Origin of the sequence: Phaeovibrio sulfidiphilus, assembly GCF_014861485.1 — a bacterium.
Lineage (GTDB): Bacteria > Pseudomonadota > Alphaproteobacteria > Rhodospirillales > Rhodospirillaceae > Phaeovibrio > Phaeovibrio sulfidiphilus.
This window is the reverse complement of the sequence record NZ_JACZHT010000002.1, coordinates 57672-115342: the sequence shown is the minus strand read 5'-3', so window position 1 is coordinate 115342 and position 57671 is coordinate 57672. Positions and strand designations below refer to the sequence as shown.

Here is a 57671-nt window from a genome sequence, read left to right as displayed (position 1 = left end):
GCCTTTTCCCGGACCAGCGGGTCCAGGGTGTGACGGGCCTGGCCCCAGAGCTTGGCGCCCAGGCAGGCCTCGGCCAGCGCCAGACGGCTTTCCGGGTGGGTGGGATTGCCCTCGATCAGGCCCTCGACGCGCTGAAGGCGGCGAATGGGATCCAGACCGGACTCAATGGACAGGTAGATCTTCAGGATTTCCGGGTGGGGATGACGCTTCCATCCGGCGGTCAGCAGCGGCACAGCCTTGCGGGGCTTGCCGTCCGCCACCAGAGCCCGCGCCGCAATCAGCGTGGCCTCGGTCAGACCCGGGTCCAGGGACAGGGCCTGCTGGGCCAGGCGGATCGCCTCCGCCCGGTTTCCGGCGCGCACACTGTCACGGGCCGACGCGCACAGAAGGGCCGCGCGCACCGGGCGGTTCGGGTCGTCCGCCTTCAGCGACCGGCCGCCGCGCCCCAGAACCCCGAGCGCCTCGTCCCACTTGTGACGGCGGCACAGGATCTGGAACAGGGGCCCGGTTGCCCAGGAGGCATTGATCCCCGAGTTCACCGCCTCGCGGGCGAGAACCAGGGCCTCGTCCTCGTTGCCCTCGGCCTGGGCGATCTCCAGGAGACCGCGCTTGCCCAGGGGACGGAAGCGGGCGTTCTCGGACAGCTCGCGGAAGCGGTCCCGCGCCGCGGTGAAGTCACCCCGGGCGAACGCAAGATCCGCCGCAAGCAGCTTCACCCCGATGGACTCGGGAAAGACCTTCTCCGAGTCCCGCAGCATGGAGGACGCATAGGGAATCGCGCCGCCACGGACCGCCGCCAGTCCCTCGCCGAGGGAGGCGCCAGCCCGCTTGAGCCGGCGCTCCGTCTGCGACTGCCCGAAGCGCCCCGGAAGCCGCCCCACACCGCCGACAAAGCGGATGACGAGCCAGAAAATGAGCGAAAAGCCCAGAAACAGGACAATCGCCACCGACGTGTGCATCTCGATATGCATCGAGTACCAGTCGATCACGGTCAGGCCGTCGTTCGAGGCAAGGGCGACCGCGAAAACGACCAGAAGCGTCGTCAGCAGAAGGAACAGCAGAATACGGGTCATGGACGCGCTCCTCTCTGTGAGGCGGGCGATTCAGGACGCCGCTGGGGCGCCACCGGGCGGGCCGAGGGCGTGGCGGCCTGGGGCTCGACCAGAACCTCGATGGAGCGGAGTTCCGGAGCCTCCGGGCGAAGGGCCCGGGAGGCCGCAACCTCGGCCATACCGTAGGTCATGAGACGGTTCAGGGCCGCCTCAACGTTGGTGCGGGCCAGCGCGTCCTCGATCCAGGGGGCGGCCACCTCAAGGGGCTCACCTTCCAGACCCTGCATCACGTCCACGGCGCCCGCGAGGTCGCCCATGTTCATGAGCTGCTCGGCCCGGGCCAGGATGGCCAGGGGCTCGGACTGACCCGGAGCATCCGGATCCGTGGAGCGCACCACAACCACGCTCTTCATGGAGGCCAGGGTCCGGTCCAGCCAGCCCTCGCCCTCGTTGAGCGTGACCTTGCGGGTGACCGCGTTGGCGGTGCGGGCAAAGGCCTCGCGCAGGGCGAAACGGGACTTCACCCCGCCTTCGGCATAGGGACGCAGACGCTCCAGGGTGTCGACGATGGCGTCGTCGGACTGGGCGATGATCTCCACCACGCGGGCCTGCTCGGCAAAGGGCTCGCCCCGGTCGATCTGGTCACGCATCTGGGTGATGGAGCCCAGGATCATCAGGGACGTGACCCGGCGGGTCTGGGTCTGGCGGGCCAGATCCTCGACCTCGGTCACACGGCGGGACAGGGAGGCCATGTTCTCCGTCGAGACCGTGGCAGACGCCAGAAGGTCCACCCGGGCCGTCAGATTGTCGATCCGGGTGTTGACGAGAGCCGCCATCTGGTCCGTCAGGGGCGCCGAGGGATCAATGATGATCTGGGCTTCCTGGGCCTTGCGCTCCACGTCGGCGATCTTGCCCTGAAGCTCCAGGTTCACCGCCGCCAGATCCCGAAGATCCTTCTGAAGCAGGGTGATGACCTGGCGCTGGCGCCGGACCTCGTCGCGGGTGGCATCCTGGTCGAGGGCGCCAAGCCCCATGCTGTCGAGGGTCGGCAGGGTCAGAACCGGCTGCCAGAACGTGTAGACCGACGGCGTGACGGCCGCGAGCACCACAAGGGAGACCAGCGGAAACAGGCAGCCCAGGCGACGGCGCTTCTTCGGAGCCGCAGCCGGGGCGGCCGCGCGGCGGGCGGGCTGGCCCGAGGCGGACGGAGGCGGCGGAGGCGGCGGAGGCGGAGCCTTGGGCGGCGGAGCGCTGCCCCCGGCGGCCTTGGCCTGACCGGCGCCGGACGCCGGTGCGCCCACAGAGGGGACACTTCCGGTGGAGGCCTGCGCCCCGGAGGCCGGAGTGCTCGGGCCCGTTCCCGGCCAGGGCGGCGTGGGCATGGAGCCCGTGGTGCCCTCCCACACGGGGCGATCCGAGAGGGAGCCCCGGGCGCTGGAAGACCCGTCCGAACCGGACGGAGCCCCGGACACGCCCGCAGCCGCCGAGGCCGAAGACGCGACAGCCGCAGCGGACGACGCGGCCGCAGCCGACGCCGAAATGGCCTCGCCGGTTCCCGCAGGGGACACAGGCGACGCCGACGGCTCGGACGCCGACAGGGCTGAGGCCGGGATGCCGCTGGCCAGGTCCGCATCGAAAATCTCGAGAAGGGAATCCTGGGTGGGCTCGGCGGAGACCCGCACCGCCCGGAATGCAATATCCCCGAGAGCACGGGCCACAGCCGGGCTCAGGGCGTAGACCACGACCTTCTGCATGGCCGCCGCCATGTCCGAGCTGCGAACAAGCCGCGCGAACACTTCCGCCGTACGGGGTGAAAAGAGGAAAACAAGATCGATGGTGCCCGCGTGGAACTCGTCGATGGTTCCCTTCAGGAACGACGTGGCCCCCAGGGCTTCATAAAGCGGGTGACGGATAATGGTGTATCCCCCGGGTGCAAGGGCACCGGGAAGATCGCCCGCGACCTTCTCGCCGCTGGCGTGGAGCAGCGGTCCGTCCTGCGGATCCGCCTCCTTGCGAATGAGCGCCGCCAGCGAGTTCACGTCGCCGTTTGCGCTTTTGACATCCTTGAACCCCATCTCGAGGGCCAGGTTCGCCGTGGTGTCGCCAACCGTATAGACAGGCTTCGAGCGCTCCTTGTTGATGCTGGAGAAAGCCCGAACTCCGTTGAGGCTGGTAAAAATGAGTGCCTGCGCCTTCTTCACGTCCTCGGCCAGCGGGTCGCTTTGCCAGGGGAAGCGGCTGGAGGGACGGTGAAAACGGATGGAGAGCAGAGGGTCAAGAACGATCTCGACTCCTCGCTGTCTCAACGGGGCGGCGACGCGCTCGGCGTCGTCGCGGGGACGGGTTATGAGCGCACGCATAGTCTCGCCGAACTCCTTGGTGAGCGTGTTCCCGACTCAACGCGTCCGGGGTTCCAGCATCCGGACGGGAAAGCCGGGACCCCGACGGTTCACGAAATGCACTTTCCAGCCCTCCGGGTCGCGCCGGGATAACCCCGGCGAAACCGGAAGGGCGGGGATCAGATCAGGACGCAGGGTCCGTAAAGAAATCCGGACCGGCCTTTGCAAGCAGCTCGGCTCCGGCATCCTTGCCCATGGCCACGCCATCGGAAACGCTGCCCTCGCGGGAGGTCTTGTAGAGAACCTTCCCATCCGGACGGATAATGACGCCATGGAAGATAACACGCGCGTCGTCATTCCCGAAACGCTCAATCTGGGCGAGACCGCCGATCGGCGTGCGGCAGTTGCCGTCAAGCTGGGCAAGGAACGCCCGCTCCACGGACACGGCCGCGAAGGTCTGGCCGCAGTTCAGGGCCTCGAGCCAGGTGTGGGCCTGCTCGTTTCCGGCGCTGACCGTGATGCCGATGGCACCCTGGGCAACCGCCGGGACCATCTCGTCGACCTCGAGAAGCGAGGTGGCAACGTGAGCCATGTCCAGGCGGTTCAGCCCGGCCTTGGCCAGAAGCGTTGCGTCGGCCTCACCCTCGGCCAGCTTGCGCAGGCGGGTCTGGACGTTGCCGCGGAACGGAACAATCTTCAGGTCCGGGCGCAGGGCCAGGATCTGTGCTCCGCGCCGCAGGGACGCCGTGCCGACCACGGAGCCCTCGGGTATTTCCGCCAGCGACTTGACGTCACGGCCAATAAAGGCGTCGCGAACGTCCTCGCGCGGCAGCATGCACGGAAGGGTGATGCCGTCGGGAAGGTACGTGGGCACGTCCTTCATGGAGTGGACCGCAATGTCGATCTTGCCGTCGAGCATGGCATCGTCGATCTCGCGGGTGAAAAGGCCCTTGCCGCCCAGTTCCGCCAGCGGGAGATCCAAAATCGCGTCACCGGTGGTCTTGATGACCTCGATAGCGATGGCTCCGGGCTCGGCCAGTTCAGGGTGGGCTTCCATAAGGAGGTCACGGACCTGGTGGGTTTGTGCGAGCGCCAGGGGGCTACCCCGGGTGCCGATTGTGATTTTTGGTGTGTGTGTCATGGCTCTTCTGAGTATTGTGGCCCTGATGTTGTATAGGCAGGCATAGGGCTTGAAAAGAGACAAATGCGATACGAAGTCCGCTTTTGCGCCTGCAAACGCGAAAAGGACCGAGGACAGTGAGCGAATACCGCGTTCTGGGAATAGAAACAAGCTGTGACGAGACCGCAGCGGCAATTGTGACCTCAAAAGCCGCCGATGGGGCCCGATTCGCCCCAGGAAAACTGCGGATTCTGTCCCAGGCCCTCGTCTCCCAGATTGAGGACCACTCCCCATACGGTGGAGTCGTCCCCGAAATAGCCGCGAGAGCCCATTTGGACATCCTCGATTCTCTCGTGCGCCGGGCACTCGACGACGCGGGGCTGACCCTTGAGGGAATCGACGCCTTCGCCGCAACCGCAGGCCCGGGCCTGATCGGGGGTGTTCTGGTGGGTGTCATGACCGCGAAGGCGCTCGCCCTGGTCACCGGGAAGCCGTTCCTGGGCGTCAACCACCTGGAGGCCCATGCCCTCTCGGTCCGGCTGGTGGAGCCGGTGACCTTCCCCTACCTGCTGCTGCTGGTGTCCGGGGGGCACAGCCAGTTCCTGGCGGTGGAGGGCGTGGGGACGTGCCGCCGCCTGGGCACCACCATCGACGACGCCCCCGGCGAGGCCTTCGACAAGGTGGCCAAGATGCTGGGGCTCGGGCATCCGGGCGGTCCCCGGGTGGAGCGCCGGGCCCGGGACGGAGACCCGCAGCGCTTCCCCCTGCCCCGCCCCATGGTGGGCCGTCCGGGCTGTGACCTGTCCTTCTCCGGGCTGAAAACCGCCGTGCGCCAGACCGTCGAGAAGCTGGGGCGCCCGACCGAGGCGGACATCAACGACCTGTGTGCCTCGTTCCAGGAGGCGGTGGCGGGCTGTCTGGCCTCGCGGACCCGGGCCGCCATCCGCCTGTTTTCCGAACGCCACGGCACCGGGCGGCCTCTGGTGATTGCCGGGGGCGTCGCGGCCAACACCCGCATCCGGGAGGCTCTGGACGCGGTGGCCCGGGACTGCGCCATGACCTTCCACGCGCCCCCCGTGTCCCTGTGCACCGACAACGCCGCCATGGTGGCCTGCGCGGGGCTGGAGCGCCTGGCCCTGGGGCTGACGGACCCGCTGGACTTCAAGGCCCGCCCCCGCTGGCCCCTGGACCCGGACGCACCGCCCTCCATCGGCGCCGGGCGGGCGAGAGCCTAGCCTCCCGCGCCCGGACGCAGCGAGGCGCGAGCCCGGGGCGGCAGCACACATCGGGGGCACAGGAGCGGGCCCCGGAGCGGTGCCCCAAGCCCGAAGACAGGGGAGACCCGAGCCCGGGGGCGGCTGAACTGGCCCCGGCACCCCGATCCCGCCACCCTGGCCCGGTTTGCACCCTGTCACGGTTTGCACCCTGGCCCGGTTTGCACCCTGACACCGTCCACACACGGTCGGCGCACCCCTTCTGCGCACCCCGTCGGGGGCTCCCAAAGCGCCAAAACGCACGAGCCCCGGCGTGTGCCGGGGCCCGCGTCTGTGTCTGTTTCCAGGATGCGGTGCCCGCCGCCTAGGGGCGGACGGTGTCCACGATCTCGCGGATATCGTCCTCGGTGAAGGCGATGTCCGTCTGGTCACCCGTATCCTTCAGGATCTTCTGCGCCAGCATGCGGGTCACCGGGTGGATGACGCTGAAGTGATCCGCCCCGTGGATCCGGAAGGCCTGGAAGGGGATGCTTTCCTGCTCCGCCAGCTCGTTCAGATCCTCGAACGTGCGCACCCAGTCCTGGGCCCCCTCGAAATGGAACGTCGGGGACTTGACGGAGCGCAGGAAATACCCGGGCGAGCGCAGGAGAAACTCGGTGTCGTCCGCGTCGTCAAAGGGGGCGCGGGCCGCAAAGCCCCCCGCACGGACGTGCTGTTTCAGATCCGCGATCCCCCCGATGGAGAACGCCGCGCGGAAACCGTCCACATACTCGTTGCCCAGGAGAGCCCGGGTGCCGCCGGTGCTGTGTCCCGCCAGATAGATCCGGTCCGGGTCCACCCAGTCGCGCCCGGCCAGCCAGGCGCGGGCGGCCTCGAGGTCATCCAGGTCGCCGTAGAACATCTCGTAGTGGCCGGGATTGGCGTTCTCGCCGCGGAAGGAGGGGACCATCATCACAAGGCCCGCCTCGCGGAACGCGCGCGCGCTCTGGTCATTGGCCGGAGGCTGCTCGGTCCAGAACCAGTCCCCGATGCCGCCGTAGCCCCCGGACAGCCAGATCACCGCCGGGTGCCTTGCGCCGTCCCCGGGATCCGGTGTGACGAGGGCCTCCATGTCACCGGCCGGCCCCGGATAGGTCACCCGGTCGAACACCCCCTCGGGGGGCGTGGGAACCGGTCCCAGAGGCTCGAAGCTGTCGCGCAGGATCCGTGTCTCGAACGACTCCCGTGCGGTTCGCAGGTCGTTGTCCGCCAGCTCCAGCCGGGAGGGCAGGAACATCAGGACGCCCACCAGACCCGCCAGACCCACCAGAACCAGCAACCGTTGAACAGGCGCGTATTTCATAGGTCCTCCCCAAAGAAAACAGGTTACCGAAGGCCGGTCCGCATCCCGAACAGCAGGCGCGGACACCGGAGCGCGGGCTCACGGCCCAAAGACCGGGAGCAACAAGTCCGATGGGAAAGGGGAAGGATCGGGGGCCGGCGAACATCGCAGACCCGCTGCCCCGAACGGACACCGGACCTGCCTGATTATGACGTGTTTTGAGGCGAAACTGCAAGCCCGGGTCAGGGCGGAACCGCACCGCCGGCGCCCTGCCACAGGGCCGGTTTCCGAAGGGCTGGAGGCCACCCGGAATCGCCCGGCCTCGCGCCTTGCGGCCCCTCCCGGAGCAGTGTGGGCTTTCGGGGCCCGGCGCAACCACCGGGGCATGCATGATCTCGGCGCCATACGCGCCCCTGTGCGACCCCGGGCCCTGTGCAGCCACCCGGGCCCTGTGCGCGGGGCAATCCCCCCCGAACCGCACAGGCGCTGGCACCCCGCACCCGCGCAACCTCGGGGCCGGCTGCGGTCCTGGGGCCGTACGCGCCCCTCTGTGCTCCCCGGAGCCTCGGCGCCCCCCGGACCGGGCAGGCCCCGCAGACCGCGCCGGATCAGGCGAACGAGATGCCTGCCGCCCGGAACTTGTCCACGATCTCCATGCGCAGGTCGCTCTGGATGCCAGAGGCATTGGACACGTTCGAGGTATGGGCAAACAGGGCAAACGACAGGGAACCCGCCTGCTGGCCGTTCACACCGGTCATCACGCTGTCCAGGGTCACGCTGGGGGCTGGCAGGGTCAAGACCAGGTCGTGCTCCCGGGCCGCGTCCAGGAGGATGTCGCGCACCTTGGCCACATCGCTGTCGGCGCCCACCACCACGTCGACCCGCACACGGCCCAGCCGGTTGCGGTGGGTCAGGTTGGTGAACGGCGACGAGATCAGGCTCGAGTTCGGGATGATGATGGCGGCCTTGGCGGCGGTCTCCAGCTCGGTGGCGCGGAAGCTGATGCGCCGCACGGTTCCCGCGTCACTTCCGATAATCACGGAGTCCCCCACCTTGATGGGGCGCTCCACCAGCAAGATCAGGCCCGAGACGAAGTTGTTGATGATGTTCTGGAGGCCGAAACCGATACCGACCGACAGGGCACCGGCGATCAGGGCCACGTTCGTGAGGTCGATGCCCATGGCCGAGACACCCACGACCGCCGAGATCACCGCCCCCAGATAGCCCACACCGGTAATCAGGGAGCTTCGGGCGCCGTGGTCCATGTTGGTCTGCACCAGAACCTTGCGCCCGAGCGTGCTCTGGATGCCCCGGGTCAGGGCCATCAGCACCACAAAGACCCCGACGCCAATCACGATGCTGAGAAGCGAGATCGTGACGGTTCCCACCTTGACCCCGGTCAGGAGCGTGATGAACGCGTCTTGCACATCCTCCGAGGGCACGCCCCACACGGGAGCCGAGAAAAACACGAACAGTCCGAAAATCAGGAACGACACCAGCGCGTTGGACCAGAAACGAAGCTGGTACCAGACCCGGTCGCCCCAGTTGAACCGGGAGCGCAGCCAGCTGGAGCGGAAGGACACCTCCACCAGCTCGTTGAACAGGGAGCGCAGGACCAGACCGATCCCCGCAATGCCGAAGGTCGTGAGAAGGCCGTTGATCAGGTACTCACCCAGGCGGCCATAGCCGAAGACCGGGGCACACGCCCCCACCAGGGTCGCCAGGATCACCAGGGCGCGAACGAGAAACACAAGGGTCGCGCCACCGCGTGAGGGCGCGTCATCCGTTGCGGCCGCGTGGGCGGCCTCGACCGAGCTGGAGCTCTGGCCCACATCCTCGGCCGGGCCGAAGGTCCAGAGATCCCGGACGCTGAGCCGCAGGAGAATGGCTCCCTCCAGGAACTTGAACGCGGACAGGCAGAACCAGTACGCCCCGTCCTCGAAACTGGGAACCATGGAGGCGTTGAGCCGCAGGAACACCATTTCAAGCGACAGGACAATCACCAGGGCCTGCACCAGCCAGGACAGGGTGCGCGCCTGGCGGTCGTTCTGGGGCAGCAGGCGCCAGGCCGACTGGTCCGGCGCCAGGGCTGCCCGGGTAAAGCCCCGGGCCACCAGGATCAGCAGGGCGCTGTAGAGCACCACCTTGGTGAAGTCACCCAGAAGGGCCTGCCCGGAAAACGTCACCGAGGCCCAGTAGACCATCGAGCCCAGAACAAGCGCCGGAAGCAGGCCGTTGGCGGTTCCCTCGGCCAGGGTGGCGATCACCCTTCGGGTGTAGCTGGGATCGGTGATGGAGGACCGGCGGCCGAATTTCTTCAGGATCCACCAGCGCAAGACCACCCCGGTGACAACGCCCAGGCTGATCCACAGGCCGATCACAAAGATCCGGTCGCTGGTGCGCTCCAGATCCTCCTGGATCGAGGCCAGCCACTCGGCCGGGGCTCCGGCAAGGCTGGTGGCCGTCCGCACAAACTCCTTGTAGAGGGACCCCACGGAGGCCGGAAGCCACGGGTAGTCGGTGCGCTCGAACAGGTTGGAGACCAGAGCCGTGCGCCGCTGGTTGGAAATCCGGTTGATCAGGGTGCTGGCCCGGGTCTCCACCGCCTCCACGTTGCGCTGGCGGGTTTTCCAGGTGTCCAGATCCTTGGCGTAGGCCGCCTTCTGGGGATCCTCGGTGGCCGACGCCTCGCCCCCCGTTTCCGGCGGGCTGAGGGAGTTCAGGACGGTCTCGGCCTCCACAACCCGCTGGTCCAGCTCCTGGGACAGAAGCTTTCGGGCCGCGTCCCGGATGCTCCGGAGCTGGGCCGTGATCTCGTCCAGGGCCTCGCCCGTGAGGCCGCCGCGCTCAAGGCGCGCGTCCTTGTCATCCAGAACCTTGGTCCAGGCCTCCAGGCTTTCGTCCACACGCTGGGACAGGGGCGCCGTCGGCAGGGTTCCCACCGCCGTGGCGGGAACAACCGCCTGGGTCGGCGCCGGTTCCGCGCGGGTCGCCGCATTCCGGGAGGCGGCCCCGTTCCCATTTCCGGACGGGGCGGCCGCGCCGTCCCACGACAGGCCCGCCGTAGCCGTGACGAGCACAAGGCCAAACAGAAGGACGCACAGCGCGCTCAGCCGGATCCGGTGGATCATGAGCTTTCACTCCGGGTTCCCCGGCCATACCGGGCAAAGAGACCGGCGATATGGGCAAGGCGCCCGTCGGCGGGCAGGCTCTCCACATCGGCGGACAGACGGCGGCACCAGTTGGGGTGTCCCTCCACGGTGCCGGGCAGGTTGGCCTGCTCGACCTCCTCGAGGACGTCCTCCATCTGGACGGTCACCACAAGGGAGGGCGTGCGGGCCAGCCAGTCACACACCGCCGGCACCAGGTTCGAGGGCGGCGTGTAGCCGTTGGTCTCCTCCAGTTCCAGCCCGCCCCGGGCCAGGGTATCGCGGATCAGGGGGCGGTCGTGGAAGCGGCTGTTGCTCTCGCCCTCGCGGGCCCCGTCACTGGGGAACAGGTTGAGCTCGTGCTTCCAGGCCAGATCGCGCCCGGCCCAGAAGCCCCGAAGCGTGGGCAGGTCGTGGGAGTTGGGGGACACGGCCGCAAGGCGCGGGTACTCGTCGGGCCACTTCAGCGACCCGTCCGAGTGATAGTGCCGCTCGAAATAGAACAGGCGGGTGGACAGCACGCCGGCGGCCTGCATCCGATCCTGGAAGCCGTCGGGGATGGTGCCCAGATCCTCGCCGATGACCATGCAGCGGGCCCGGTGGCTTTCCAGGGCCAGGATGCCCAGCATGTCCTCGAAGGGCATCAGGACATAGAGGCCATCCTTGCAGGCGAAGCCCCGCACGATGCAAAACGTGCGCATCAGGCCCAGGACGTGGTCGATCCGCAAGACGGCGGCGTGGCGCATGTTGGCCCGGATCAGGCGGCGGAACACCTCGAAGCCGTTCTCCTGCAGGTGACGCGGGTGGAACGGGGGGAAGCCCCAGTTCTGGCCGAGAGCATTCATGGGATCGGGGGGCGCTCCCACGCACAGGTCGCGCACAAGCTGCCCGCCCATCATCCAGGCATCCGCCCCCGAGGGGTCCGAGCCCACCGCCAGATCCCGATAAAGCCCCAGGCGCTGGCCCGAGCTCCGGGCCGCCAGGGCACAGAGACCCAACTGGCGGTCCGCCTCGAACTGGCACCAGAGATGAAAGTCCACCCGGCTGCGATTGACCTCGGCAAAGACCGACACGGCCGCAGAGGTGGGATCCTTGTACGCATCCGGCCAGCACTGCCAGGAACAGCCGCCTTTCTCGAAATGCTCGCTCAAGGCCTGGAAGCGGGCGAAGTCCTCCAGCAGGGGGCCGCCCTCGGCCACAAAGCGCTCGAACTCCTGGAACCGGGGGGTCTTCCGGGGGCGCTCCTCGGCGTTGAAGGTCCGGAACGCGGCCTTCAGGGCGCGGAGCTTCAGGGGGCCAACCTCGCCGTAGAGAATGGTTTCCGAGAACTCCAGCGCGCCCAGCTTCTCGCGCAGCAGGTCGATCTCCCCGGTGCGCGCCGTCTCGGGCACGTCGTCAATGGAGATGTAGAGCGGGTTCAGGAACAGGCGGGAGTTGGGCGAATAGGGGCTGGCGTGAAGAGGCCGGGTCAGGAACAGGGCGTTCAGCGGGTTGAGACCCACAATGTCGCCCCCCGCCTGCCCCACGTCCCGGGCCAGAATGGCAAGGGCGCCGAAATCGCCCATGCCCCAGTCCTTTTTCGAGCGCAGGCCGTGGACCTGGCAGGTCACGCCCCAGAACCGGGCCGAGCCGTCCTCCGTGCCCTCGGGCAGCCAGCAGCGCTCGGGCACCAGGATCAGGGGAACCTCGGCCGCCGGGGCGTCGCCCCCCTCGATCCGGAGCCGGTGATAGCCCAAGGGCAGGTCCGCAACCGGGATCTCCAGGCGTTTGTGGAGCTCGGGATCACGGCCCTCCCCCTCCAGAGGGGGCAGGTCTTCAGGGGCAAAGATACCGTGTGCGCCCTCGCGCGCCTCCTCGCCCGGTGTGGCCTCCAGGACAATCTGCCAGCGCCCCGGACCCCGGCCCGCCGGCCAGGACAGGGGAACACCGAGCGGCCCGCGGTCCGGGCGGTGAACAAGGCAGAAGCACAGGAACGGACCGCCCGCAGCGCCCTCCGGAATGGGCTCGCACGGCGCGTACCCGAGGGCCTCGAGGGCCCGGGTGAGCGTCTCGTCCGACACGAGGGTATAATGCCCGAACGCATCGAAAAAGTGATCCACGAGGCCCGCCCTCAACGCCTGGGCGCGCAGAAGCTCGGACGGACATTCCGGAGACGGACCGGACCCGGAACGCGCCTGTTTTTCGTCAACCATTACGGATTACCCCATGGATTGCTGTCATCGCCCTTCCCCGCAAGGGGGCCGGGATCACGGCGGAAAATCAGAAGGGAGCGGGCTTCCATCCGGTAGACCTTGCCATCCGGCGGCGCCACCGTCCGCTCCACCCCGGGCCGGGCCGTGTCCAGGACAAGGGACCAGCCGTCGCCCGTATCAAGACCCGGCATGACCACCGACACCGGCCGGGCATCGGCGTTCATGCAGATCAGGAAGCTTGAGTCCGTCTGGGGACGCCCGGTACGCGACAGGAAGTACTGCCCCGCCTCGCCCCGGAACAGGGCCCCCAGATAGCGGTCCTCCGGGTCGCCCCAGTCCTCGGGCCTCAGGCGCTCGCGTCCGTTCGCGTCGAGCCAGGTGAGATCCTTGATGTTCTCGGTCCCCGGAAGGGGCGAGCCGTGGAAGAAGCGGTCCCGGTGGAAGACAGGGTGACGGCGGCGGAAATGGATCAGCCAGCGCGTCATGTGCAGAAGATCGCGCCCGGTCTTGTCGATGGAGCCCCAGTTCAGCCAGGAAATCTCGTTGTCCTGGCAGTAGGGGTTGTTGTTGCCGCCCTGGCTGCGGCCGAACTCGTCCCCCGCAAGGATCATGGGAACCCCCTGGGACAGCAGCAGCGTGGCCATGAAGTTGCGCATCTGGCGCAGCCGCAGATCCCGGATCTCGGGGCTCACGGTCGGCCCCTCCTCGCCGTGGTTCCAGGAGTTGTTGTTGTCGGTGCCGTCGCGGTTGTTCTCGCCGTTGGCAAGGTTGTTCTTGCGGTTGTAGGAGACCAGGTCCGCCAGGGTGAAACCATCGTGGGCCGTGACAAAGTTCAGGGACGCCCAGGGGCAGCGGCCGCGCTGGTCGAACATGTCCGACGATCCCGCAAGGCGGGTCGCAAGGTTGGCAACCTGTCCCCGGTCGCCCTTCCAGAACCGGCGCACCGTGTCGCGGTACTGGTCGTTCCACTCGGAGAAGGTCGGCGGGAACTGGCTCAGGCGGTAGCCGCCCAGCCCCACGTCCCAGGGCTCGGCGATCATCTTGCGCCGGCACAAGATCGGGTCCTGGCACGCGGCCTGGAGAAGGGCGGACTGGGAATCGAACCCGTTGCGGTCCCGGGCAAGGGATACGGCCAGATCAAAGCGGAACCCGTCGATCTGGATTTCCTGGGCCCAGTAGCGCAGGGAGTCCATCACCATTTCCAGAACGCGCGGGTGGCGCAGGTTCAGGGTGTTTCCGCAGCCGGTGGAATCGTCGTAGTACCGTTTGTTGCCGGGCACCAGGCGGTAGTAGTTGGCGTTGTCGATGCCCTTGAAGCTGAGGGTGGGGCCCAGGTGGTTCCCCTCGGCGGTGTGGTTGTAGACCACATCCAAAAGCACCTCGATCCCCGCATCGTGAAGGGTCTGGACGAAGGTCTTGACCTCGCCGAGCTTCCCGCTGGAGAGGTAGCGCGGATGGGGGGCGAAGAAGCCCAGGGAGTTGTAGCCCCAGTAGTTCGACAGGCCCCGCTTCATCAGGTGGCGGTCGTTGATGAAGGCGTGGATGGGCAGCAGCTCGATGGCCGTGATCCCCAGCGCCTTCAGGTACTCGATCACCGAATGGGTGGTCATGCCCGCGAAGGTTCCGCGCAGGGGCAAAGGCACCTCGGGATGGCGGATGGTGAACCCCTTCAGGTGGAGCTCGTAGATGATGGTCTCGTTCCAGGAAATCCGCGGCGGAACGTGGTTTTCCCAGTTGAAGGACGTGTCGACCACCACCGCCTTGTACATGTAGGGGGCGTTGTCGCGGGTGTCGAAGCTCAGATCCCCGCCGTCGCCGTCCATGCGGTAGCCGAAATGGGCGTCCGACCATTCCAGGCGGCCGCTCCAGAGTTTGGCATACGGATCAAGAAGAAGCTTGTGGTGGTTGAACCGGTGACCCCGGTCCGGCGCGTAGGGGCCGTACACCCGATAGCCGTAGCGCTGCCCCGGGCGGGCGTCGGGCAGATAGCAGTGCCAGACCTGGTGGGTGTACTCCGGCATGGTGATCCGGGCGATTTCCACGGCACCGTCGGAATCGAACAGACAGAGCTCCACCTTCTCGGCGTGCTCGGAAAACAGGGCGAAGTTGACTCCCCGACCATCCCACGTCGCCCCGAGAGGGTAGGAGCGACCCGGCCAGACCCGGTGTTTCACAGTAGCCATTGATGGTCCGCTCTAGAAAAAACCATGAAAAAACGACATCCAGCCCCCTTGGATACCCGCCAGTGTACCGTTTTCCCGGCGACCTGAACAGTGTATTCGCCCCCCTTGAAAAAAGGGTAACCCGTCACGGAGGCTGGCAAATCGGGGCGGTTTCTCAGTCGGGGTCGAACACCAGGCGCCCCCTCTTCTGGAGGGTGCGGGCCAGTTGGCCCAGCCGCTTGGAGAAGAGCTCGGGAAGGTAGGCCGGCTCGTTTCCGGGCAGGCGCAAAAGAAGCTCGTCGCCCTGAAGGTCGAGGGACGCCCGGCGGAGAAGCCCCACCGCCCCGGCACTGATGGTGAAGCCCAGGCGCAGGGCCTGGCCCACCGCCCGGGCGCGGGCAACGCCCCGCTCCCCCACCACAGCGTGGGCCCGCGTGACCCAGTCGTCTCCAGCCTCGTTGGTGTAGCGGTAGTGCAGCATCAGGGCCAGCAAGGCCCGGTCCAGGTGGCTCAGGCCCATGAAGGGCAGCTTGATGACCCGCTGGAAGGCCTGTTCGGCCCGGTAGTCCGGATGCTCGGACCAGAAGACGTCACCCAGAAGGCAGGCGGCCAGACGCAGGCGGCGCTCCGGCGGGGTCTCGTCCCCGAACAGGGGGGTCATCCACTCCATGAGCTCGTGCCCCTGGGCCGGGAAGCGCGACGCGGTGCGCGCGAGGGACTCGCACGAGGCCAGAAGCGGGTCCAGCCCCCGGATCGAGGGGGAGAGATGGGAGAAAAAGCGCCCCTCCCGCAGGCCATAGACGGAAAACACCAGGCGCGGCGAGCCGGCCCGCTCCAGAAGCGCGCGCAGGGCCACGGCGGCGAAGGGCATGGCGGGCAGGCGCTTGTCGGAAATGCCGGGGACCGTGCGCATCTCCTCCGGGGTCATGGCCACAATCCGGTCCAGCAGGGCGAGGGCCTCGTCCCGGTCCAGGGAGAAGTTGTCCAGAACGTGGAGGGGATAGCTCTTCAGGTGGATGCAGATCCGGGCCAGGCTCCGCCAGGCGCCCCCGACCGCGTAGAGAGGGCGCCCCGCCGTCTCCCTCAGCCAGGACAGGCGGTCAAAGGAGTCCTCCAGGATGCCCTGGGCCCGGGCCAGGTCGCCCCCGGCGGCCTCGGTCAGGCGCAGAAGCCCCAGAGGCAGCGACGTGTAGGGCATCTGGCAGTCTCCGTCGCCCACCATGATGAGCTCCACGGAGCCGCCCCCCAGGTCCGCCACCATGCCCTCGGCGTCCGGCAGGGCGCACAGCACCCCGAGCGCCGCCATGCGGGCCTCCTGCTCGCCGGTGAGGATGGTCGCCCGCAGCCCGGTCAGGGCCTCGATCTCCGCCACGAAGGCCTCGCCGTCGCTGGCGTCACGCACGGCGGCGGTGGCCACCAGGTCCAGGTCCGTGATCCCCATGGCCCGGGCAATCGAGGCATACCGGGCAAGGGCCCGCAGCGCCAGGTTCTTGCCGGTCTCGTTCAGGCGCCCCGTCTCCTGGAGCCCGCGGCCCAGGGCGCAGGTCAGCTTCTCGTTCCAGATGGCCAGGGGATTGCGCACAAGACGCCTGTAAATCACCAGGCGGACCGTATTTGAACCGATGTCCACGACACCGAAGGGACTGCTGGAGTAATGGAACGAAGACCCGGAGGCCCCCGCCTGCACCTCGACATCGTTGGAACTCATGCACTAGCCCCGGGGATTGGACAAAACCAGAGAAGGAATGGCCGTGTCAGGGCCGCTGAGCGCGGACCCCCGACCGGACAGGCTCGGATTGGTCATGAAGTACTCGTGCGCCGAGAACGAGCCCTCGTCCGCCTGCGCCCGGAGGAACTCGCCCGTCGGGGTCAGGTACCAGGACTGGGCCCGGTCATTCAGGTTGGCGACCATGATCTGGTCCATCACCTGCGCCTTGACCGTGGGGTTCTCGATGGGGACCAGGGCCTCCACCCGGCGCTCCAGGTTGCGGGGCATCCAGTCCGCCGAGGACATGTAGACCAGCGCGTTGGGGCCGGGAAGCGGCTCGCCGTTGCCGAAGCAGGCAATCCGCGAGTGCTCCAGGAACCGGCCCACGATGGACTTCACCCGGATGTTCTCGGACAGGCCCTCCACCCCGGCCCGCAGGCAGCAGATGCCGCGCACCACCAGGTCGATCTGGGTGCCGTCCTGCGAGGCGCGGTACAGCTCGTCGATGATCTCGGGGTCCACAAGAGCGTTCATCTTGGCCCAGATGGTGGCAGGTTTGCCCGCGCGGGCAAAGGCGGCCTCGGCCCGGATGCGCTCCACAAGGAACTCCTTGAGCCCCAGAGGCGCAAGGCGCAGCTTGTCCAGGCGCTCGGGCTCGGCGTAGCCCGTCATGAAGTTGAAGGCCCGCCCCGCGTCCCGGCACAGCACCGGATCGGCCGAGAAAAACGACAGGTCCGTATAGGTTTTCGCGGTGATGGGGTGATAGTTGCCCGTCCCGAAGTGCACGTAGGGGCGCAGCTCCGCCCCCTCGCGCCGGATCACCAGCGAGACCTTGGCGTGGGTCTTCAGGTCGATGAACCCGTAGACCACGTTGGCGCCCGCCCGCTCCAGATCCCGGGCCCAGCGGATGTTGGCCTCCTCGTCGAAGCTGGCCCTGAGCTCCACCATGGTGGTCACGGACTTGCCGGACTCCGCCGCCTCCACCAGCGCCGCCACGATGGGCGAGTTGTTGGACGTGCGGTAAAGGGTCTGCTTGATGGACACCACGTTCGGATCCCGGGCCGCCTGGCGCAGGAACTGGACCACCACGTCAAAGGACTCATAGGGGTGGTGGACCACGATGTCCTTCTTGCGGATCGCGGCGAAACAGTCTCCGCCGAAGTCCCGGATCCGCTCGGGGAAGCGGGCGGCGTAGGGCGTGAACTGGAGATCGGGCCGGTCGTCCAAAATCAGCTGTTTGAGATCCGCAAGGCCGATGGGGCCCTTGACCTTGAAGAGATCCTCCTCGGCCACGTCCATCTCGTCGCAGATCAGGCGGACCAGATCCTCGGGCATGTCGGCGTTCAGGGTCAGGCGGATGATGTGCCCCCGGCGGCGGCGCTTGAGGGCGGTCTCGAAGCTCATGACCAGATCCTCGGCCTCCTCGTCCACCTCCACGACCGAATCCCGGATGACACGGAAGTGCCCGCCCTGGATCACATGGAAGCCCGGGAAGAGGTGGCCCAGGAACTGAAGGACAAAGTCCTCCTGGAACAGGAAGCGCAGGTTCTTCGGATCCCGGGACGGCAGGCGCAAGAAGCGCGGCACGTGGGACGGCAGGGGCACCAGGGCCCGCATGCTGGTGCGGTCGCTCTTGCGGTTCAGGTGCAAGATCAGCGCGTGCCCCAGGTTCGGCAGGAACGGAAACGGATGGGCCGGGTCAATCGCCAGGGGCGTCAGCACCGGGAAGACCCGGGTCATGAAGGCCTCTTCCGCCCAGGCCAGCTCCTCGGGGGTCAGGTCCGCGGGCTTGACCACGCTGACACCGGCCTCGGCCAGCTCGCCGTGCAGGGCGGCCCAGGCGTCCTGCTGCTTGTCCAGAAGACGCCGCGCCACGCCGTTGATCTCGTCAAGCTGGCGCGCGGGCGTCAGACCGTCCGGGGTGGGGATCTTGACATCCGCCGAGACCTGGCCCTTCAGGCCGGCCACCCGGACCATGTAGAACTCGTCCAGGTTGGACCCGGAAATGGACAGGAAACGGACCCGCTCCATCAGGGGATGGCGGGGGTTGCTGGCCTCCTCCAGGACACGGGCGTTGAAGCCAAGCCAGGACAGCTCGCGGTTGATGAAGCGCGAGGGGGAGTCCATGGAGCATCCGGGCGGACAGGGTGCCTGGCCCGGTGCCCCCGGTTTGGCCTCGCCCGCCTCCGCCTCGCGACCTGCGGAGGGACGGACCGGAGCAGCATGCAGAGCTTTCATGAGTCTCGACGACATGGCGGGGCAGAGTTCCAGAAAAACAGGGAGCCAAGTGTTTACAGGGGCAAGCTTATCACCATTCCGAACACTTCGGAACCGGTGATCGCCGCCGGAGCTCCGCTCCCGGACCGCGCGAAGGGAGGCCGGGGGCCGCGTGCTCCCGGCGCCCCCGCGCAAGGAAGCCACCCCACGGGGGCGCTCTCCCGGCGCGCCCGGAGGCCTGCACTCCCGACGCGCTGCAAGGAAGGCACCTGGGGCAGGAAGGGTGGGGCAACCGGGCCCCATACCGCGTCCCCGCCCCACACCGCCCCATACCGCACCCCGCGGACAGCTCTCCCGGCACCCCGCACGAGGACCGCCATGGAGACCCGCCATCCGTCCTGCGGAGCCGCCCCCCCTCCCCTCTCGCACCGGAGCGCGGACACCGCGGAAAACGGGGCGGACAAAAAACCCCGCTCCCGGGTTGGGGCGGGGTCTGCCGGCAGGGTCTGCCGGACGGTTCGGAGCCCGGCCCCGGCCCGAAGGCCGGAGCCGCAGCCGGTTCCTACTGTTTCAGGGTCTCCTGAAGGGTGCCCAGGAAAGACACCACACTGGCCTTCAGGTCCGAGGACGCCTTGGACAGCTGCTCGGACGAGTGCTGGACCCGGTTCGCCGTCTCCCCCGTCTCGCGGGAGGCCACGGCCACCTTCTCCACCGCCGTGGACACCTCGCGGGTTCCCGACGCCGCCTGCTGGACCGAGTTGGCAATCTCGGCCGTGGCCGCGGACTGTTCCTCCACGGCGGCCGCAATGGCCCCGGCGACCTGCGAGATCTCGCTGATGCGGTCCACGATCTTGCTGATGGCCTCGACCGCGCCGCGGGTGGACTCCTGGACCGCCCCGATCTGAGAGCTGATCTCGTCCGTCGCCCGCGAGGTCTGGTTGGCCAGGCTCTTGACCTCGTTGGCCACCACGGCAAAGCCCTTGCCCGCCTCGCCCGCGCGGGCCGCCTCGATGGTGGCGTTCAGCGCAAGCAGGTTGGTCTGGGAGGCAATGTCGTTGATCAGGCGCACCACCTCCCCGATCCGGTCCGAGGCCTCGAGAAGGCTGTGGACGATATCGTTGGTGGCGTGGGCCTCGTCCATGGTCCGGGCGGACAGGCGGTTGGAGTGCTCCACCTGCTGGCCGATCTCGCGGATGGACGCGGAGAGCTCCTCGGCGGCGGATGCCACGTTCTCCACGCTGGCGGTGGCCTCCTCCGAGCCCGAGGCCACGGCGGTCGTCTGCTCGCCCAGGACATGGCTGGCGTTTTGCATCTCGCTCGCGGTTCTCTGGAGCATGTCGGCGGCCCGGTCCGTGGCCTCCAGCACCTGCTGGGACTGGTCGCGGAACGCGTCGGTGAGCCGGGCGATGGCCTCGGCGGTCTCGCCGGCCTTCCGGGCCCTGCGGGCCTCCTCGGCCTGGGTCTGTTTCTGCTCGTCCAGGTTCCGGACCAGGGAGGCCACCATATTCTTCAGGGCTGCGCCCAGCTCCCGGGCCTCGCCCCCGTAGCGGGAGTCGTCCAGGGTCGCGCGGTAGTTCCCCGCCGCCACCTGGCCCGAGAACGCGGCCAGCTCCCCGAGCGGACGCACAGAGGTGCGAACCACGACGAAAATAACCAGAAGAATCAGAGCGATGACCCCAACCGAAAGACCAACGGTCAGAGCACTCATGCTCCGGGCCACCTCAAGAACCTCGTCCATGGGAACGGCAACGCCCAAGTACCAGACCTGGCTGGTCCCCGCCAGGTGGAACGGGTGGAGACACAGGATCATCTCGACGCCGCCGGACGTGACAAAGCTGGTGAGAATGGTGTTGCGGCCGTCCTTCATCTGGGCGCGCACCCGGGTGGAATCCGCCAGGTCATGGGCCTGGAACAGGCTGCCCCCGATGCGGGAGGCATCCGGATCCGAAATGGTCACACCCTCGCCGGTGTAAAGGGAGGCGTACCCGGTCCTGTAGGCCTGAACGGTCTTCAGGCGCTCCACCAGAACCGGCAGCGGCAGGGAGATCTGGACCATCCCCGCAAACGTGCCCCCGGGCCTGCGGATTTCACCCACGGCGGACAGCACCTGGGTGTCCGGCCGGATAACCGAGGCCATGGGCAGGGAGATGAAGTGCCCCGGGGTCTCCCGGGCCTGCCGGTAGATCGGACGGGCATCAAAGTTCGGCATGTACCGGACCGTCTTGTTTTCATTATTAAAGTAAAAACCAAAACGACCGTCGGGACCGGAGCCCGGACCATTCACAAAGTGGTCGTCGGCCCGGTCAAAGGCATCGGGCTCGAAAAAGGCGCCCGCGAGAAGGATGTTCGGGTTACTTTTTGCGACACCGGACAGAAGCTCGATAAGCGCCTGACGGGAAATGATCTCGCCATTGGAGATGACCTCATCCACCCCGAGGGCCAGGGCCTGGGCCGGGCCAAGGGCCTGCTCCAGGAAGGTGGAGATGGCGAAGGCCTCCTGTCCGGCCAGGTTCTCCAGCTCGCGCAGGGAAACGCTCTTCAGGGCCTCCGCGGACCGGGACTGGATCATCCAGCCCACGACGGACAAACTCACAACAAGCACCAGCACCACGGGAACCATGATCTTGGGCATCATGCGTAACGATTGGTAGGACATGAAAATCTCCTGTCGGCTCCGAGTCGACCACCGTCGTTCAAACCGCCTCGCAGAGCCCCTTATTTCCAAAGCCTGTGCGAACCAAACCCGGCCTGCCCCGGGACCACGACCCCCAGCGGGACCACGACCCCCAGCGGGACCACGCCCCCACCGGGGCCACGGCACCGCCGGACAGACGGCCAAACCGGGACACCACCCCGCCAGAAACCACCGGCCCGCGCCGGACGGGGGCCGGGTTTCCGGAACGCGGACCGGCAGACACTATAAGGACGCCGCCTCGAAAGAAGACAGCGCCCGGGGAAACCCGTCTCAACTGCCGGGTCGGGATGATAGTACTTTAAAGGCCGGTGAAATACACTTACTTTACAAAAACTGGAGAAAATCGGACGGACCGCGCCCGGCCGCCGGGACCGCCCTGCGACCCGGCCCAAATCTACACTGGAGCGTGAGAATATTTCTGGTGACGGCAATTCCGAATCGCTCTACACTGGGCCCCACATGTGGTGCGTGCCTGCGTACGTGCCCTGCAACCCCTCGGAATTCCGGGCCACCGGCCTGTGACGGCCCGGCCGCGGGCGTTGCACCTCGAAACGCAAAAGGGCTGCGCCCCGGATGCCCGGACGCCAGGGCCCCCGGAAGCGGCAGACTCAAATAAAACGTGCTGCAGACCGGAGAACTGTCATGGCCATCTTGAAAGCACTGTTCGGATCGTCCCAGAAGGCGGACACGCCCATCAATCCGTACTGGCAACGCAGTGTGAACATGAAGTACATGCCGCTGTTCACGGTTGCACGGAAGCCGGAAATGCTTCAGGGCCGGGAGGGTGTTTTCATCATCTGGGGGACCAACAGGGTCGGCTGGATTTATTGCGGGTACCACAAGGACATGGCCCGCGCGGTTGATCTTGCGGCCAACTCCTACAAGATCCTCGAGTGCAAGCACCCGGACGCCACCTTGTGCTTCTCCTGGGCCATCATCCGCAGTGACGCCCAAGCCGGTGTGGTGAAGTACCTGCGCCAGGAACTGTCCTTTGCGGTGTCGGATCCGGACCTGGACGAGATTTTCGGGATGAGCCCCTCAGCCATCGCCATGTCGAACCCGATTGCGGTGCTTCCGCCGGGCTGACGCCCGGGGAGCCGGGCGCCGCTTGCTTGCGTGCGCCCGCCTGTCGTCCCGGGCGCACGGCAGGTCCGAACCGCCCCGTCAGCCGTAGCGCTTGCGCACTTCCAGGTCAGCCGCCCGCTGAACGCCGCGACGGATGGCCTCCTCGGCCTCCTCGTGACCGCCCCAGCCGACGATCTTCACCCACTTGCCTTCCTCGAGATCCTTGTAGTGAGCGAAGAAGTGCTCAATGCGCTGGCGCTCGATGCCACGCACGTCCTCGATGTCGAACACGTTGTCGTGGTAGGGGTGGAGCTTGGTGTGCGGCACGCCGAGAATTTTCTCGTCTCCGCCGGCCTCGTCCTCCATGTAGAGAATTCCCACCGGGCGGGTCCGCAGGACGCAGCCAACCGCAACCGGAATACGGCCGATGACCATCACGTCCACCGGGTCGCCGTCGTCGGACAGGGTGTGCGGGATGAAGCCGTAGTTACAGGGATACTGCATCGACGTGTGAAGGAAGCGGTCCACGTACATGGCACCGGATTCCTTGTCCACCTCGTACTTCACGGGGTCGGCCAGCATCGGGATCTCGATGATGACGTTGATATCCGTGGGCGGGTTCTTGCCGATGGGGATCTTGTTGATATTCATGACAGGAGGACTCCATTTCCTGGGTCGGGACAGTCCCGGACAGGGCGCGCACTGTAAAGCACACAACCCGTCAAGGAAAGAAAAACTTATGGCCTGTCAGGTCCGGCCCGGCGGGGCATAGCGGGCCGCCAGAACCACGAGCAGCAGAACCGGCAGGCCGATGATCGCACAGCCCACGAAGAAGGTGTCATAGCCGAAGGCGGTCACCATGCTTCCGGAGTAGCCCGCGAGGATTTTCGGCCCCAGCGTCATGAGCGAGCTGAACAGCGCATACTGCATGGCCGTGAACTGCACGCTGGTCAGGGCGGACAGGTAGGCGATGAAGGCCGCCCCGGCAAATCCGCCGGCGAAGTTGTCGCCGGTGATGGCAATGGCCAAGTAGAGCTCGTCCCCCGGGTGGTGGGCCAGAACCGCAAAAAGCAGGTTCGTGACCGACACGAACAGGGCGCCCATGAACATGGCGCTCATGACGCCCCGGCGCAGCGCGAAGATGCCGCCCACAAAGCCGCCGACCAGGGTGGCCACAACGCCCCAGACCTTGGTGTAAAGGGCAATCTGCTCCTTGGTGAAGGTCATCTCGGTGTAGAAGACGTTGGCCACCGCGCCCATGACAATGTCCGAGATCCGGTAGGTGCCGATCAGAAGCAAGATCAGAAGCGCAAGCCGCCCGTAGCGATCGAAGAAGTCCGCAACCGGCGAGAAATAGGTGGCGGACAGATTGCTCCGCCAGCCGGGGCGCAGCACGGTCAGAAGGGCCAGCGCGCCCAGGGCCAGCGCCCCCGAGAGCACAAACCTCAGGGCCTCGACCATCGCCCCCAGGAAGGGACCGGCCGCGGCAAGAAAGGCTCCGAGGCCGGTACCCGAGGCCCGCAGGCCGTCGCGCACGCTGCCGAACCACAGAAACGACAGGATGAAAATCCCGGCGCCCAGAAGAACAAACACAAGCAGCTGGAGGTGGCGGGCCAGGCTGTCCCCCTCCCCCCGGGCCGCGTCGCGGGCGGCGTTGGGGGGCGGCTCGGGAATGAACAGGGTGGTCACAACGCCGATCCCCATAAGGCCCGCCATGATCCAGTAGGTCAGGGCCCAGGCGTCCAGACTGTAGCTCTCCAGCGACGTGCCCAGCCAGCCCGCGAGCCAGAGCGCCCCCGCCCCGGACACCAGCATGCCCGCCCGGTAGCCCGCCTGGTAGGTGGCGGCCATCATGGACTGGAGATCGGGCTCGGCCGCCTCGATCCGGTAGGCGTCGATGACAATGTCCTGGGTCGCCGCGGAAAAGGCGATGGCCACGGCCCCCATGGCGGTCACCGTCAGGGACTGGAGCGGATCGGAAAACCCGGTCGCCACAAGCGAGGCGCACACGCACAGCTGGGACAGGAGAAGCCAGGCCCGCCTGCGCCCCAGAAGCCGGGTCAGCCCGGGAAGAGGCATGCGGTCCACCAGGGGCGCCCAGGCGAACTTGAACGAAAACGCAAGGGCCGCCCAGCTGAGCATGGTGACGGTCGAGCGCTGGATCCCCGCCTCGGTCAGCCAGATGGACAGGGTTCCGAAAATCAGCAGATAGGGGAGCCCCGCGGAAAACCCGAGAAACAGCAGACGGAACACAGGGGGCGCGAGAAGAAGGCGGACCGTCCGCCCCCACGAGCGCCGGGCGGAGCCGTCGGAAACCAGAGCCGTTTCAATCATGGGGGGACGTCTCTTCTTGCGGGAGAGGAAGGGGAGAACGGGAACGACAGGCAGAGGCTGTGAGGCAGACGCTCTTGGGCCCGGATTTTATTCTTATCCCCGGAGCTCCCGCCAGGCCAGACCAAAATCCCCGCGCGCGAGCAACTGGACGGGCCGGAACGGACCTGTTACCGTCCGGCCCATCGTCGTTATCCCTTCGGACACCCCGTTCCATGCCCTCCTCGCCCGCCCCCTCCCCCCGGGACGACAGCCACCAGCCGGTCCTGAAGCGCCTTCTTCTGCGGTTCGCCCGACCCCGGCTGGGAACGTTCCTTGTGGCCCTCTTCTGGATGGCGCTCAACGGCGCGGTGTCGGTGGCGGTCGCCTGGGCCGCCAAGCCCCTGGTCGACGGCTTCCGGGACGGAACCTACACGGTGAGCGCCGACCACCTGATTATTCTTGTGCTGGCCATCCCCACCGTCTTTGTGATCCGGTCCGTCACGGCCTTTCTGGGGCGCTACGTCCTGTCCCACGCCTCGAACGGGGTGATCAACGATGTGCGCAAGGCCACCTACGCCCACATTGCCTCCATGGACATGGCCTTCCTGCAAAGCCAGCCCGCAGGAACCCTGACAACCCGGGTGACCGCCGACACGGACGTGCTGGGAACCCTGTTCATGACCACCATGTCCAGCATCGGGCGCGACATCCCGACCCTGATCGGGCTTGTTGCCTACACCCTGTGGCTGGACTGGAAGCTGTCCCTGATTGCCTACGTTCTGATGCCGCTGGCGATCTGGCCCATCACCCTGGTGGGGCGCAAGGTCCGGAGGGTCTCGAAGCAGGCCCAGGCCCAGGCCGCCGATCTGGGCGGCCGCCTGATCCAGACGATCCGCAGCGTGCGCATCGCCAGGCTCTACGGCGCCGAGCGCCAGGAGCGCATCCGGGTGCACGGCCTGATCAACCGCCTGCGCCAGCTCCAGTTCCGGATCCAGAAGACCCGCACGCTTCTCGCCCCCCTGACCGAGGCCGTCGTCGGGCTGGCCCTTGGGGGCGTTGTCCTGTATGGCGGGCTTCGCATTCTGGACGGCAGCATGACGGAAGGCGCGGTGGTGTCCTTCCTGGTGGCCGTGATGCTGGCCTACCGTCCGGCCAAGAGCCTTGCAAACCTGCACGTGGACCTGCAGGGCATCCTGGCCTCGGTGGAGCGGGTGTTCGAGGTGCTCGACACCAAGCCCACCTTGCAGGAGGCCCCGGATGCCCGGGATCTGCCCCCGGGACCGTCGCACATCCGGCTCGAGACCGTGACGTTTGCCTATCCGGGCGCGGGGCGCAATGCCCTCGCCGACCTGTCCCTGGACCTGGAGCCCGGCCGCACGGTGGCCCTGGTGGGTCCGTCGGGGGCGGGGAAGTCCTCGGTGCTCAACATGATCACCCGGCTCTACGACCCGACCGCGGGCATGGTCAGCATCGACGGGAACGACCTGCGGTCCCTTCGGCTCGCGTCCCTGTGGGAGCGGATCTCCCTTGTCTCCCAGGAGGTGATCGTCTTCGACGACACGGCGCGGGCCAACATCGCCTACGGCGCTCCGGGTGTGTCAAGCGAGGCCATCGAGCACGCCGCCCGCATGGCGGGGGCAGACGCCTTCATCCGGGATCTGCCGCAGGGCTATGACACCTGGCTGGGGGAACGGGGAGCGTCGCTCTCCGGGGGGCAGCGCCAGCGCCTGTCCATCGCGCGGGCGTTCCTGAAGGATGCCCCGGTGCTGCTGCTGGACGAGCCCACCTCGGCCCTGGACGGCGAGTCCGAGCGCCTGGTGCAGGCGGCCCTCGAGGTACTGATGCGCGACCGCGCGACGCTGGTCATCGCCCACCGTCTGTCCACCATCCGGGCCGCGGATATCATTCACGTGATGGACCGGGGCCGGATTGTGGAGAGCGGAACCCACGACAGCCTCGCGCACAGCGGCGGCCTCTATGCGCGCCTGCTGGCCGCGGGCGAGCTGGGCAGCTGATCCCGGCACCGACCCGCCCCTTTAGCCCGGGCCCGCGCCGCTAACGGACACCGGAGCCAGCGGGCCGGACACACCCGGCGAGAGACAAGCTCGCGAGGGGGCAGGCCCGCAGGCCCACGCCGCTAACGGACACCGGAGCCAGCGGGCCGGACACACCCGGCGAGAGACAAGCTCGCGAGGGGGCAGGCCCGCAGGCCCACGCACACCGGATCCATCAAACAGGTTCAGGACCAGGGCCACGCGCAGGCGGGCCAACGCACGCAGGGGGCAGCTCGCAGGCCCGCACGCAGGCTCCCGGAACCGGACACCCCGGGCGTCAGGTGGCGTCGGTAACGCCCCCGTCCTGCTCGCACAGGGAAACGTACAGGGGACACGAGGCCAGAAGCTCCTCGTGGGTGCCCGAGGCCACAACCCGGCCCGCGTCCATCACACAGATCCGGTCCGCATTGCGCACGGTGGACAGGCGGTGGGCAATGACCACGCAGGTGCGTCCCTGGCGGACCCGGTCGAAGGCCTCGCGCACGGTGCGCTCGTTCTCCGGATCCAGGGCCGAGGTGGCCTCATCCAGAAGCAGAACCGGGGTCTCGCGCAGCATGGCCCTCGCGATGGACAGGCGCTGGCGCTGGCCGCCGGACAGCCGCACGCCGTCCTCGCCCACCAGGGTTGCGTACCCCTCGGGCAGCGAGCGCACAACATCCTCGAGAGCCGCGTTCCGGGCGGCGCGCTCAATCTCCGCATCGGCGGCGTCCTCGACACCGAAGGCAATATTGGCCCGGATCGTGTCGTCCAGGATCACCGCCTCCTGGGGCACCAGGGTCACCGTCCGCCAGAGGGAGGACTGGGGCACCTCCCGGATGTCCTGGCCGTCAATCAGGATGCGTCCGCCGTCCGGATCCACAAACCGCACGAGCAGCGAGAACACGGACGACTTCCCCGCGCCCGAACGGCCCACCAGAGCCGTGGTCTTTCCTCCGGGCAGGGTCAGGTCCAGGCCGTCCAGGGCCGGCTCGTCCCGTCCCGGGTAGTGCAGCGTCACGTTTTCCAGGCGGATCTCCCCCTGGCTCACCTGAAGCGGACGCGCGCCCGGCGCATCGGGAATGCCCGGGGCCGTGTCCAGAAAGGCATAGTAGCGCCGGAGCACCGCAAACAGGGACTGGGCGGAAACCATCCCCTTGCCCAGCCCCTTCATGGGCCGATAGGCAAGGTAGGCGGCGGTGACGAAGGCCACCAGGGTGCCCGGGTCCAGGGTTCCGTTGGAAAGGCGGTAAAAGCCGTAGACCGCAATCACCGAGAACACCACCCCGATAATCAGGTCCAGGGAGACCGCAAGAATACCCTCGATCAGCACGGATCGCATGGACAGCCGGTAGAGGGCATCCGAGCGGTCAAACGCGCGTTTGCGCTCAAACTCCTCGGCGCCGTAGATCTTCACCAGCCGCATGCTCTGGAGGGCCTGGAGCATGGCTCCGGCAAAGAGCCCGCGCTCCACCAGGGTGCGGTTGCCCACCACCCGGGCCGCGCGCCCCAGAAGCACAACGGGAATTGCCGCCAGGGGAACCACCACAAGCGCCAGCAGGGCAAGGTCCAGATCGAACACAAACAGGGACGCCACAAGGCCCGCAATCAGGGGCAGGTCCGAGGACAGAAGGCGCATCAGGTCAATCAGGACCGAGCGCAAGCTGGCCGTGTCCCCCACGATCCGGTTGGTCAGCCCCGCCGTGCGGTAGCGGGCGATGAAAAAGATGTCCATCCCCTGGAGGTGGTCAAAAAGCCGCTTCTGGCTGGTGGCGACCACGTCCAGGCCCACCCGGTTCAAAAGCAGCCGGGCGATATAGTTGGCCACACCCCGGGCCGTGAGAACCGCGGGAAAGGCCAGGGCCACAAGGTAAAGCCGGTCCGGATCGCTGGACCGGAAAATGGCGTTGAAGGCGGGCTCCATCAGCCAGGCCACCGTGGTGGTCAGCCCCGCGACCGCCAGCATGAACACGCCCGCGAACACAAGCGGCAGAAGCTGGGCCACAAGGGTGTCACGCAGGAAGCGCAAAAGCAGGGCAGGACCGGAGGGGCCACCCGTCTCGTGCTCTTTCATCTCCTCGGCGGGGGCGGTCGTCACGAGGCACCACGCGCATGCACGGCGGAGGCGCGGGCCGTCACGATCGCATCCATCAGCCGCCGGGGCACATTGGCCATCCACAAAAGGCCCACAAGAATGGGCAGGACAACGGCCACGTCATAAAGAACCAGACCGGTCCAGGACCGCTTGGCCAGACTGCCCGAACTCAGGTCCAGGGCCTGGAAGCAGACCACCAGGAACACGGCCAGCAGAACCGGACGGCTGTTGCTGCGGCGGCGGAACTGGCTGGTCAGAACAGCCCCCAGGGCGATCATCACAAAGCCGAAATGGTTGAGGGGCTGGAGAAGCCGCTGATGGGCCTCCAGACGCAGGCGGCGAACCTGGTTTTCCGTCAGGGGCGTGGGATACTCCACGTCCGGGATGTCCCCCGCCTTGAGTGTGACCAGGTCCCGGAACGAGCGCTGGTTCTCCTTGCGGTAGCGGTAGCCCCCGGAGGTGTCATCCGAACGGAACATGAGGGAATAGCTGTCGAAATACAGGAAGCTGGCCCGGCGGTTCCGATAGTCCCACTCCTGGCGGTTTCCGTCGATCAGGACGAAGCGCGGTGGCCCCTGGTCCATCACAAGGGCCCCGGACTTGGCCAGAACCGTTGCGCTCTTTTCCGGGTTGCCGGTGTCGTAGATCACGATGTTCTTCAAGGTGCCGTCGGCGGCCCGCTCGCCCAGGTAGACGGTGATGTTGCGGTTGACCTGGGTAAACTGGCCCTCGCGCAGCACCAGGGACGAGATGTCGTCGCGCACACTGGTCTTGATGTCGTCAAACACCCGCTCCAGGGAGGGAACCACCTCCAGGGTCAGGACGTAGCCCACCAGCGTCAGAGCGGTGCACAAGATCAGCGCCGGGCGCCCCAGGCGCCAGACGCTCATGCCGGCGGAGCGCATGACCACCAGCTCCCGGTCGTAGGACAGGCGGGAGTAGACGAACAGGGTCACCGCGAACAGGGCGATGGGGACAAACACCGTCAGGAAGCCCGGCATCAGAATCCAGGTGACCTTCAGAAAGGTCCAGACGGACAGCCCCTTGTTGATGAACCAGTCCAGGAACTTGAGGGCATTGATCAGCCACAGGAGCCCCAGAAGCGAGACGGTCGCCACCGTGAGGCTCACGAGCAGATTTTTCAGGATGTAGCGATCAAGAATGCTCAATGCGGGCCCTGCCGGTTTCCGGAAAAGAAAACCGCGCCGCTCTGACCCGGGCGGCGCGGCTTTCGCATATGTACGGAACTAGGCCCCGGATTGCAAGGCCGCCTGTGCCGCTGCCAGGCGCGCGATCGGCACCCGGTACGGCGAGCAGGACACGTAGCTCAGGCCGATTTTCTGGCAGAAGCGGATGGAGGCGGGGTCGCCACCGTGCTCGCCGCAGATGCCCAGCTTGATGTCCGGACGGGTGGCCCGGCCGCGCTCGACACCGATCTGCACCAGCTCGCCGACGCCGTCCACATCCAGGGAGGCAAACGGATCGCGCGCGAAAATGCCCTTGTCCTGGTAGGTCTGCAGGAACGACCCCGCGTCGTCACGGGACAGACCCAGGGTGGTCTGGGTCAGGTCGTTGGTGCCGAAGCTGAAGAACGCCGCGCTCGCCGCGATGTCCCCGGCCCGAAGCGCCGCACGGGGCAGCTCGATCATGGTGCCGACCATGTACTCGACGGCCAGTCCCGCCTCCTCGAAGACGGCCTTCGCCGTCCGGTCGACCACGTCCTTCATGAGCTCGAACTCTCTCGGAGTCGAGACCAGCGGGATCATGACCTCGGGAAGGGGGGCAACACCGGTCTCCCGGGCGACCTCGACCGCCGCCTCGAAGATGGCGCGGGCCTGCATCTCGTAGATCTCGGGATAGGAGACGCCCAGACGGCAGCCCCGGTGACCCAGCATGGGGTTGGACTCCACCAGCTTCTGGGTGCGCTCGCGCACGTCCTTGCCGCTGACGCCCGCAACCTGGGCCACCTCGGCAATCTCGCCCTCGGTGTGGGGCAGGAACTCGTGGAGCGGCGGGTCCAGCAGACGGATCGTGACCGGAAGGCCGTGCATGACCGTGAACAGGTCGATGAAGTCCTTGCGCTGGTAGGGCAGCAGGCTGTCCAGAGCCTCGCGACGGCCCGCCTCGTCATCGGCCAGGATCATGCGGCGCATGGCGATGATCCGGCGCGGATCGAAGAACATGTGCTCGGTGCGGCACAGGCCGATGCCCTGGGCGCCGAAGCGGCGGGCTGCGGACGCGTCATCCGGGGTCTCGGCGTTGGCGCGCACCATCATGGTGCGGCGCTCGTCCGCCCAGCCCATCAGGGTGGCGAAGTCACCGGTCAGCTCGGGCTGGATGGTGGGAACCGAGCCCTGCATGACCTGGCCCGTGGCGCCGTCCAGGGTGATGATATCGCCCTCGTGCAGGACCACGTCGCGGATTTTCAGGGTCTTGGCGTGCTCGTCCACCTGGAACTCGCCGGCACCGGCCACACAGGGGGTGCCCATTCCGCGGGCCACGACCGCCGCGTGGGAGGTCATGCCGCCCCGGGTGGTCAGGATGCCCTGGGCGACGTGCATGCCGCCGATGTCCTCGGGCGAGGTCTCGGTGCGGCAGAGGATCACCTTCTCGCCGTTGCGGGCCCAGTCCTCGGCCACGCCGGCGGTGAAGACGATGCGCCCGGACGCCGCGCCCGGAGAGGCCGGAAGGCCGCGGGACAGAACGATGCGCTCGGCCGCCGGGTCAAGCGAGGGGTGGAGAAGCTGGTCCAGGCTCTCGGGCTCGACGCGCATGACCGCCTCGTCCCGGGTGATGAGCCCCTCGCCCGCCATTTCAACCGCGATGCGCAGCGCCGCCGCCGTGGTGCGCTTGCCGTTGCGGGTCTGGAGCATCCACAGCTTGCCGCCCTGGATGGTGAACTCCATGTCCTGCATGTCGCGGTAATGGTTCTCGAGGATATCGCGCACCCGAACCAGGTCCTGGTAGAGCGCGGGCATGACCTCCTCCATGGCCGGGAGGGTCGAGTGGTTCTTTTCCTTGCCCGCGATGGTGATCTGCTGGGGCGTGCGGATGCCCGCAACCACGTCCTCGCCCTGGGCGTTGACCAGGTACTCGCCGTAGAAAACGTTCTCGCCGGTGGAGGGGTCACGGGAGAAGCACACGCCGGTGGCGCAGTCATCGCCCATGTTGCCGAAGACCATGGCCTGGACGTTCACCGCCGTGCCCCAGTCCGCGGGGATGTTGTTCAGGCGGCGGTAGGTGATGGCACGCTGGTTCATCCAGGAGCCGAACACCGCGCCGATGGCGCCCCAGAGCTGCTCGTGCGGATCCTCGGGGAAGGGCTTGCCCTGCTCGCGGATCACCACCTCCTTGTAGCGGGCGACGACGCCCTTCCAGTCCTCGGCGGTCAGCTCGGTGTCGAGGGAGTAGCCGCGGTCGTCCTTGACCTCGTCCAGGATCTCCTCGAAGTTCCAGCTCTCGATGCCGAGAACCACGTTCGAGTACATCTGGATGAAGCGGCGGTAGCTGTCGTAGGCAAAGCGGGCGTCGCCGGAGCGCTCCATCAGGCCCTGAACCGTGGTGTCGTTCAGACCCAGGTTCAGCACCGTGTCCATCATGCCCGGCATGGACGCCCTCGCGCCCGAGCGCACGGACACCAGAAGCGGGTTCTGTCCGTCGCCGAAGGTCATGTTCATGAGCGCCTCGACCTCGGCCAGAGCCGCCAGGACCTGGCCCTTCAGGTCGTCGGGGTAGGACCGCCCGTTCTCATAGTACCAGGTGCAGACCTCGGTGGTAATTGTGAAGCCTGCGGGGACGTTGATGCCAAGGTTGCTCATTTCCGCAAGGTTGGCGCCCTTGCCCCCGAGGAGATTCTTCATGTCGGCACGCCCCTCGGCCATGCCGTTGCCGAAACCATACACCCACTTGGTCATATCGAGCTCCTGTTCCCTAACCCTCGATTTTGGAGAAATCGGCCACCGCACTCATGGTGGCCAATATGCTCTGAAGCAGTCCCAGGCGGTTAGCGCGCAAGGCCCGGTCCGCCGCATTGACTGTCACGTGTTCAAAAAACGCATCGACGGGAGCCCGCAGACGGGCAAGCACCGCCATGGTGTCCGTGTAGGCCTCGGCCGCAAGAAGCGGAGCCGCCTCCACATTCACCTCGTCCAGGGCTGCCCCCAGAGCCCGCTCCTCGTCCTGCCCGAAGAGGGCCGGATCCGGAGCGCCAAAGCCGTCGACCCCGTCCTTGCCGGACTCGATGCGCACAATGTTGGCCGCGCGCCGGCAGGCCGCCAGCAGGTCGCTGCCGCCCGGAGTGCGCACGAAGTCCTCCAGCGCCCGGGCCCGCGCACACAGGCGGACCAGGTCGTCCTCGCCCGCAAGGGCAAAGACCGCCTCGATCAGGTCGTGACGCAGGCCGCCCTCGCGCTCGCGCACCTTCAGGCGCTCGGCGAAAAAGACCATGAGATCGTCCGTGACCGAGGCCCCGGAGAAGGTCCGGGCGGCGCAATGCCCCTCGGCGGCCGCGTCGATCAGGGGACGCAGGCGCACACGCACGTTGTTTTCCAAAATCAGCCGGATCACGCCCAGGGCCGCCCGGCGAAGGGCAAACGGGTCTTTCGATCCGGTGGGCTTCTCATTGATCAGCCAGAAGCCCGCAAGGGTGTCGAGCTTGTCGGCCAGGGCCACCGCCACGGACACGGGCGCCGACGGGCAGCGGTCCGACGGACCCAAAGGCCCGTAGTGGCTGCGGATGGCCTCCACAACGTCCTGGGCCTCGCCGTCGTGGCGGGCGTAGTAGGCCCCCATGACGCCCTGGAGCTCGGGGAACTCGCCCACCATGCCGGTGGACAGGTCCGCCTTGGACAGCAGAGCGGCGCGGTCGACCGCCGCCGGATCCGGCACGCCCCAGGCGCGGGCAATCACGCCCGCAAGGCGGCGGATGCGCTCGACACGCTCGAAGTCGGTTCCCAGCTTTGCGTGGAAAATCCGGTCATTCAGGGCCGCCACGCGGCTTTCCAGGGTCTCGGCGCGGTCCTGGTCCCAGAAGAACCGGGCGTCGGACAGGCGGGCGCGCAGCACCCGCTCGTTTCCAGCGATGACCGTCTCCCGGGCCTCGGGGCGGATACCGTTGGCCACCACAACAAAGTGGGGGGCCAGGCTTCCGTCCGCGGTCTGGAGCGCAAAGTACTTCTGGTGTGCGCGCATGGAGGTGGTCAGGATTTCCTGCGGCAGGCTCATGCAGTCGTCGTCGATGCGCCCCACCAGAACCTCGGGCCACTCGACCAGACCGGTCACCTCGTTGAGGAGACCCGGATCCGGACGCACCTCAAGGCCCATGGAGGCGGCGACCGCGTCGGCCCCCTCCCGGATCCGGGTGCGGCGCTCGTTAGCATCCAGGACCACATGGGCGTTCGCAAGCTTCTCGCAGTAATCGGCAAACCCCGAGACCGGGAACGGCTCGGGCGCCCGGAAGCGGTGGCCCCGGGTGGTGTCCGAGAACGGCAGCATGCGGCCGCCCAGATCAATGCCGCCCTTCAGGACGACCCCGTCGAACAGGGCCACAACCCCGTGGATCGGGCGCACCCAGGCAAAGCGGTTCGCGCCCCAGCGCATGGACTTGGGCCAGGGGAAGGCCGCGATGACCTTTTCCAGCACTCCGGGGAGGATATCCCGGGAGTCCTGGCCCTTTTTTTCGATCATGGCGAACAGGAAGGTGCCCTTGGGGGTCTCCCGCCGCTCCACCTGGTCGAGGGACAGGCCGACCGAGCTCAGGAAGCCCTCCACCGCCTTGGCGGGGGCGTCCTCGCGGGGGCCCTTGCGCTCCTCGCTCACATCCGGCTGGCGCTCGGGCAGGCCATGCACCACCGCACACAGGCGCCGCGGGGTCACACAGGTCTGCACCCGGTCAAAGGTCAGGGTCGCCTCGCCCAGACAGGTCTCCATCAGGCGCGCCAGATCCTGGGCGGCCCGTTCCTGCATGCGTGCGGGAATTTCCTCGGAAAACAGCTCGAAAAGCAACTCAGCCATGGACAGGGCCTCCCGCAGCCCGGGACGTACAGACGTTCAGCCAAGCCTCGCAGCACCCGCGGGCAAGAGCCCGAACCCGGCCGATGTAGGCGGCCCGCTCGGTCACGGAAATGACACCGCGCGCGTCCAGAAGGTTGAAGCGGTGACTGGCCTTGATGCACTGGTCATAGGCCGGAAGCGGAAGACCGCGCTCCAGAAGGGCCTGACACTCGCGCTCGGCGTCGTCGAAGTGGCGGAACAGGGCCGCCGTGTCGGCAAATTCAAAGTTGTGGGCGCTGTATTCCTTCTCGGCCTCAAGGAACAGATCGCCGTAGGTCACGCCGGCGCCGTTGTAGTCCAGGTCGTAGACGTTCTCGACCCCCTGGATGTACATGGCCAGCCGCTCGAGGCCGTAGGTCAGCTCCACCGCAACCGGGTTGCAGTCCACGCCGCCCACCTGCTGGAAATAGGTGAACTGGGTCACCTCCATGCCGTCGCACCAGACCTCCCAGCCCAGGCCCCAGGCGCCCAGGGTCGGGCTTTCCCAGTCGTCCTCGACAAAACGGATGTCGTGGGCCAGGGGATCGATCCCCAGCGCCCGAAGGGAGTCCAGGTACAGGGCCTGGGGATCCTCCGGCGAGGGCTTCAAGATGACCTGGAACTGGTAATAGTGCTGGAGGCGGTTCGGGTTCTCGCCGTAGCGGCCGTCGGTGGGACGGCGGCACGGCTGCACGAAGGCCGCGTTCCAGGGGTCGGGACCAAGGGCGCGCAGGGTCGTGGCGGGGTGGAACGTGCCCGCCCCCATCTCCATGTCGAAAGGCTGGAGAATCACGCAGCCGCGTTCGGCCCAGAAGTGCTGAAGCCTCAGGATGAGGGACTGAAAATCATTCGGGGTGGTCATGAGGAAAACCTTGAGTTTCCGGGAGCAGAACACCGTTCCCGGAAAGGCCCCGGCAGACCGCCTTTCCGGACGCCGGACAGAAGCAGCTTCGGCTCGGCAGGGGAGATCATTCCGGGCGCCCGTTCCGGCACGCACACGGCGTGCCCGAATCGTGATAGGCGCCGCAGGACGGGCATTTCACCAGATCGACGGACTTTCCGGCCCGGGCCTCGGTTGCGGCGCGGGCCGCGCGGGCGGCCTCCTCGGCCGGAGTCGTGCGCCGCTCCCCCCGTGCCATGCGGGATGCGGCACGGAACACCACCCACACGCCGATGATCGCCGCCAGGGTGAAGAGTATTTTCAGCAGGAACATCTCGAAGCCCGTCCCGTTTCCTGGTTAGTGCGCCCGATCGATGCAGTAGTCGATAATCCCGATCAGGGCGTCGCGCGCAGGATTGGCCGGGAAAGACGACAGGGCCGCGCGGGCGCGCGCGCCGTAGTCCCGGGCGCGGGTGACCGTCTCCCCGAGGGTGTCGTATTTCGCCATGATCTGGATCGCGCGGGCCAGATCCGCCTTCGGATCCTCCATCTCCTGGTCTTCCAGGCAGCGCCGAAGGAACGCCTTCTCCTCGTCGGTGCCGCGCTCGAACACCAGGATGACCGGCAGGGTGATCTTGCCATCCATGAAGTCGTCGCCCACGGTCTTGCCGAGCTCGGCCTGGCGGGCGGAGTAGTCCAGGTAGTCGTCCACCAGCTGGAAGGCGATCCCCAGGTTCATGCCGTAGTCGTAGAGGGCCTTCTCGTGGGCCTCGGGGGCTCCGGCGGCTTGGGCACCCACCTCGCAGGCGGCGGCGAACAGGGCGGCCGTCTTGGAGCGGATCACCTCCATGTACTGGTCTTCGGTGGTGGTGGTGTCGTTGGCGGTCATCAGCTGAAGCACCTCGCCCTCGGCAATCACCGACGTGGCGTTGCACAGGGAGCGGATCACCTTCAGGGAGCCATCCTCAACCATGAACTCGAACGAGCGGGCGAACAGGAAGTCCCCCACAAGGACGCTGGCCTTGTTGCCCCACAGGGCGTTGGCGGATTCCAGGCCGCGCCGCAGCATGCTCTCGTCGACCACATCGTCATGCAGCAAGGTCGCCGTGTGGATGAACTCCACGCAGGCTGCCAGGCGGGCGGGACGGGCCGCGTCCTCCAGACCGCACATGCGGGCCGCCGCCAGGGTCAGAAGGGGTCGCAGACGCTTTCCGCCGGCCGTGATCAGGTGCCCAGCCAGCTGGGGGATCAGGGCCACCGAGCTGTTCATCCGGGCCACAATCGCGTCATTGACGAGCCGGAGGTCGTCGCCGACAACACTCAAAAGGGCCTCCAGGGCGGAGTCCATATCCATCCCTGCGGGTTGGGAGTCTGGTTTTGTGGTCACGGCGTTTGACAAGGGTACTGTACTCGACACTTGAGAAAAGGGAAGGAAACGGACGGATCCCGCTTCTTTCGGAAGGCCAGCCCGCACTGTTTCAGAGCGCGGCGCTGCGAGAATAGGGTGTGAATTCGCCCGCGGTCAAGCGGACGATTCCCGCAAGGACGGCTTTCTGTTGACGCCCGGTCGATTCGGGCCCAGTCTCCGGGAAAAAATGAACCTCCCCGGGGTGCACCCCATGACCGCTTTTGAAACTGCACCGCTCCCCACCGGTCCGACACCGCCGGAACCGCGCGAGGACGCCCTTCTCGGAGGGCGGGTCCGCCTTCTCCAGCCGAGCGCGGGCTACCGGGCGGCCATCGATCCGGTGTTCCTGGCCGCCTGCGTCGATGCGAGGGCGGGGGCACGGATTCTGGACGCGGGCGCGGGCACCGGCGCCGCCTCCCTGGCCCTTGCGGTCCGCCGGCCGGACCTGACGGTCACCGGGCTGGAGCGCAACGCGGAGGCCCTCGCCCTGTTTCGGGAGTCCGTGATCCGGACCGGCTGCCCGGAGCGGGTCATCCCCGTCGGGGCCGACCTGGGCGAGGCCGCCCGCACAGGGCCCGGGGACTTTGATGCGGTCATGACCAACCCGCCCTATACGGAAAGCGGGAGCAGCACCTCGCCCCACCCCCACCGCAGCGAAGCCCATACCGAAAGCGCCGCGATGCCCCTGGACCGCTGGGTCCGCTGCTGTCTTGCCCTTCTGCGCCCCAAGGGCCGGCTGTACGTGGTGTTCCCCGCCGCGCGCCTGGATGCCCTTGTGGCCGCCTGCAGCCGGGCAACGGGCGACCTGCGTGTGTTCCCCCTGTGGCCCAGGGCCGGAGAGCCCGCCTCCCGGGTTCTGGTGTGCGTCCGCAAGGGGGTCCGGGGACCGGCACAGATCCTGCCGGGCCTGGTCCTGCACGAAGCGGACGGCGCCTACACCGCGGGGGCCAACAGGATCCTGCGCGATGCCGGAGCCCTGGACCTGAGGCTGTCGGGGCGCCTGTAAACGCTCCCCGCATCACGCGTGAAGACCACGCCGCATCACACCGGTCAGGGCAAAAGACGCATCAGGACACCGGAACACACCCGCATCACGCCGGGGGACCGGAGCTCCCGTCACCCCGGATCCGCCGGATCCAGGCCATGACGCCACCGGACGGGGACACCTCCCCCTCGCCCGCAGGAACAGAGGCAGCGTCCGAACCCGGGGGCGCGGGCCTCTCCACCACCTGGCCGAACAGGGCCCGGCGCTCCTCTTTCGAGAGGCTGCCCAGGGCGCGCTCCGACACCACGGGAGGCAGCCGCCGGCGGATCTCGGTCACCCGGGCATCAGGCCGGAAGGTTTCCTCAACCGCCTGGACCGAAGGCGCGTCGACGGACCCGGGGCGGGTGTTGAGGGTGCTGCGGGTTCCGGCGTCCTCGGGAACCAGCCGGTCGGCCAGCCCGCGGGGCGCCTCACCGGGCACCGAGTCCACAAGACGGGCGTACTGCCGCGCCGCGCTTTCCATAACGTGGCTGGAGGGCATGTCGGCGGCCACCATCCCCGGCAGACCGCCGGGAATCGGGCCCGCGCCGGAGGCCATCTCCAGGCGAATTCCCTGGGCGGGAGCCACCGGACGCACAGTGGCCGCCGGCGCGCCCGGATCCCGGGACAGGGCCATGTCCTCGGGCCCCGGCTTCGGGGCAATCGGGAACGGAACCCCCTCCCGGGAGGCAAACACCCGGGCGCCCTGCCCCATATCCTCGGCCTCGGGCCGCCGGGCCGAGGGCCAGGGCACAAAGCCCTCCCCGGAGCCGGAACCAAACCCGGACCCGGAATCGGAGACAGACGCAGCCCGGACGGATCTATCCGCCGCAGTGACCGCAGCCGAACCGGATGCCGGAGCCTCAAGCGGAACCGCAGCCGGGCCGGCCTTTCGCCCGGGCAGCGGCTCGGGACGGATCCCCGCCTGACGGACCGGATCCCCGGCCCGGGCCATCCCGTCCGAGGGAAGCGCCGGGCGGGCGTTCATCATCTCCCGATAGCGGCTGACCACGGCCGCGATGGTGCGCCGGTCCCGGACCGCCTGGGGCATGACCGGCGCCACGGGCACGGGTGCGTCACTGTGGCCGTCCAGCCCGTTGGGGGACAGCCCCGACGGCGGAGCCCAGCGCACGGCCTGAGCCTGCGCCTGTGCTGTGCCGGATCCGGCGCCGAAACGGCTCATGGCGGAGGATATGGAGGCGTCCAGAACCTCGTAGACCTCGGCAAAGGACCGGGGCACCCCTTCCGGGGTAAAGAACACAGTGCGGTTTGCCCCGGCCGCCCGGGGAAACGCCGCAGCCGCCGACGCCGCCGGGGTGCTCTCCATCGCGCGCAGGAAATTCACCGCCCCGCCCGGCCCCAGGAAGTGGGCCATGTAAAGGTCGGTCTCGCCCGCGGGACGGCCCAGGCGGCGCTCGAGATAGGTGCTGTTCTGACTGGTGTACTCGGCCGCCATGGCGGCGGACACCGCCGGATCGCGCCGCAGGGCCAGGATCTCCCGCAGGGCCTCGGGGCTGTCGGCCTGGTAGCCGCCCCCGGGCCGGGGGCTCAGGCGGTCGGACAGGTGCGCAAGGCCATAGCGGGCGCCGTGGCGCTTGATCTGCTCCATCCACGTCTGGTCCGTGAACTGGTAGAGACCCTGGGCGGAACTGCGGAGATTGCGGGCGTCGGTCTGGAAATCGCTCTCGTGGCGGGCCTTGGCCAGCATGAACCGGAAGTCCACGCCGGTCCGGTCGCTGGCGGCGCGGATCCCGGACACCACCTTGCGGTCAATGGCGGCCCCGCCAAGGCGAACCGTGGGCGACAGGGATGCAACCTGTTCCGTGTCTTTGACCATTCCACGCCTCCGGACCGGGGAGCGCGCCTGACGTGGGACGCGCCGTCACGAACATTCAGAAACAAGGGCACCGAAGTACCGGAAGAAAGGGATACCGGGGCTCCGGACCACCGGACCCGAGACAGGCCGGACACCGGAAATCGGAGTCGGACAGGGGTGTCGGACGGACAGGCGGACACGGGAGCGGAGGGGAGAACGGACACGGGAAGAACACCGGGCACAAACACCGGCGGCCTTGCGTGGCCGGGCTCGCGGCCTTATAGAAACCCCGACCCCTCTCCCGCGAGCGGGCTGCACTCCGACCCCGGGATGCATACCAGATAAAGGATCCAACACGTGTCCACTGTCGATATGTTGACAAGGAAAGTCAAGCCGCTTGCTCACCCTCCGCGGCGAATCGGACGTTTCAACGGCCGCGGACTGTGGGAGCTGTACATGAGGGAGGTGCGCCGCTTCATGAAGGTCTGGCTTCAGACCCTGGCGGCTCCGCTGATCACCACCCTGATCTTTCTTGCGATCTTCGCCCTGTCCATCGGCGAGACCACCGGGCTTCGCAACGGGGTGCCCTTCATGGAGTTCCTGGCGCCGGGCCTGATCATCATGGCCATGGTCCAGAACGCCTTTGCCAACTCCTCGAGCTCGCTGATGATCGCCAAGATCCAGGGCTCCATCGTGGACACCCTCATGCCGCCCCTGAGCCCGTTCGAGATCATGACCGGACTGGCCCTGGGAGGCGTGACCCGGGGGCTCGTGGTGGGCGCGGCGGTGGCGGCCGGAATGGCCTTCTTTGTCCCCCTTCACGCGGCGCACCTGTTCTTTATCCTGTATCACGCCATCGGGGCCTCGCTGATGCTGTCCCTCCTGGGGATTATTGCCGCCATCTGGGCCGAAAAGTTCGACCATCTGGCTGGAATCACCAATTTTATTGTCACGCCGCTTTCGTTTCTGTCGGGAACGTTCTATACCATTGACAGACTTCCGGACACGGCCCGTCTGTTTGCCTCCCTCAACCCGTTCTTCTACATGATCGACGGTTTCCGGTACGGCTTTATCGGACATGACCAGGCCACGCCCCTGCTGGGCGCTCTGGTGGTGCTGGGTGTCAACGCGGGGCTGGGCCTCGCCTGCTGGCTCCTCCTGCGCTCGGGCTACAAACTGAAGGCCTGACCGGTCCGCCTCGGAAGATACAACAAGGGCCCCGACCATGACTGCTCCCCACACCCGGAACGAGGTATACGATTTCCTGGGCACCCCGCTGGCCTATGACCTTCCGGCCAGCCGCAAGGTCCGGCGGATGGACACCCACATCTCGGCGATTTTCCTGATCGGGGACACGGTCTACAAGGTCAAGAAGGCGGTGGCCTTCCCGTTCCTGGACCACACGGACCTGGCCACCCGCAAGGCGGTGTGCCTGCGCGAGGTGGAGCTGAACGCCCCCTGGGCCCCGGGCCTGTACCAGGGCGTTGTGGCGGTCACCCGCGATACCGCCGGGCGCCTGGAGCTGGGCGGCGACGGCGAGCCGGTGGAATGGGTCGTGGTCATGCGCCGCTTCCGGCAAGACGCCCTGTTCAGCCACATCGTGGAGAACGAGCGCCCGTCGCGCCAGGTGGTTCTGGACCTGGCCGAGCTCCTGGTCCGCTACCACGACAGCGCGCCGCGGGTGGACAACCGCGAGGACTGGGCCTTCCGGACCGTGGAGAACAGCCTCCAGTCCCTGGCCCCGTTCCGCATGGATCTGGGCGAGGCCGCCTGCGCCCGTCTGGAGGCCGGACTGAGGGCCGCCCTCGAGACCCACCGGGATCTTCTGGGGCGCCGGGCAGCAGAGGGTTTCGTGCGCCGCTGCCACGGGGATCTTCACCTGGGCAACATCGTGATGTGGCAGGACCGGCTCCGCCCGTTTGACGCCATTGATTTCAACGACATGTTTTCCGACATTGATGTCCTGTACGATCTGGCGTTCCTGCTGATGGACCTGGACGAGCGCGGACACCGGCGGCTTGCGTCCTACATCCTCAACCACACCCTGGAGTACACGGGGGACATGGAGGGGCTGGCGCTTCTGCCCCTGTTCCTGTCCCTGCGCTCCACGATCCGGGCCTTTGTCAACGCGGCCACCGCGGCCTCGCTCGAGGATCCCGCCGCGAGGGCCGAGAAACTGCGGGAGGCGGAAAAGTACCTCCACGCGGCCATCCAGTACCTGCTGCCCCATCCCGCGCGGGTGGTGGCGGTGGGGGGGCTCTCCGGCAGCGGAAAGTCCCACCTGGCCCGCAAGCTCGCGGGCGAGCTTCCCTGGGGCGTCGGCGCTGTTGTGGTGCGCTCGGACGTGGTCCGCAAGCGGCTGTGCGACGTGTCGCCCTACGAGAAGCTGCCCCCCGAGGCCTACACGCCGGACATGGCAAGGCGCACCTACGAGGCGGTCCTTGCCGAGGGCGCCCAGGCCCTGGATGCGGGCGCCTCCGTCGTCTTTGACTCGGTGTTCTCCCGACCGGACGAGCGGGCGGAGCCCGAGGCCCTCGCCCGGCAGAAGGGGGTTCCCTTTGTGGGCATCTGGGCCCACTCGGACACACGGACCGCGCTGCGGCGGGTCAGCACGCGCACCCACAACGCCTCCGATGCGGACGCCGAGGTGCGCCTGAAACAGGAAACCTACGATCTCGGAGACATCACCTGGGCCCGGGTGGACACCTCCGGATCCCGAAAAAAGTCGCTCCAGCAGGCGCTTCACATCCTGCGGGGCCGAAAAACAGGATAATATGGCACAATCCCTTCTCTTTATTACCGCCTCGCGGATTGGCGATGCGGTCATGACCACCGCCCTTCTGGACCACATGGTCCGCACCCACCCGGACCTGAAGGTGACCGTCGCCTGCGGGCGTCTCGCCGCTCCCCTGTTTGCCAACGTGCCGGGGCTGGAACGCATCATCATCATCGACAAGAAACGCTGGAACCTCCACTGGATCAACCTCTGGCGGCAGACCGTCACCCGGCGCTGGGACATGCTGATTGACCTGCGGGTCTCGGCGGTCTCGTGGCTTCTGCCGGTGCGCAAGCGCTACTGGCAGAGCTCGACCGCGGGCAAGAACCCGGCGCACCGCCTGGTGCGCATGTCCCGGATGCTGGGGCTGGAGACCCCGCCCTGGCCCCGCCTGTGGCCCGCCGAGGCCAACCGGAAGGCGGCCCGGGCCCTGGTGCCCGAGGGCGCCCCCGTGGTGGCCCTCGCCCCCTGGGCCAACTGGTACCCCAAGGAGTGGCCCGCGGAGCGCTTTGCCGAACTGATCCGGCGCCTGAGCGCCCCGGGCGCCCGCTTCGAGAACGCGCGCTTTGCCCTGATCGGCTCGGCCCACGAGAGCACCCGGGCGGACCTGTTTCGCGAGCTTCTGGACGACAGCCGCCGCATCGAGCTGTTCGGCCATCCGGACCTGCTGGACATCCAGGCCGTCCTGGAGCGCTGCGCCCTTTTTGTCGGCAACGATTCCGGAGCCATGCACATGGCCGCCGCCGCCGGGATTCCCACCGTGGGCCTGTTCGGCCCCACCCGGGACTGGCTCTACGCGCCCGCCGGCCCGAAGGCCATCACCGTGCGCGACACGGGGATCGTCGGAACCGGCCCCTGGGACCACCCCGTTTTGGACCCCCTGCCCCCGGACATGTCCTCCCTGAGCGTCGAGACGGTGGAGCAGGCCATCGGGACACTCTTTGACACGCTGGAAACGACACCGGTATGAACACATCCTCCTCGGGCAGCCGTCCCTTTCCCACAAAGGACGAGGTCCTGGCCTTTCTCCAGGAAAGCACCGGTGTTGTGGGGCGCCGGGAAATCGCCCGCGCCTTCCACATCACGGGCCCGGCCCGGGCCCAGCTGCGGGCCCTCCTGAAAGAGCTGGAAAGCGAGGGCCACCTGAAAAAAGGCCGGGGCAAGCGGGTCACCCTTCCGGGGCGCCTGCCCGAGGTGGGGATCCTTGTGATCTCGGGGCGGGGACCGGAGGGCGAGCTCCTGTGCCGCAGCGCCCGGGACAGCACGGCCGACGATCCGGACGACGAGACCCCCGCTGTGCGCATCGAGCTGCGCGAGGACCGCAAGTCCTCCCGGGCCGAGGGAGGCCCCTGGCGCGTGGGGGACCGGTTCCTGGCCCGCCTCCAGGCCGTGGACGACACCCACTATTTCGCCCGGCCCATCCGTCGCCTGGCCCAGGGGCCGGTGCGGATCCTTGGGGTTCTGTCCCCGGTGTCCGACGGTCTGCGCCTGGTCCCCACCGCCCGCAAGGATCTGGCGGTCTACCGGGTGGACGATTCCCGGGATCTGGAGCCCGGCACCTTTGTGGAGGCCGAGCTCCTGCCCGGACGCAACGCGGGCGCCCATACGGTGCGGATCTTGCGCACCCTGGGCCGGGAGACCGAGGCCAGGTTCATCTCGCGGGTGGCCATCGAGACCTATGACATCCCCCATGTGTTTCCCGCTCCGGCGCTGGAGCAGGCCCGGGCCGCCGGCGCCGTGGACCTTGCCGGGCGCGAGGATCTGCGCGCCATCCCGCTGGTCACCATCGACGGGGCCGACGCCCGGGACTTTGACGACGCGGTTTTTGCCGAGCCGGACCCCAGCCCCTCCAACCGGGGCGGCTGGATCGTGCTCATCGCCATTGCGGACGTGGCCCACTACGTGCCGCCGGGCAGCCCCCTGGACCGGGAGGCCTTTGAGCGCGGGAACTCGGTCTACTTCCCCGACTGCGTGGTTCCCATGCTGCCGGAGGAGCTCTCCAACGGCTGGTGCTCCCTGGTCCCGGGCGAGGACCGGGGCTGCCTTGCGGTGCGCATCACCCTGGACGCCCAGGGCGAGATCCGGAGCCACCGGTTTGTGCGTGGCCTGATGCGCTCGGCCGCTCGCCTGACCTATGAGCAGGTGCAGAAGGCCCGGGACGGCCAGCCGGACCCGGAGGTCGTTCCGTTCCTGGACACGGTCATCGCTCCGCTCTACGGCGCCTGGGAGGCCCTGGACCACGCCCGCCGCAAGCGGGGCTGCCTGGAGCTGGAACTCCCCGAGGTCCGGGTGCACATGAACGACCAGGGGCAGCCGACAGCCATCCTGCCGGTCCACCGGCTCAACAGCCACCGCCTGATCGAGGACTTCATGATCGCCGCGAACGTCTCCGCGGCCGAGACCCTGGAGCGGCGCCACGAGCCGTGCCTGTTTCGCGTGCACGACCAGCCCTCGCCCGAGAAGGCCCGGGGACTTGCCGACTTCCTGCGCGAGCAGGGGCTTCCGTTCACCAAGGGGACCATCAAGCAGGCCTCCCAGTTCAACGGCCTTCTGGACCTGGTCCGGAACACACCGCGCGAGCACATGGTCAACGCCATGGTTCTGCGCTCCCAGGCCCAGGCGGAGTACAGCCCGGACAACATCGGACACTTCGGCCTGTCCCTGCGGCGCTACGCCCACTTCACCTCCCCCATCCGCCGCTATGCGGACCTGACGGTCCACCGGGCCCTGATCCGGGTTCTGGGCCTGGGCCGCGACGGGGGCGAGCCGGGGGCCTCCCTGCCGCTGGACGAGATCGGCCAGCACATCACCTCGACCGAGCGGCGGGCCGCCCAGGCCGAGCGGGAGAGCGTCCTGCGGGCCACCGCCCTGTTCCTGGCTACCCAGTGCGGATCGTTCTTTGCCGCCCGGGTCAACGGGGTCAGCCGGGGCGGCCTGTTCGTCACCCTGGAGGAAACCGGCGCAGACGGCTTCGTCCCCTTCACGGGCCTGCCTCCGGACTACTACATCCTGGACGAGAGCGGTCACCGGCTGATCGGCGAGCGCTCGAACCTGGTGTTCTCCCTGGGGGATCCGATCACGGTGCGGCTCCAGGACGTGAGCACCGCCAGCGGACGCCTGACCTTCGAGTGGATCGAGGGCGGCACGGTCCGGAAGGATGGCGGGAAGATCCGCCGCAGCGCCCGCGCCCTGAAGGACACCCGGCCCCGGCGGGGGCGCCGCTAGTCCGGCCGGCAAGCCTCTCCCTCCCCCGGGCTCGGGGGTCGGGGGTTGGGCTGGCACCGCGCGGACAGAGCGCGCCCGGCTGCCAGGGGCCAAGCCGTCACCGGCCCAGGCGGCGGCCCAACACCGGATTGGGGCGCGAGGCCCCGGCCGCGCAGATCACACCGGGGGCTGCGGGTCGATGGAACACACCCTCGGCCCGCACCCGCCGTGCTGCCAGGGTCTGCACCGGCACCGGCTTTGGCGAAGACACGACGCCCGAGCCCCCCGGCCAGACCGGGGGGCGACCAGACGTTCACCGCTCCTGCGGGACTGTTTCCGGAGCAGGCCTGCCCGGGGCGAAGGCACGGCGCCGGAACGCGCTCGGGATGCGGCCCCACCGGCGGCCGATCCCGATCACCGCGGGCAGGCACCGGACCGCCCGGAAGGCCCAGTCCCGGGGCAGGCCCCAGACCCGCCGGAAGACGCTGCTTGAGCGCGGGGAAACCGGGGCACCCCCGCACCCTCCCCTCCCCGGGAACACGGACCGGCTCCGGACCGGCCCCGGGCCACCCAACCCCACGGAGATCCCCATGAAACGTACCATTTCTGTGCTGATGTCCGCTCTTCTCCTGGCCCTGGCCGGGTGCGAGACCGAGGGCTCCCGGTCGCCGGACGCGGCCCGCTGGGGCGCCGCCGGGCAGGACACCGCCGCCCGGGAACGGGCCTTCGAGGCATGCCGGGAGTACGCCGAGGACGAGGCCCTTCGGGGCGCGGGAGCCAGCCCGTTCGACACCGTCAGTTCCAGCGATCCTTTGACGCAGATGCGGGCCTATGATACCAGACGAACCTACCAGCGCGTTCTGAAGACCTGTATGGAACGCCGCGGTTACGGGCAGGCCCCGAACCCGGCCCGAAGCCTTGATGACCGCGTCGAGACCCTCCGGGACTCCCTTCGCTGGTAGCCAGACCGTACCCCTGTCCCCGCCCCCTGTCCCTGTTTCTTGCCACCCCAGGTCCCGCCATGACACCCGTCGGTTTTCTGCGCTCGTCCCTTTCCCTTCTGAAAGCCTACTGGCTGCCGGCCGGGGCCATGACCCTTGTGGTCGTGGTCTCCAACATCCTGGTGGCCTTCCCCATCAATGACTGGCTGACCTGGGCGGCCTTCACCTATCCGGTTGCGTTTCTGGTCACGGACCTGACCAACCGGGCCTGCGGACCGAAGCGGGCCCGCTCGGTGGCCTATGTGGGGTTCTCGGTGGCGGTGGCCCTGTGCCTCCTGCTTGCGGACCCCAGAATCGCCCTGGCCTCGGGCTCGGCGTTCCTGAGCGCCCAGCTCCTGGACATCTTTGTCTTTGACCGCCTGAGAAACCGGGACTGGTGGATTGCGCCGCTTGTCTCGGGCGTGACGGGGTCCGTGCTCGATACGGTGATTTTCTTCTCGCTGGCGTTCTATGGAACCCAGTCCCCCACCCTGTGGATGACCCTCGCCGCCGGAGACCTGATGGTGAAGCTGGCCTTCGCCCTGTTCCTGCTGGCCCCCTTCCGGATGCTGATCACGGTCATCGCCGCTCGTCCCACGCCCCTGGGCCCCCTTCCCACCGCGCATCCCTGAAGGCTGCGGGCTCCCCGCCGCCTGGCCCCCTGCCGCCTTCGGGCCTGACGGGACGGGCGGCGGCTCCGGCCGGGCGCCCCCTCCGCCCGCGGAACAGCCGATCCCCCCGAAGCGGCCGCAGAAGTCTCGGCGGCAAGGACCGGCGGACGCCCCCCTGGCACACCGGATCCCCCCCGACCGGGGCCGAACCCGTGTCGCACAGCCCGCGCGGGCTCTCCCTTGCACCGGGCGAAGGAGCGTCGGGGCTGCACCTTCAAACCGACCCCGAACCCCACCTTGGGGCGATCCGCAGCAAAACCACGGGAAATCCCGTTGAATCTCTTGTCTTGCGACCGATTTTCGGTTTTCCTGAAAAGCCTTCACGGCGATTCCCGAAACAGGAGGTCCGCGCGGATGCGACGTTCTCTTCCGATTTTCAAACACCTGGGACTGGCGGCCTGCATCGCAACCGCCCTGTGCACCGGAGGCGAACCGGCCCGGGCCCAGGAAACCGGAACCCCGACGGCCCCCGCGCCGGAGGCCGCCACTGCGTCGTCCGTGCCGGAGGCCGGGGCGGCGCCGTCCGCGCCCGCGGCCCTGAGCGCACCCGCACCCGCTGCCCAGCCGGGTACCCCGTCCAACGGGAGCACGCCGAACGGCCAGCCCGCGGACCCCGCGTCCTCCGCCTCTCTTCCCGGAGGCACCCCCGCCCCCCGGACCGGGACACCGGCTCCCCTGAACGGAGACCCGCCGGCTGCGAACGGCATCCGGAGCCCGGATCCGTCCGAATCCGCTGTCGTCCTGCCCTCCGACGCGGCACCGCCCGACGCCGGAGGACCGAACGGCGCCCCGGACACCAACCCCCTGATGCCCCGGGTGGTGATCGACGGGGTGGACGTGACCGAGGGCGTCTACCGGGATCCGCCGCCGGAGATCCCTCCCCAGGCCCTGCCCAACTACCGGGACAATGTGCGCGACGTGGCCAACCGCTTTGCGGACTACGCCCACGCCCGCTCCCCCAACTTTCCGGTCCTGGTCCGGGGCGGGGAGATTCTCGCGTTCCAGAGCCAGCGGGAGCACGACCTGGCGACCCTGAAGCTGCCGGACGGCACGCCTCCGTCCCGGGGCAACGTGTTCGACGTGGGCACCCCCTACGGACGCTACCTCCGCAACATTGCCGGCATCGTGATGGACCAGCACTTCTGTGCCCCGGTCAACCCCACCATCACCCCCGAGAACCTGGACCGGCTGCGCTGGCTGGAGCTGCACCTGTTCTCCCTGGAGCGCTGCGAAACCCTGGACGACCTTCAGGGCGCCATTGCCGGGGCAACGGCCCAGAACGTCCTTCTGGATGCCCGCCTGTCCAGTGACCTTGCCTTCCGAACCGTTCCCGCCCCGGATATCGAGAACGCCAACATTGCCGACATCCGCAGCCTTCGCGATGCCCGCAACGTGCTGTTCGTCCTGGATTCCTGGGGCTTTGACCGGATCGGGGACTGGGTCGACGCCCTCGCCGCCACCAATCACGATGTCCTGGTCATCGACCCGTTCTTCCGGGGCCGGGACTGCCTGGACAAGGCCCAGATCGGGCGGCTGAAGAAGAAGGCCCTGGGACCGCGCCGCATGGTGATCGCCCGGCTGTCCGTGGGGCTGGCCCGGGACACCATGCCCTACTGGAAACCCGGCTGGCAGGTGGGGAACCCCTCGTTCCTGGTCGGCCATTTCCCTTATACGACCGGGGTCTACTGGACCGACGTCATGAACCAGGAATGGCTGGCCATGCTGGGCGGGGCCTTTGCCTCCCTGATGGACCTGGGCGTGGACGGCATCATGCTTGACGGCATGACCACATTCCTGCGACAGGAAGCGCTGAACCCCATCTGACCGGCTCCGGCCCTAGCCAGCCCAATCCGGCCCGGCCGGCGCCGTCCGGCCCGGGTCTGCCGCTCGCATCCGGGGCGTCCGGACTTGCGGCACGCGGCACCCATTGCCATCTTGAAGCCCCGGAACTACCCTTTCGGGCATTCCGGACGGCCCGGGCCCCGCCGGCCCTGTGCCGTGCCGGGAGCGTCACCCGAGCCCCCCGGCTCCCGCAAGGGAGCGCCCGTCAAGGCTCCCGCCAGGGACCACCCGCCAAGGACACCGCCATGAGCATTCCTCCGACCGATCTTGTCGCCATTGATCCCGCCGGCCTTCCCGAAAAGAAGACGGTCGAGGACATCACCCGGACCATCTCCCTGGAAGACCCCTCCCTTCCGGTCACCTACGGGGTCCGGACCATGCGGGAGATCTCCAAGTTCTCGGACGGCCTTCTGGAGCGGGTCCGGGCCCGGGACGCGGGGGAAATGGGCGAGCTGCTCACGGACCTGATGCTCAACGTGAAGGGGATCGACCTCTCGGCCTTCGGGAAGGAGAAGAAGGGGTTCTTCCGGTCGCTGCCGGTGATCGGGGACCTTCTGGGCTCCGCCGAGCGGGAGGTGGCCAAGTTCGACACCCTGGCCAAGCAGGTGGACGTCATCTCCCGCAAGCTGGACAGCTCCATCGTCCAGCTGATCCGGGATATTGAGGTTCTGGAACAGCTTTATAACAACAACCTGACCTTCCACAAGGATCTGACGGCCCACATCGAGGCCGGGCGCCAGAAGCTGGAGGAGGCCCGGGCAACCGAGCTGCCCCGCCTCCAGGCCGAGGCCGAGGAAAGCGGCGACGCCATGAAGGCCCAGGCCGTGCGGGACTACGCGGACCGCCTGAACCGGTTCGAGCGGCGCCTTCATGACCTCCAGCTGTCGCGGACCATCACGCTCCAGACCGCGCCCCAGATCCGGGTCATCCAGGGCAACAACCAGACCCTGGTCGAGAAGATCCAGACCAGCCTCCTGACCACCATTCCGGTCTGGAAAAACCAGATGGTTCTGGCCCTCTCGCTGGACAACCAGCGCAAGGCGGCCTCCCTCCAGAAACAGGTGGCGGACACCACAAACGAGCTCCTGCGCCGTAATGCGGAGATGCTCCAGCAGTCCTCGGTGGCCACCGCGAACGAGGTCGAGCGCTCGGTCATCGATATCGAGACCCTTCGGGAGGTCCAGCAGAAGCTGGTCTCCACCATCGAGGAAACCCTGCGCATCGCCCAGGACGGCCGCCAGAAGCGCCTGAGCGTGGAGAAGGAACTGGTGACCATGGAGGACGAACTGCGCGAGCGCCTGACCTCGCTTCAGGCCACCGCGGACCAGGCCGCCGTCGAACACAACCGCCCGGCGGGAGCGCTGGAAGACGCCTCCGCCCCGACCACCACTTCCGGGAGCGCATCGTGACGTCCTCAGCCGCCGAAGTCCTTCTTGACCGCGTCACCCGCACCGCCCGGGGCTGCGCCCTGCGCGGCGGTGTCCACGCGGGCAGCCTGATCTTCGTTCTCCTCACCGCCGCGATGGCGACCCCCAGCCTCCCGCCGGTGGCGCTCCTGGCCCTGTATGCGGGGCTGGTGACCCTGTTCGGGCGCTTCCTGTTCCAGCCCTTCGGCGGGCTGGTCCCTCTGGGGGCCGGGCTGCTTCAGGCGCTTGTGGCCTCGGCCCAGGGGCTGGACCTGCCGGCGATCCTCCTTCTGGCCGGGCTCCAGGCCTGGATCCAGGACACGGTGGTCGGCAGGCGGATCCTTCTGGTCGGGGACGACAACACCCTGGATCTGCGCGACATGCTGGCGGGCGGCGTTCTGGCCCTGTGCGCGGTGCTGCTCCTGAGCTCGGGTGCCCTGACGGCCTGGTCTCTGGCCGGACTGGGGGCCGGAGTGGCCATGGGGCTCGGGCTGTGGGGCGTGGCCCTTGTCAGCGCGCGGCGGACCTCGCGCCGGGGCCTGGACGCCCTGCGGGAGCTCCTGGACGAGAAAAAGCGCCTTCCGGCCATGCTGGACCAGCCCGTCACCCGCCTGGTGACCGTGGGCGAGCGCTATGTCACGCCGCCGCTTTCGGGCATGGCCCGCCAGGTCTTCCCCTTTGCCCGCGCCCTGAGGCCTCTGGAACGAAGGATCCTGGCGGTGTCGTTCTGCGCGGACCCGGCGGACCGCCTCCGTCAGGCGGAGCGCCTGTTTACCCGCCTGCGCCGCGAGAATGCGGACCTGGCGCGGACCGCTCCGGGCGGCGCTGCGGCCCCGGCCGCCTCTGCCGCCGGCCGGGCCTTTTTCAACGACATCGACTACCGGCTGAAAATCGCCAACCTCGAGGCCTTCTCCGAGCGTCTGCCCGCAACGCTGGCGCCGCGCATCCGGGACATCTGCCACGCGGCCGAGAACATCATGGAGGCCATGCGCGCCGACGCAAGCCGCATCCCCGAGGGCGAGCGCTTCCTGACCCGCTACCTGGACGCCACCACGGCCCTTGTGGAACGCTGGTGCCGGCTTCCCGAAAACCGCGCCCCGGAAACCGGAGAGGCGGACGCCCGGCTCCTTGCCCTGCTGGACCGGCTGGAGGAAGCCTTTGCCTGCAAGCACGCGCGCCTGCTGGAAAGCGACCGCCTCGAGTACACGGCGGACCTGAACACCCTGGACCGCCTGCTGGACATGGAAGGCAACCGCACATGAGCTCGTCACGCAAAAGCGGATCCCGGACCCGTCGCACGCTCCATCAGATGTGGCAGCAAGGTCCGTCCGCAGGGTCCGGCCCGTTCCCCGAGAGCTTCGCCCCCACCAGCGGCGCCTACCGGCCCGGCAGCCTGAGTGACGATGACATGCGACGCCTGCGCATTCCCGAAACCCGGACCACGGTGCGCGACGACACGCCCTCGCTCGCGCCGTCGGGGGCCGCAACGCCCCCGCCCGGCAGCGGCCCCTGGGGCCCCAGGCCCTCCGCCCCCGGGCGGACCACCCCGACCCAAAGCGACGCGGGCTCTGCGGCCGGCGCGCCGGCCAGCCTGCCCACGACCGCACCCTTCGACGAGACGGGCTACCGGAACCAGATCACGGAGCTCCTGCGCAAGGGCTACACCCTGCCGTCGGAATTTGTGAAGCCGGTCAAGGGGATCGCCGAGTCCGCACAGAACATTCTCCACTGCATGCTCACCGACCCCGCCGACGTCCGGGAGGGGGACCGCTTCCTCACGCGCTACCTCCCGGCCACCGTGGGCGTGCTGGAGACCTACCACCGGCTGGCGGAGACCGACCCGGACAAGGACCGGCTGGCCAAGGTTTCGCAGGACACCCTGTCCATGCTGGAGCGTCTGGAGGCGGCCTTCCGGAAGGAACACGCCGACCTGCTGGCCAACGATGTCCTGGACCTGAGCGCGGACATGAAGACCATCGACAAGCTCCTGAAAATGGAGGGGCACTGACCCCGGCGGCGGAATACATTGGTGTTGCTCCAGGGTAAAAACCGGTTAAACTCATTCGTTTCCGTCTGAACAGGAACCACACGATGAGAACGCGTTTTTTCGGCCTGTATGCCTCGTGCACCTTGGGCGTGGTCCTTGCCCTGTCGGGATGCGGTGACTCCGCCTCGCCCGACGCCCTGAAGGATTCGTGCGTGGAAGCCCTGAACGCCGCCAGGGGCTTTTCCGGGGATGCCGCCGAAGCCTGCGCGTGTGTGACGCAGGCCATCGTCTCGGCCCGCGGGGAAAAGAACCTGGAGTGGTTCATCCGCTACCACGAGGAAATTGCCCGCTCGCCCCAGGAGCTCTCGCCCCTGACGACGGACGTCGAGGTCAACAACTACCTGCTTCTGGAGCAGGCCAACACGGCCTGCCGCCTCAAGACCGCCCGGGAGCCGGAGCTGGGAGCCCGCTAGGCCGGATCCGCCACACCCCGTCCCCATCCCCGGGCCCCATCCCCGGGCCACGCACCCCGCGCTGGCACGGGCAAGGCCCGGGCCGCACGGGGGCCGCACGGGGTCTGAACAGCGCGCCCGGTCCCGGCCGGGCTCCGGGGGCCCTCACCCCGCCCCGCCCCGCCCCGGGCTGCGGGACACCACCGGGCCGGGAGGCCACCATGTCCTCGTACTGTGACATCGCCCCGGGCCATCCGCTGCATGGCCCCTACCACGACACGGAATACGGTTTTCCCTCGACAGACGAGACCGTCCTGTTCGAGCGCCTGTGCCTGGAGATTTTCCAGGCCGGGCTGTCCTGGGAGCTGGTCCTGAGGCGCCGCGAGGCCCTCAACCGCGCGTTTTGCGGATTCGATGTCGACACCCTGGTCCTCTGGGGGGAGGAGGACGTCGAGCGGCTCATGCAAGACCCCTCCATCATCCGAAATCGCCTGAAAATCCGCGCTGTCCTGAAGAATGCGGCCACGGTGCACTCGTTTCGGGCGCGCTACGGCGGGTTTTTCCTCTGGTTGCAGAAAAAGAATCCAAAAACCCTGGAGGAATGGGTTAAACTGTTCAAAAGTGAGTTTTTCTTCACAGGGCCGGAAATCGTCAGCGAATTCCTCATGAGCCTGTCCCTGCTTCCCGGAGCCCACCGGGAGGACTGCCCGGTACACCACCAAATCCGTTCCCTCTCCTGCCCCTGGACGAACGACGGAACCGAAACTGCCGGCTGACACGGGATCCCCCTCCCGGGTGCGGAGCGGTCGGTATGAGCAGTACCTGGAGCCTCAAACTACAGCGGATCACTGCACTTTTTGGTGCGGCGCTTCTGGTCGCCGCCCTCTTGTCCACCGTATCGCCGGGCGTTGCCTCGCCCTCGTCCCAAAAAACCGAGGCCGCCAGCGCGGATCCGGGTCCGACCCTCGAGAGGATTGCCCGGCGCGGTCGCATGATTGTGGCCTTCGAGGCCTCGCCGCCGTTCTCCTTTCCCGACGGCACGGCGGACTCCGCCTCCGGCTACTCGATCGAATATGCCCAGCTGATTGCCCAGGCCGTGCGCCGGCGGCTGAACCGCCCGGACCTGGGCGTGGAGTTTCTGGGCGTGACCTTCCAGAACCGGTTTCCGTTCCTTCTCCAGGACCTGTACGACATCCAGTGCGCCTCGACCACCCACAACACCGAGCGCGAGCCGCTCGTGTCGTTCTCGAACACCATCTTCATCGCCGGAACCCGGCTTCTGGTCCCGGTGACGTCACCGATCCGCGACTTCCCGGACCTGAGCGGAAAAGTCGTGGCCGTGGTCGCGGGATCGACCTCCGAGACCCTTCTCGAGGGCAGGAACCGGGACATGGGGCTGTCCGCCACCGCGCTGCCCTTCGTCACTCCCGGGGACGCCTTCCGCGCCCTGGAGGACGGCCTGGCGGACGCCTTCTTCATCGACGATCCCCTTCTTGCCCGGGAGCGCGCCCACGCAAAGAACCCGGAGCAGTGGCAAATCGTGGGCGAGCCCCTGTCCTCCGAGGCCATCGCCTGCGTGCTGCGCAAGGACGACCCGGTCTTCAAGCAACTGGTGGACGAGACCATTGCCGAGGCCCAGACCTCGGGCCTGGCCCGCCGCTTCTATGACACCTGGTTCCACGCCCCGGCCCCGCCGCTGGGGATCAGCCTGGACCTCCCCATCAGCGACCGGATGCTCGACCTCTTCAACCGCCCGAACGACACACCGTTTGAATAGGCCCGGGGGCCGCCGGCCGCGTGTGGGGGTGCGCCCCCCTGCCATGCCCCCTGTCGCGCCCCATGCCCGCGTGCCCCGCACCCCTGTTCACCCCGCCACGCCCGCCGAAACGGCCCTGCCCCGCCCGATGCCCCTGCCCGCCCCAGCCCATCCGGCCGGGAAACATCAGTCTGGACTTTCCGCTCCCGCCGGAGATGATGGATCTCCACAGAACACCCAATGACCGGTACACTGGCTGACCCCGGCCTCGTTCCCCTCGCCCCCCCGCCCCTCGCCCCCCCGCCCCTCGTCCCGGGACACGGACCCCGGAGCCCCGGCCAGGGGCCCCCGGCGCGGAAGCAACGGCGCGGGGGCAACGGCCCGGACGGGGCGGCCGCTGACCTTGACGATAGCGCCGCCGGTTTCACGCCGCTATGATAGCTCCCTGTTCCTGAACGGCCCTGAGCCATGCCCGGTGTAGGATTTATGCAAGACGCCCATCTTTCCAGAGACGACGACAACAACCACACGACCGCACTCCCCGTGTCCCCGACCGTGGAGGCCCCCTCGGGCAAGTCGGCGAAAACGGAGAACTTTCCCGTAGGCTCGGTTCTCATCGCAAGGCACCTGCGCCCCCATGTGGAGCACTTCTACGCCTTCGCGCGCGCCATCGACGACATCGCCGACGCCCCCGAGCTGGAGCCGGAGGAAAAAATCCGCCGCCTCAAGGGATTCGAGGACACGCTCGAGGGCCGCATCCCGGACAGCCCGGCCTACGGGAAGGCGACCGCCCTGCGAAAGAGCCTCCAGGAAACGGACGTGCCCACCCGTCACGGCGTGGACCTGATCGCCGCCTTTGTCCAGGACGCGGTCAAGACCCGCTACGACAGTTGGGATGACCTGATGGGCTACTGCGCCCTGTCCGCCGCACCGGTGGGCCGCTACCTGATCGACCTTCACGGGGGTGCGCGCACCGGCACCACCTGGGCCAGCGACGCCCTGTGCGCCGCGCTTCAGGTCATCAACCACCTTCAGGACTGCGGCGACGACTACCGGGAGATCGACCGGGTCTACCTGCCCATGGACTGGATGGAGCAGGAGGGCGCCCGGGTCGAGGATCTGGGAGGCACCGCCCTGACCCCGGCCCTGCGCCGGGTCCTGGACCGCTGCATTGCGGGAACCTGGGATCTTCTGGACACCGCCGCCTGCCTGAGCGCCGACATCCGCGATCCGCGCCTGTCCATGGAGGCGGGCGTCATCGTCGAGATTGCCCGGGCCCTGACCCGCAAGCTCGCCAGCGAGGATCCCCTCGCCCGCCGGGTGAAGCTGACCCGCCCCGAGCTGGCCCTGACCGCGCTGAAGGGCGTGGCCACCGGGCTTCTGGCCCGCTACACCGTGGCCCAGTCCGACCTTGCGGCCCGCATGCGTGACCCCTTTGCCAACCTTCCGAAACAGGAGACCGGTTCATGATGACCGCCGGAGTTCTCGTCTGTCTCCTGTCCCTGAGCGCCTGGGCCGGAGTTCTTCTGGACCGCCGGGGTTTCTGGAAAACCGACCAGCGCCTGGAAAGCAGCACCGCCCTTCCGGGAGAGCCGCCTGCGGTGGTCGCGGTCGTTCCCGCCCGCAACGAGGCCCGCACCATCGGCCACACAGTGGAGGCCCTTCTGAAGCAGGTCTACACCGGCCGGTTCTCGGTTGTGGTGGTGGATGACAACTCCACGGACGGCACCGCCGAGGCGGCCCTGAAGGGCGCCCAACGCGTCCCCGGAGGCCAGGAGCGCCTGGAGATCCTGAAGGGCGACCCGCTGCCCGAGGGCTGGTCCGGGAAGCTCTGGGCCGTGAACCAGGGCGTGAACGAGGCCCTGAGGATCGAGCCGTCAGCCGGGTACATCCTTCTGACCGATGCGGATATCGAGCTGGCGGACGGCACCCTTGCGCGCCTTGTCAGCCAGTGCGAGCGCAAGAACCTGGTCCTGGCCTCGCTGATGGTGCGGCTGCGCTGCCGCTCGTTCTGGGAGCGCCTGCTGATCCCGGCCTTCATCTTCTTTTTCCAGAAGCTCTATCCGTTCCCCCAGATCAACAACCCGGCCCACAGGCGCGCCGGAGCGGCCGGAGGCTGCATGATGGTGCGCACCCCCGCCCTTCGGGCCATCGGGGGCATCGAGTCCATCCACGGCGCCCTGATCGACGACTGCACCCTGGCCGCGCGGCTCAAGGGCAAGGGGCCGATCTTCCTGGGTCTCGCCACCCGCAGCCGCTCGCTGCGCCCCTACGACAGCCTGGGCGAGATCTGGAGCATGGTGGCCCGCACCGCCTACGTGCAGCTGGAGCGCTCGCCCCTGATGCTGCTGGCCACCGTTGTCGGCATGGTTCTCCTGTACCTGGTGTTCCCGGTCGCGACCATTGTGGGCCTGGTCACCGGCACCTGGCCCGTGGCGCTCCTGGGGGCCCTGGGCTGGACCCTGATGACGCTTCTCTACGCCCCCACGCTGCGGCTCTACCGCCGTCCGTTCCGGTCGGGCTTCCTGCTTCCGGTGGCGGCGTTCCTCTATACCCTGATGACCATCGATTCCGCCCGCCGGCACTACATGGGCCGCGGCGGCGAGTGGAAGGGACGGGTCTACAGCGACGAGACGGGGACAACCCCGAACCAGGCGGGCCCGGCGGACCCGGCCGCCACCTCGGGGGGCTGGACCACGGAAAAGCTGGCCGCCCACGTGGAGGAGCTGACCCGGGCCTCGGGCACCTCGTTCTATGGCGCCATGCG

The 57671-nt window shown here is 68.0% G+C and carries 39 protein-coding genes (2 of these 39 cut by a window edge); 19 read left to right on the top strand and 20 right to left on the bottom strand.

The features are described from left to right. The 3 genes from IHV25_RS03525 to hemC form a co-directional block, all read right to left on the bottom strand. On the bottom strand, positions 1-1073 hold the 5' portion of the coding sequence (locus IHV25_RS03525; RefSeq protein WP_192533733.1) for a heme biosynthesis protein HemY. It extends 325 nt beyond the left edge of the window; 1073 of the gene's 1398 nt are visible here — the first part of the coding sequence; it begins with the start codon at positions 1071-1073; its stop codon lies off the left edge, out of view. After that, entirely contained in the window at positions 1070-3412 is a 2343-nt protein-coding gene (locus IHV25_RS03520; protein ID WP_192533732.1) for a uroporphyrinogen-III synthase, read from the bottom strand. Before IHV25_RS03520 ends, IHV25_RS03525 begins: the two co-directional genes overlap by 4 nt. Before the next feature lie 163 nt (positions 3413-3575). Beyond that, the gene (hemC, locus tag IHV25_RS03515; protein WP_192533730.1) at positions 3576-4532 is read right to left on the bottom strand and encodes a hydroxymethylbilane synthase; all 957 of its coding nucleotides are present in this window, start codon (positions 4530-4532) and stop codon (positions 3576-3578) included. 116 nt (positions 4533-4648) lie between these two features. Between hemC and tsaD the strand changes: the two genes are divergently transcribed. After that, complete coding sequence (gene tsaD, locus IHV25_RS03510; RefSeq protein WP_192533728.1) at positions 4649-5746, top strand: tRNA (adenosine(37)-N6)-threonylcarbamoyltransferase complex transferase subunit TsaD; 1098 nt, start codon at positions 4649-4651, stop codon at positions 5744-5746. Between the two features lie 343 nt (positions 5747-6089). Here tsaD and IHV25_RS03505 read toward each other — a convergent pair whose 3' ends face one another. The 7 genes from IHV25_RS03505 to IHV25_RS03475 form a co-directional block, all read right to left on the bottom strand. Continuing rightward, positions 6090-7067: an alpha/beta hydrolase family protein gene (locus tag IHV25_RS03505; RefSeq protein ID WP_192533727.1), complete on the bottom strand. Its 978-nt coding sequence runs from the start codon at positions 7065-7067 to the stop codon at positions 6090-6092. A 587-nt stretch (positions 7068-7654) separates the two neighbouring features. After that, positions 7655-10177, bottom strand: coding sequence for a mechanosensitive ion channel domain-containing protein (locus IHV25_RS03500; protein ID WP_192533725.1), 2523 nt, complete (start codon positions 10175-10177; stop codon positions 7655-7657). Continuing rightward, positions 10174-12387, bottom strand: a complete 2214-nt coding sequence (gene malQ / locus IHV25_RS03495; protein ID WP_192533723.1) for a 4-alpha-glucanotransferase — start codon at positions 12385-12387, stop codon at positions 10174-10176. Before malQ ends, IHV25_RS03500 begins: the two co-directional genes overlap by 4 nt. Continuing rightward, positions 12387-14570: a glycogen debranching protein GlgX gene (glgX, locus tag IHV25_RS03490; protein WP_192533721.1), complete on the bottom strand. Its 2184-nt coding sequence runs from the start codon at positions 14568-14570 to the stop codon at positions 12387-12389. Before glgX ends, malQ begins: the two co-directional genes overlap by 1 nt. 154 nt (positions 14571-14724) lie before the next feature. Then, positions 14725-16257, bottom strand: a complete 1533-nt coding sequence (locus tag IHV25_RS03485; protein ID WP_192533719.1) for a Ppx/GppA family phosphatase — start codon at positions 16255-16257, stop codon at positions 14725-14727. Between the two features lie 3 nt (positions 16258-16260). Beyond that, positions 16261-18384 carry an RNA degradosome polyphosphate kinase gene (locus tag IHV25_RS03480; protein WP_242018774.1) on the bottom strand — a complete coding sequence of 708 codons (2124 nt, stop codon included), beginning with the start codon at positions 18382-18384 and terminating at the stop codon, positions 16261-16263. A 652-nt stretch (positions 18385-19036) separates the two neighbouring features. Beyond that, positions 19037-21130 carry a methyl-accepting chemotaxis protein gene (locus tag IHV25_RS03475; protein WP_192533717.1) on the bottom strand — a complete coding sequence of 698 codons (2094 nt, stop codon included), beginning with the start codon at positions 21128-21130 and terminating at the stop codon, positions 19037-19039. A 681-nt stretch (positions 21131-21811) separates the two neighbouring features. Here IHV25_RS03475 and IHV25_RS03470 point away from each other — a divergent pair. Continuing rightward, complete coding sequence (locus tag IHV25_RS03470; RefSeq protein WP_192533716.1) at positions 21812-22255, top strand: hypothetical protein; 444 nt, start codon at positions 21812-21814, stop codon at positions 22253-22255. A gap of 78 nt (positions 22256-22333) precedes the next feature. Here IHV25_RS03470 and ppa read toward each other — a convergent pair whose 3' ends face one another. Continuing rightward, positions 22334-22885: an inorganic diphosphatase gene (gene ppa, locus IHV25_RS03465; RefSeq protein ID WP_192533714.1), complete on the bottom strand. Its 552-nt coding sequence runs from the start codon at positions 22883-22885 to the stop codon at positions 22334-22336. A gap of 96 nt (positions 22886-22981) precedes the next feature. Further along, positions 22982-24568, bottom strand: a complete 1587-nt coding sequence (locus IHV25_RS03460) for an AmpG family muropeptide MFS transporter (protein WP_192533712.1) — start codon at positions 24566-24568, stop codon at positions 22982-22984. Positions 24569-24780: 212 nt separating this feature from the next. Here IHV25_RS03460 and IHV25_RS03455 point away from each other — a divergent pair, with 212 nt between their 5' ends. Continuing rightward, complete coding sequence (locus tag IHV25_RS03455) at positions 24781-26562, top strand: ABC transporter ATP-binding protein (protein ID WP_192533711.1); 1782 nt, start codon at positions 24781-24783, stop codon at positions 26560-26562. A gap of 316 nt (positions 26563-26878) precedes the next feature. On the opposite strand, the gene IHV25_RS03450 is transcribed toward IHV25_RS03455, so the two are convergent. The 7 genes from IHV25_RS03450 to IHV25_RS03420 all read right to left on the bottom strand — a co-directional run bounded on the left by IHV25_RS03450 (position 26879) and on the right by IHV25_RS03420 (position 36936). Further along, on the bottom strand, positions 26879-28675 hold the full coding sequence (locus IHV25_RS03450) for an ABC transporter transmembrane domain-containing protein (RefSeq protein ID WP_192533709.1): 1797 nt from the start codon (positions 28673-28675) through the stop codon (positions 26879-26881). Continuing rightward, on the bottom strand, positions 28672-29841 hold the full coding sequence (locus tag IHV25_RS03445) for an LptF/LptG family permease (RefSeq protein ID WP_192533708.1): 1170 nt from the start codon (positions 29839-29841) through the stop codon (positions 28672-28674). The genes IHV25_RS03450 and IHV25_RS03445 overlap by 4 nt, the downstream gene beginning before the upstream one ends. Before the next feature lie 78 nt (positions 29842-29919). Next, positions 29920-32586 (bottom strand): pyruvate, phosphate dikinase, encoded by a 2667-nt coding sequence (gene ppdK, locus IHV25_RS03440; protein WP_192533706.1) that lies wholly within the window; start codon positions 32584-32586, stop codon positions 29920-29922. Positions 32587-32602: 16 nt separating this feature from the next. Then, on the bottom strand, positions 32603-34684 hold the full coding sequence (gene glyS, locus IHV25_RS03435) for a glycine--tRNA ligase subunit beta (RefSeq protein ID WP_192533704.1): 2082 nt from the start codon (positions 34682-34684) through the stop codon (positions 32603-32605). Beyond that, positions 34677-35564, bottom strand: coding sequence for a glycine--tRNA ligase subunit alpha (locus tag IHV25_RS03430; RefSeq protein WP_192533702.1), 888 nt, complete (start codon positions 35562-35564; stop codon positions 34677-34679). The genes glyS and IHV25_RS03430 overlap by 8 nt, the downstream gene beginning before the upstream one ends. Before the next feature lie 106 nt (positions 35565-35670). Further along, positions 35671-35916, bottom strand: a complete 246-nt coding sequence (locus IHV25_RS03425; RefSeq protein WP_192533701.1) for a hypothetical protein — start codon at positions 35914-35916, stop codon at positions 35671-35673. A gap of 24 nt (positions 35917-35940) precedes the next feature. Beyond that, complete coding sequence (locus IHV25_RS03420; protein ID WP_192533699.1) at positions 35941-36936, bottom strand: polyprenyl synthetase family protein; 996 nt, start codon at positions 36934-36936, stop codon at positions 35941-35943. A gap of 265 nt (positions 36937-37201) precedes the next feature. Between IHV25_RS03420 and IHV25_RS03415 the strand changes: the two genes are divergently transcribed. Continuing rightward, a complete protein-coding gene (locus IHV25_RS03415) occupies positions 37202-37996 on the top strand; it encodes a tRNA1(Val) (adenine(37)-N6)-methyltransferase (protein ID WP_192533698.1) in 795 nt (264 codons plus the stop codon). Positions 37997-38081: 85 nt separating this feature from the next. Here the strand turns inward: IHV25_RS03415 and IHV25_RS03410 are convergent, their stop codons facing one another. Continuing rightward, positions 38082-39851 carry a transglycosylase SLT domain-containing protein gene (locus IHV25_RS03410; protein ID WP_192533696.1) on the bottom strand — a complete coding sequence of 590 codons (1770 nt, stop codon included), beginning with the start codon at positions 39849-39851 and terminating at the stop codon, positions 38082-38084. 351 nt (positions 39852-40202) lie between these two features. Between IHV25_RS03410 and IHV25_RS03405 the strand changes: the two genes are divergently transcribed. The 15 genes from IHV25_RS03405 to hpnD all read left to right on the top strand — a co-directional run. Next, positions 40203-41018 (top strand): ABC transporter permease, encoded by an 816-nt coding sequence (locus IHV25_RS03405; RefSeq protein ID WP_192533980.1) that lies wholly within the window; start codon positions 40203-40205, stop codon positions 41016-41018. A gap of 37 nt (positions 41019-41055) precedes the next feature. Then, positions 41056-42603 (top strand): bifunctional aminoglycoside phosphotransferase/ATP-binding protein, encoded by a 1548-nt coding sequence (locus IHV25_RS03400; protein ID WP_192533695.1) that lies wholly within the window; start codon positions 41056-41058, stop codon positions 42601-42603. Between the two features lies 1 nt (position 42604). Then, positions 42605-43576 (top strand): glycosyltransferase family 9 protein, encoded by a 972-nt coding sequence (locus IHV25_RS03395; protein ID WP_192533694.1) that lies wholly within the window; start codon positions 42605-42607, stop codon positions 43574-43576. After that, a complete protein-coding gene (rnr, locus tag IHV25_RS03390) occupies positions 43573-45831 on the top strand; it encodes a ribonuclease R (protein ID WP_192533693.1) in 2259 nt (752 codons plus the stop codon). The genes IHV25_RS03395 and rnr overlap by 4 nt, the downstream gene beginning before the upstream one ends. Positions 45832-46400: 569 nt before the next feature. Then, positions 46401-46772, top strand: coding sequence for a hypothetical protein (locus tag IHV25_RS03385; protein ID WP_192533692.1), 372 nt, complete (start codon positions 46401-46403; stop codon positions 46770-46772). Positions 46773-46831: 59 nt separating this feature from the next. Next, entirely contained in the window at positions 46832-47422 is a 591-nt protein-coding gene (locus IHV25_RS03380; RefSeq protein ID WP_192533691.1) for a queuosine precursor transporter, read from the top strand. Positions 47423-47815: 393 nt separating this feature from the next. Then, positions 47816-49285: an alpha-1,4-polygalactosaminidase gene (locus tag IHV25_RS10545; protein WP_192533690.1), complete on the top strand. Its 1470-nt coding sequence runs from the start codon at positions 47816-47818 to the stop codon at positions 49283-49285. A 263-nt stretch (positions 49286-49548) separates the two neighbouring features. Beyond that, positions 49549-50712 carry a toxic anion resistance protein gene (locus IHV25_RS03370; RefSeq protein ID WP_192533688.1) on the top strand — a complete coding sequence of 388 codons (1164 nt, stop codon included), beginning with the start codon at positions 49549-49551 and terminating at the stop codon, positions 50710-50712. Next, positions 50709-51971, top strand: a complete 1263-nt coding sequence (locus tag IHV25_RS10630; RefSeq protein WP_192533686.1) for a 5-bromo-4-chloroindolyl phosphate hydrolysis family protein — start codon at positions 50709-50711, stop codon at positions 51969-51971. The genes IHV25_RS03370 and IHV25_RS10630 overlap by 4 nt, the downstream gene beginning before the upstream one ends. Continuing rightward, entirely contained in the window at positions 51968-52717 is a 750-nt protein-coding gene (locus IHV25_RS03360) for a 5-bromo-4-chloroindolyl phosphate hydrolysis family protein (RefSeq protein ID WP_192533685.1), read from the top strand. Before IHV25_RS10630 ends, IHV25_RS03360 begins: the two co-directional genes overlap by 4 nt. A gap of 83 nt (positions 52718-52800) precedes the next feature. After that, on the top strand, positions 52801-53169 hold the full coding sequence (locus IHV25_RS03355; RefSeq protein WP_192533683.1) for a hypothetical protein: 369 nt from the start codon (positions 52801-52803) through the stop codon (positions 53167-53169). Between the two features lie 200 nt (positions 53170-53369). Beyond that, on the top strand, positions 53370-53924 hold the full coding sequence (locus IHV25_RS03350) for a DNA-3-methyladenine glycosylase I (RefSeq protein ID WP_192533682.1): 555 nt from the start codon (positions 53370-53372) through the stop codon (positions 53922-53924). Between the two features lie 35 nt (positions 53925-53959). Further along, positions 53960-54925 (top strand): transporter substrate-binding domain-containing protein, encoded by a 966-nt coding sequence (locus IHV25_RS03345; protein WP_192533680.1) that lies wholly within the window; start codon positions 53960-53962, stop codon positions 54923-54925. Between the two features lie 465 nt (positions 54926-55390). Beyond that, on the top strand, positions 55391-56374 hold the full coding sequence (gene hpnC / locus IHV25_RS03340) for a squalene synthase HpnC (protein ID WP_192533679.1): 984 nt from the start codon (positions 55391-55393) through the stop codon (positions 56372-56374). Next, a protein-coding gene (gene hpnD / locus IHV25_RS03335) for a presqualene diphosphate synthase HpnD (RefSeq protein WP_192533677.1) crosses the window boundary here: on the top strand, positions 56371-57671 show its 5' portion. It continues 778 nt past the right edge of the window; the window shows 1301 of its 2079 coding nt (coding positions 1-1301); it begins with the start codon at positions 56371-56373; its stop codon lies off the right edge, out of view. The genes hpnC and hpnD overlap by 4 nt, the downstream gene beginning before the upstream one ends.

Coding starts and splice junctions, on each gene's coding strand:
- IHV25_RS03380 (WP_192533691.1), top strand. CDS start 46,832: ATGACACCCGTCGGTTTTCTGCGCTCGTCCCTTTCCCTTCTGAAAGCC.
- IHV25_RS03400 (WP_192533695.1), top strand. CDS start 41,056: ATGACTGCTCCCCACACCCGGAACGAGGTATACGATTTCCTGGGCACC.
- IHV25_RS03345 (WP_192533680.1), top strand. CDS start 53,960: ATGAGCAGTACCTGGAGCCTCAAACTACAGCGGATCACTGCACTTTTT.
- malQ (WP_192533723.1), bottom strand. CDS start 12,387: ATGGTTGACGAAAAACAGGCGCGTTCCGGGTCCGGTCCGTCTCCGGAA.
- IHV25_RS03425 (WP_192533701.1), bottom strand. CDS start 35,916: ATGTTCCTGCTGAAAATACTCTTCACCCTGGCGGCGATCATCGGCGTG.
- IHV25_RS03410 (WP_192533696.1), bottom strand. CDS start 39,851: ATGGTCAAAGACACGGAACAGGTTGCATCCCTGTCGCCCACGGTTCGC.
- IHV25_RS03520 (WP_192533732.1), bottom strand. CDS start 3,412: ATGCGTGCGCTCATAACCCGTCCCCGCGACGACGCCGAGCGCGTCGCC.
- hemC (WP_192533730.1), bottom strand. CDS start 4,532: ATGACACACACACCAAAAATCACAATCGGCACCCGGGGTAGCCCCCTG.
- IHV25_RS03395 (WP_192533694.1), top strand. CDS start 42,605: ATGGCACAATCCCTTCTCTTTATTACCGCCTCGCGGATTGGCGATGCG.
- IHV25_RS03350 (WP_192533682.1), top strand. CDS start 53,370: ATGTCCTCGTACTGTGACATCGCCCCGGGCCATCCGCTGCATGGCCCC.
- rnr (WP_192533693.1), top strand. CDS start 43,573: ATGAACACATCCTCCTCGGGCAGCCGTCCCTTTCCCACAAAGGACGAG.
- IHV25_RS03480 (WP_242018774.1), bottom strand. CDS start 18,384: ATGGACTCCCCCTCGCGCTTCATCAACCGCGAGCTGTCCTGGCTTGGC.
- IHV25_RS03360 (WP_192533685.1), top strand. CDS start 51,968: ATGAGCTCGTCACGCAAAAGCGGATCCCGGACCCGTCGCACGCTCCAT.
- IHV25_RS03460 (WP_192533712.1), bottom strand. CDS start 24,568: ATGATTGAAACGGCTCTGGTTTCCGACGGCTCCGCCCGGCGCTCGTGG.
- IHV25_RS03475 (WP_192533717.1), bottom strand. CDS start 21,130: ATGTCCTACCAATCGTTACGCATGATGCCCAAGATCATGGTTCCCGTG.
- IHV25_RS03385 (WP_192533692.1), top strand. CDS start 46,401: ATGAAACGTACCATTTCTGTGCTGATGTCCGCTCTTCTCCTGGCCCTG.
- IHV25_RS03485 (WP_192533719.1), bottom strand. CDS start 16,257: ATGAGTTCCAACGATGTCGAGGTGCAGGCGGGGGCCTCCGGGTCTTCG.
- IHV25_RS03470 (WP_192533716.1), top strand. CDS start 21,812: ATGGCCATCTTGAAAGCACTGTTCGGATCGTCCCAGAAGGCGGACACG.
- IHV25_RS03500 (WP_192533725.1), bottom strand. CDS start 10,177: ATGATCCACCGGATCCGGCTGAGCGCGCTGTGCGTCCTTCTGTTTGGC.
- IHV25_RS03355 (WP_192533683.1), top strand. CDS start 52,801: ATGAGAACGCGTTTTTTCGGCCTGTATGCCTCGTGCACCTTGGGCGTG.
- IHV25_RS03405 (WP_192533980.1), top strand. CDS start 40,203: ATGTTGACAAGGAAAGTCAAGCCGCTTGCTCACCCTCCGCGGCGAATC.
- IHV25_RS03370 (WP_192533688.1), top strand. CDS start 49,549: ATGAGCATTCCTCCGACCGATCTTGTCGCCATTGATCCCGCCGGCCTT.
- IHV25_RS03505 (WP_192533727.1), bottom strand. CDS start 7,067: ATGAAATACGCGCCTGTTCAACGGTTGCTGGTTCTGGTGGGTCTGGCG.
- IHV25_RS03455 (WP_192533711.1), top strand. CDS start 24,781: ATGCCCTCCTCGCCCGCCCCCTCCCCCCGGGACGACAGCCACCAGCCG.
- ppdK (WP_192533706.1), bottom strand. CDS start 32,586: ATGACCAAGTGGGTGTATGGTTTCGGCAACGGCATGGCCGAGGGGCGT.
- IHV25_RS03430 (WP_192533702.1), bottom strand. CDS start 35,564: ATGACCACCCCGAATGATTTTCAGTCCCTCATCCTGAGGCTTCAGCAC.
- glgX (WP_192533721.1), bottom strand. CDS start 14,570: ATGGCTACTGTGAAACACCGGGTCTGGCCGGGTCGCTCCTACCCTCTC.
- hpnC (WP_192533679.1), top strand. CDS start 55,391: ATGCAAGACGCCCATCTTTCCAGAGACGACGACAACAACCACACGACC.
- ppa (WP_192533714.1), bottom strand. CDS start 22,885: ATGAATATCAACAAGATCCCCATCGGCAAGAACCCGCCCACGGATATC.
- IHV25_RS10545 (WP_192533690.1), top strand. CDS start 47,816: ATGCGACGTTCTCTTCCGATTTTCAAACACCTGGGACTGGCGGCCTGC.
- IHV25_RS03415 (WP_192533698.1), top strand. CDS start 37,202: ATGACCGCTTTTGAAACTGCACCGCTCCCCACCGGTCCGACACCGCCG.
- IHV25_RS03420 (WP_192533699.1), bottom strand. CDS start 36,936: ATGGATATGGACTCCGCCCTGGAGGCCCTTTTGAGTGTTGTCGGCGAC.
- glyS (WP_192533704.1), bottom strand. CDS start 34,684: ATGGCTGAGTTGCTTTTCGAGCTGTTTTCCGAGGAAATTCCCGCACGC.